This window comes from Pedobacter sp. UYP30 (genome assembly GCF_040547165.1).
Lineage (GTDB): Bacteria > Bacteroidota > Bacteroidia > Sphingobacteriales > Sphingobacteriaceae > Pedobacter.
Genome location: NZ_JBEPPD010000002.1, coordinates 115,344 through 173,014, shown reverse-complemented (window position 1 = coordinate 173,014; position 57,671 = coordinate 115,344). Strand labels below are relative to the sequence as shown.

Genomic DNA, 57,671 nt, shown 5'->3' with positions numbered 1-57,671 from the left:
ATACTTATGAGGAATTGATCCTCTCTAAAAACCCAATTAACAAGAATACCTCAATTTTTCGTTAGAAAACGAATGGATATTAACAATTTTATAGTACAGGTTGCTATCGCAGAGCATAAAATCTTTGCAGAGCAAATTGTAGAAGAGATGGCAGAATCTGCCAAGGCTCGCGGCACCGGTATTGCAAAGCGCTCTGCAGAATATGTGGCGGGCAAAATGCAAGACGGCAAAGCAGTTATCGCCTTTCATAAAGATGGCTCTTGGGCTGGTTTCTGTTATATAGAAACCTGGAGCCACGGCCAGTTTGTGGCAAATTCTGGTTTAGTTGTAGCACCCCCATATAGAAAGGTTGGCTTAGCACATGCAATTAAAGAAAAGATTTTCGAACTCTCTAGAGTCAAGTATCCAAAGGCAAAAATCTTTGGCCTTACAACTGGTTTGGCTGTAATGAAGATTAATTCTGATTTAGGTTATGAACCTGTGACCTACTCTGAGCTAACCCAAGATGAAGAATTTTGGAAAGGCTGCCAAAGCTGTGTAAATTTTGAGATCCTTAAAAGCAAAGACCGTAAAATCTGTATGTGCACCGCTATGCTGTATGATCCGGCAGAGAAGAAACACGAAGCAGCTAAAATGTTTGCCGAAGAGCTTCAAAAGAAACCGAAATTATACGAGCGGTTTATGCGGATAAAGCAGCATCTTGTGCTAAAAAACAAGCCAAAAGCTCGTTTAAAAGCAATTTTTGGGTTTTTCCTACTCATTATCAAACATAAAATAGTTGGTTAACAATAACTCTTTTTAAAAAATAAATACAATGAATAACAAAGTTGTTTTAGCATTTAGCGGAGGACTAGACACCTCGTTTTGTTGCATATACTTGACGCGAGATAGAGGGCTGGAAGTTCACTCTGTTATTGTAAACACAGGTGGTTTTTCTGACGAAGAACTTAAAGAAATTGAGAAACGTGCGTACGCATTAGGTGTAAAATCTCATGCTGTAGTTGATGAAACAGAAAGCTACTACACCGATTGCATAAAATATTTAATCTTTGGCAACGTATTAAAAAACGCAACCTATCCGCTTTCGGTAAGCGCCGAACGTGTTAGTCAGGCTACCGCAATAGCACAATACGCAAAAAAAATTGGTGTAGACTATGTTGCTCACGGCAGTACCGGAGCGGGAAATGACCAAGTTCGTTTTGATATGATTTTCAACATACTGATTCCAGAAGTAGAAATTATTACGCCTATAAGAGATTTAAAACTATCTCGCGAAGCGGAAATTAAATATCTAAATGAACATGGCGTAGAATACAGCGCAGCAAAAGCACAATATTCTATAAACAAAGGGCTTTGGGGAACTTCGGTTGGAGGGAAAGAAACGCTTACCTCTAATGAAACATTGCCAGAGAGCGCATGGCCAACGCAGGTTTCTGAAACTGAAAGTCGCAAACTAGAGTTAACTTTCGAAAAAGGAGAATTGGTTGGCATAAATGGCGAGCAATTAGAACCTGTTAAAGCGATTCAAAAACTACAAGCCATTGCACAACCTTATGGCATTGGGCGAGATATGCATGTGGGCGATACCATTATTGGCATTAAAGGCCGTGTAGGTTTTGAGGCTGCAGCACCGATTATCATTATTAAAGCACATCACACTTTAGAAAAACACACGTTAACCAAGTGGCAGCTAAGTTGGAAAGAACAATTGTCGTCATTTTATGGCAACTGGCTGCATGAAGGGCAATTCCATGACCCAATTATGCGAAATATAGAAGCTTTTCTAACAGATACCCAAAAAGTGGTAAGTGGAAAAGTGTTTGTAGAGCTAATACCCTACCGTTTTCAAATTATCGGGATTGAATCTGAACACGATTTAATGAGCAATAAGTTTGGTAGTTACGGAGAAATGAACAACGCCTGGAGCGGAGAAGATGTAAAAGGCTTTTCTAAAATATTTGGAAACCAAGTAATGATTTGGAATAAAGTTAACTCAAAAGCGTAGCTTTTGAAGGTTTAAGGCGAAAGGTAAAAGGTTTAAGGCTAAGTGCCCAGACCCTAAACTCTAAACTCTAAACCCTAAACCCATTAAAAATGAAAATTAGAGTTGGAATAATAGGCGGTGCGGGTTATACCGGTGGGGAAATGTTACGCATTTTGCTAAATCACCCGAACGTAGAAATTGCTTTTGTAAACAGCACAAGCAATGCAGGTAATTTGGTTTCTGATGTGCATACCGATTTAATCGGCGATATCGATTTGCGCTTTACAGACAGCACTGATTTTGACAAGCTTTATAAAGCCTCCCCTTCTGGGGGAGGTTTGGAGGGGGCTGTATTGTTCCTTTGCGTCGGTCATGGCGATGCCAAGAAATTTTTGGAAGCAAATCCAATAAATGAAAAGATAAAAATTATAGACCTTTCTCAAGATTTTAGGTTAGCAGCCAACTCCTCCCTTTTGGGGAGGTCGGGAGGGGCTTTCGTTTACGGTTTACCAGAATTAAATCGCGAAGCAATAAAAACGGCCAATAACATTGCCAATCCAGGCTGCTTTGCAACATCTGTTCAGTTGGGTTTACTGCCCTTGGCAGCAAAAGGCTTGATCAATGGAGAAGTACACATCAATGCAACCACAGGTTCAACTGGAGCAGGTCAAAAATTATCTAGCACTTCTCATTTTAGCTGGCGAAATAATAATCTGTCTATTTACAAAGCATTCGACCATCAACACCTAGACGAGATTGGCGAAAGCCTTCGTCAAGCGACTGGTAAAAAGTCTCCTTTAGGGGCGGAGTTAAACTTCATTCCACAACGAGGTGCTTTTCCGCGTGGAATCTTGGCATCGATGTACTTAGACAGCGATTTAAGCGAAGAGGAAGCTCACGAACTGTTTGAAACTTACTACAAATCGCACCCATTTACGCATGTAAGCAAGAAAAACATTGATTTAAAGCAAGTGGTGAACACTAACAAGGCATTAATTCATGTAGAAAAACACGGAAATAAGCTGTTAATAATAAGTATGGTAGATAACCTTTTAAAAGGCGCAAGCGGCCAAGCCGTACAAAATATGAATTTGATGTTTGGGCTTGAGGAAACTGCGGGATTGAAACTGAAAGCAAGTTATTTTTAGACTAAAGCTGAGAGACCAAAGCTGAAAGCCAACAAGTTTTAAGTTGTACGTTTTACGTGATAAGTTTTAATTTTCCGATTAAAAATAAGATATGCAGAATTTTAAAGAGCTAAAAGTATGGGAAAAGGCACATCGAATTACTTTAAATATATACAAAGAGAGCGCTAAGTTTCCCAAAGAAGAAATGTATAGCCTTACAAACCAACTCCGGCGTGCAGCAGCCTCTATTCCCGCAAATATTGCGGAAGGTTGCGGGAAAAATTCGCAAGCAGATTTAGCTAACTTTCTAAATATTTCACTTGGATCGGCAAATGAAACAGAATACTTTCTGATTTTATCGAATGATTTAAATTACCTGAGTGACGAAACATTTACAACATTATCAGACAATATTAACGAAGTTAAGGCAATGCTTATCAGTTTAATTGCGAAAGTTAGAAATAAGCAACCTGCCCCTTAACTTAAAACGTACTACTTACAACGTAAAACTAACATGAACTTATTCGACGTTTACCCACTTAATAATATAGAAATAACAAAAGCGGCCGGCAGCAATGTTTGGGATGAAAATGACCAAAAATATTTAGATTTATACGGCGGACACGCCGTAATTTCTATTGGTCATACACACCCACATTACGTAAAGCGACTAACAGATCAGCTTAATAAAGTTGGCTTTTATTCTAATTCGGTTATCATTCCGTTGCAGAAACAATTGGCTGAGAAGCTTGGCGAAGTTTCTGGAAAGAAAGATTTTCAACTTTTTTTATGCAACTCTGGCGCCGAGGCGAACGAAAACGCACTAAAACTTGCTTCGTTTTATAACGGAAGAAGAAAGATTATCGCTTTTAACGGTGCCTTTCATGGTCGTACTTCGCTGGCGGTATCTGTAACCGATAACCCAAAAATTGTTGCTCCGGTAAACCAAAACCCAAACGTAATTTTCTTGCCTTTAAACAACGAAGTTGTTTTAGAAGAAACCTTTGCCGCGCAAGGTGATGGAATCTGCGCGGTAATTATAGAGGGTATTCAAGGAGTTGGCGGAATTAAAGAAGCATCAAAAAGCTTCTTGCAGAAAATCCGTTCGCTTTGCGATAAATATAATGCGGTTTACATTGCAGATAGCGTCCAATGCGGCTACGGACGAACAGGTTTATTTTACTCGCACGATTATGCTGGTGTAGAAGCCGATATTTACACCATGGCCAAAGGTATGGGAAATGGTTTCCCTATTGCAGGTATTTCCATCGCCCCAAAATTTAAACCTTGGTACGGCGAGTTGGGTACCACTTTTGGCGGCAACCACTTGGCTTGTGCCGCCGGTTTAGCGGTTTTGGAAGTCATGGAAAAAGACAATCTGATGCAGAATGCAGAAGAAGTTGGCAGTTACTTAATCTCTGAACTGAAAAAATTCAATCAGGTAATAGAAGTTCGAGGACGAGGATTAATGATAGGAATAGAATTACCTGCAGAGTTGGCACACGTAAAGAAAAACCTATTGTTCAATCATCATATCTTTACCGGCGAGGCTAAACCAAATGTAATCCGTTTGCTGCCTGCTTTAAACATCACAAAAGAACATGCTGATCAGTTTTTGGACGCGTTTGAGAAAGAGCTCAAAGCAGAAAGCTAAAAGCGGACTAAATACAAAAAACTGACTGAAGTAAATCATGAGAGATTACAAAAAATACGAAGTTTGGAAAAGAGCCCATCAGTTAACGCTTTTTGTCTATACAAATCTATTAGATGCTATTCCCGACTCTGAGCGTTACGATTTGAAGAGTCAAATTAAACGGGCAACTTATTCCATTCCACTTAATATAGCAGAAGGTGCTGGAAGAAACTCTGACGCAGATTTTGCTAGATTTTTAGATATGGCTTTAGGCTCTTGCCAAGAAGTTGAGTATACCATCTTTTTATTGAAAGAACTTAACTACCTGAGTGAAGTACTATATGCTGAAACAAATAAACAAGTTAATGAAACAAAGGCGATGTTAATTGGCCTTATTAAAACGATACGAAAAAATTAACCGCTTTGCAGAAGGCTTTTCGCTTTCGGCTTTAAACTTTAAGCTTAAAAATGAAACTTTTCACCTCCGTACACGATGTTCCAAACATCAAACAGCTAATCGCAGATGCCCTCGCATTAAAAGCAAGCCCTTATGCCCAACAACATTTGGGCAAGAACAAAACTTTGGGTCTTCTTTTTATGAACCCGAGTTTGCGCACCAGATTAAGCACACAAAAGGCTGCCTTAAACTTGGGCATGAATGTTATGGTGATGAACCTTGACAAAGAAGGCTGGGCTTTAGAAACTGCCGATGGGGTAATTATGAACGGCGGAAAAGCAGAGCACATTAGGGAAGCTGCAGCAGTGATGGGGCAATATTGCGATATTTTGGGTTTGCGTTCCTTTCCAAAATTAGAGAACAGAGAAGAAGATTACAGTGAAGATTTTTTTAATAAATTTATAAAATACTGCGGTGTTCCCGTGGTAAGTTTAGAAAGTGCAACCCGCCATCCCTTGCAAAGTTTTGCAGATTTGGTAACGATACAAGAAACGTTTAAAAAAATCTCCCCTTCTGGGGGAGATTTAGAGGGGGCGAGGGCTAGGATTCCAAAAGTAGTTTTGGCCTGGGCGCCACATATTCGCTCCCTACCCCAAGCGGTGCCAAACTCTTTTGCAGAGTGGATGTGTCGTGCACAAGAAGAGAGCATGTTAGATTTTACAATTGCCCAACCAACAGGCTACGAACTTTCTGAAGATTTTACACCGGGTGCTAAAATCTCGTTTGATTTAGATGAGGCACTGGCTGGCGCAGATTACGTGTATGTTAAAAATTGGAGCAGCTATAAAGAATACGGCAAAATTTTATGCACCGACAGCAATTGGATGCTTACAAACGAAAAATTAAAGCTCAGCCATGATGCAAAAGTGATGCATTGTTTACCTGTTCGTAGAGATTTGGAATTGTCGTCGGAGGTTTTAGATGGCCCAAATTCATTGGTTATCCACGAAGCTGGAAACAGGTTATGGGCCGCACAAGCTGTGCTTAAAACGATGTTGGAAGAATTGAGATGAAAATGGCTTGTTACAGGTTATGGGTTACGAGTCTAAGCACCCGGAACTATATCTAATTAAAATACTTTTTTAAGCTACTTAGTATTGTTTGCTGAAATTAATCTATTTTGAGAAAATGATATGAATAACACACTAGGAAACCTTGATTTTGATAATATTTTAGCGCTGATTATAAGCGCCCGAACTCGTGTTTATGCAAAAGCGAATGCCGAATTGGTTTTACTTTATTTTAACGTTGGCAAAATTGTATCAGAAAAAGTTGATGCCGGAAGCTGGGGCGAAGCAACAGTAAAAGAATTGGCTTTGTATATTGCAGAAAAGCAACCATTATTAAAAGGGTTTAATCGGCGCGGACTTTATAGGATGAAGCAATTCTATGAGGCAAACAACAACCCCGAATTAGGTATTTTATTAGAAAATACGCATAAAAAACAAATTGTGTCAGCAGTGTTGACACAATTACAAAACACTGATAATGAGTTAAATAAATTTGTGTCAGCAGTGCTGACACAAATTAATTGGACTAATCATTTATTAATTTTATCTAAAACGAAATCTGCAGAGGAAAAACTATTTTACATCTATCAGAGCATCCAAGAAAAACTATCCACCAGAGAACTGGAGCGTCAACTAAATACTGCCACTTTCGAGCGAACAATGCTTGGAGAAAAAATGAGCTCCGCAGTAACAAAACAATTCCCAGAAGGAATTTTTAAAGACCTTTATATTTTCGAATTTTTGTCTTTACCAGAGGTTCATTCGGAAGACGATTTGCAACAAGCTCTTATAAAAAACCTTAAAAATTTCATCTTAGAAATGGTAAAGGGCTTTGCTTATATGGGTAGCGAATATCGACTGCAAATTGGAAATAAAGATTACTATACTGATTTGCTATTTTACCATTGCGATTTGCAATGTATGGTGCTATTTGAGCTTAAAATAGAAGAATTCAAACCAGAATTTTTAGGTAAACTGAATTTTTATCTCGAAGCATTGGACAGAGATGTTAAACGAATCCATGAAAATCCAAGCATAGGCATTCTATTATGTAAGAGCAAAGATGTAGAAGTTGTAGAATATGCTTTGGCAAGGAACGTATCCCAGGCGTTAATTGCCGATTATGAAACCAAATTGATAGATAAAAAACTATTGGTAACCAAACTACAAGAACTGACAGAGCAATTTTATAGAAATGAAGAGTAGAAAACTCACCATAATCAAGATAGGCGGAAACGTAATAGATAACTCCGAAAATCTCCATCAGTTTTTGCTAGACTTTATCGCCTTAGCGGGAGACAAAATTTTGGTACACGGAGGTGGGAAAGTTGCCACAGAGCTGGGCAAAACTTTGGGTATTGAACCAAAAATGGTCGAGGGCAGGCGCATTACCGATATAGAAACCCTGCGGATTGTTACCATGGTTTATGCGGGTTTGATTAACAAGAATATGGTTGCCCAATTACAGGCAAAAGGTTGTAACGCTATTGGGTTAAGTGGCGCTGATGGCAATATCATAAAAGCAAAAAAGCGCCCCGTTACAAAGGTCTCCCCTTCTGGGGGAAATTTAGAGGGGGCTAAGGCGGAGGAGATAGATTTTGGTTTTGTCGGCGATTTAGATGAAAATTCTGTGTCAACAACAACTCTAGACAATCTGCTAAAAGCTAAACTTATTCCCGTGCTTTGCGCGATAACTCATGATGGTAACTCGCAGTTGCTAAACACCAATGCAGATACCATTGCCTCGGCGGTTGCGGTGGCCATGTCTTCTGTTTATGAAACACGTTTGGTATATTGCTTCGAAAAGAAAGGTGTGCTAAAAGACATAAATGATGAAACATCTGTGGTTAGAGAAATAAAAAGCACAGATTTCGAGGGGTTAAAAGCCGATGGTACGGTTGCGGGCGGGATGATACCAAAACTGCACAATGCTTTCGAAGCGATAAAAAAAGGTGTTTCGGCGGTTTATATTGGCAAAGCCGATGAACTTGACGAGTTGGAAAAAGGCACGTTTGGCACGAAGATGAATCCCTGAAAAAAATGTTTGGTTAGAGGGTTAATGGTGAGAAGGTTAGTTGGCGAGATGCAATTCCCCTCTTTTAGAGGGGTTGCCCCACAGGACGGGGTTTTTGATTGTTATTTGCACAAGCAGAAGTACCTAAACCTGATAGCAGCGAACACGTAGGGTAACCCTTTCGGTTACCCAAAGTAAAGCGGATAGCAGGGCGAACTTTAAAAATTGCTAGTGCCTGTGCTTTTCTAACAGAAAATAGATGATTACAGTAGTATAATTTTATAAATAATGACAAAAAAAATAGCCATAATAGGCAGCGGAAATATAGGACTATCTTTAGCAAAAGGGTTGGTTAAAACTGACTTTGAAAAAGCAGATAACATTATTTTAACTCGAAGAAATCTTGCGCTGCTTTCAGCTTTAGCAGCCGATGGGTTTAGGACTACCTCTAACAATCATCAAGCTGTTGAAGAGGCCGATATTATCATTTTAGCAGTTTTACCGCAGCAACTCAACTCGGTGTTAGAAGAAATTCAAAGCGCTATTGTTGATGAAAAACATCTAATTATTTCCGTAATATCTGGCGTAACCTGCGCAGAGATTAAAAGTAAACTGGGCAAAAAAGCAGAAGTAATTAGGGCAATGCCAAATACTGCAATTGCCATTGGGCAAAGCATGACTTGTATTGCAACCGATGGCGCAAGTACTGAAAACCTAGAACGTGTTACTAAAATGTTTGAAACAGTTGGCTTGGTTTCTAAAATAAATGAAGATTTAATGACTTCTGCAACAGCGCTTTGTGCTTGTGGGGTCGCTTTTTTCTTGAGGGCAATTAGGGCTGCCTCGCAAGGTGGTGTAGAAATTGGATTTCATGCAGACGAGGCGTTGAAAATGGCTGTTCAAACGGCTAAAGGAACCGCAGATTTACTTTTGATAAACCAAACTCACCCAGAAACCGAAATAGATAAAGTAACTTCGCCAAAAGGCTGCACCATTGCGGGATTAAACGAAATGGAACATAATGGTTTCAGCTCATCACTAATTAAAGGCATTAAACTTTCTGCGCTAAAGGCCGGGAATTTATACAATAAAGAGAGCTAAAAGCTTAAAGACCAAAGCTTAAAGTGGGCATGCAGAGTTTCTTGATACTCGATACTGAATACTGAATACTTGATACTTAAATATGTTAAAACAAATACAAGAAGAAAGTTTTGATTTGTTGCGAGAGTTGATTCGCATCCAATCGTTTAGCAAAGAAGAAGATAAAACGGCGAATTTGATAGCTGATTTTTTAGAAAGTCGCAGTGTTAAAACGCACCGTAAAATGAACAATGTTTGGGCGTACAACAAACATTTCGATGCAGGCAAACCTACCTTGCTGTTAAACTCGCATCATGACACTGTTCACCCAAACTCTGGTTACACGCGTAATCCGTACGATGCAGCTGTTGAAGGTGACAAACTTTTTGGCTTGGGCAGTAACGATGCCGGCGGTTGTTTAGTCTCTTTAATCGGTACTTTTTTATATTATTATGAGCAAGAAAACCTAAAATACAACATTTGTTTGGCTGCAACTGCGGAAGAAGAAATATCTGGCAACAACGGCTTAGAATTGGTCTTACCAGATTTGGGCGAACTTGAGTTTGCCATTGTTGGCGAGCCGACAGAAATGCACCTTGCCATAGCCGAGCGCGGATTATTGGTGTTGGATTGCATTGCACACGGCAAGGCCGGCCATGCAGCGAGAGAAGAAGGCGAAAATGCCATTTATAAGGCCATGAAAGACATAGAATGGTTTAAAAGTTATCAGTTTCCAAAAACTTCGGAAGTTTTTGGTCCACTGAAAATGACTGTAACCATTATAAATGCAGGCTCGCAACACAACGTTGTGCCCGCCGATTGCACCTTTACGGTAGACGTTCGCGTTACAGATGCCTATACAAATGAAGAAGTTGTAGAAATGATAAAAGCACACGTAGAGTGTGAAGTAAAACCAAGATCTGTTAGGTTAAAGCCATCTTCTATCGATAAAAACCATCCCGTTGTTTTAGCTGGCGTTGCGTTGGGCAAAGAGACTTATGGATCGCCAACTACTTCAGACCAAGCCTTGCTAAGCATTCCATCGGTAAAATGTGGCCCGGGTTTTTCTGGTCGATCGCACATGGCCGATGAATTTTTATACGTTAAAGAAGTGGCAGAAGGAATTGAGGGATATGTTGGAATGTTGAAGGCGGTGGTAAAAAGCATGGATTACGAAGTACGAAGTACGAATAGCTAACCGGAAAATAAAAGTGAAAAGATATGGCGAACGAAGAATTAAAGATAAGAACTAAAAAATTTTCAATTTCGATTGCTAAGTTGATTCTAGATATGCCCTATAACTTAATTAACAAGAATTATTCGAACCAACTGATAAGATGTTCGAGCTCAGTTGGCGCAAATTACAGAGCTTCACAAAGAGCGAAATCGACAGCCGATTTTATTAATAAATTAAAAATTGTTGAAGAAGAATTAGATGAATCTATGTTTTTTCTGGAACTATTAACTGAATTCAATCCCGATAAAAAAGTAATGCTTGTGGAAAATTGGAAAGAAGCTAATGAACTACTTTCAATTATTGTTTCATCTATTGTAACTTCACGCCGCAATGCAACAATTAAATAATTTTAACTTTTATTCGCTAATTTCATTCACAAATTATACTTATAAAATATTTATTAATAACGCATTAACCCGTTCGTACTTCGTACCTCGTAATTCGTAAATCTCATGAAAATTTGGCAAAAAAATATAGACGTAAATAAATTGGTAGAAACTTTTACCGTCGGTAAAGACCGCGAATTAGATCTGCAAATGGCAAAATTTGATGTATTGGGCTCTCTCGCGCACACGCAAATGTTAGAAACCATTAATTTGCTTAGCGCTGATGAATTAAAGACTGTACAAAAAGAGTTAAAAAACATCTACGCCGAAATTGAAGCAGGTAATTTTGTAATTGAAGACAGCGTAGAAGATGTACACTCTCAGGTAGAATGGCTACTTACACAACGTGTTGGCGAAGCTGGCAAAAAAATTCATAGCGGGCGCTCGCGCAATGACCAGGTACTGGTAGATTTAAAGCTATTTTTTAGGGCATGTATTGAAGACATGGTTGGGCAAACCTCCATTTTGTTTGATCAATTAATTAAACTGAGCAACGAACATAAAGACAAATTGATACCAGGTTATACGCATTTGCAAATTGCCATGCCTTCCTCTTTCGGCTTGTGGTTTGGCGCTTACGCAGAAAGCTTGGCCGATGATATGGAAATGATGCTTGCCGCTTGGAGAATCTGCAATAAAAATCCATTAGGTTCGGCGGCTGGTTACGGTTCTTCATTTCCGCTAAACAGAACCTTAACTACAAAACTATTAGGCTTTGAAAGTTTAAACTACAATGTGGTTTATGCCCAAATGGGCCGTGGAAAAACGGAAAGAATTTTGGCGCAGGCCATGAGCGCAGTTGCGGCAACTTTAGCGAAAATGGCTATGGATGTATGTTTGTTCATTAATCAGAATTTCGGGTTTATCAGCTTTCCGCCAGAACTAACTACTGGTTCTAGCATTATGCCGCATAAAAAAAATCCAGATGTTTTTGAGTTGATCCGCTCGCGTTGTAATAAAATCCAAGCGCTACCAAACGAAATTGCCATGATGATTACCAACCTTCCATCTGGCTATCAGAGAGATTTGCAACTGCTAAAAGAAAATCTCTTCCCGGCCATCACTTCGTTAAATGAGTGTTTAGAAATTGCGACTTTTATGTTTCAAAACATCAACATAAAAGACAATATTTTAAAAGATAAGAAATACGATTACCTGTTTAGCGTGGAAATGGTAAACGACTTGGTACTAAAAGGCATTCCGTTTAGAGAAGCATACAAAATAGTAGGGGAACAAATAGAGAATGGCACTTTTGCTCCATCAATCGAAGTAAAACATACACACGAAGGAAGCATTGGCAATTTGTGTAACGAGGAAATTTCTGAAGCCATGAAGCAAGTCGTAGCTCAATTTGGTTTTAATAAAGTGAATAAAGCGATAGCGGATTTGCTAAGGTAAATTTTAGTAAATTTGTTAGTATGACAACGTTAATAATAGAAATAAAAAACAAGGATACCAGCTTGGTTGAAGATTTCTTAAGCAGCATTGGGGCCAAAATTACGGTCGCTCAAAGTAGCCAGATAACATCAGAAATCGTCCAGGCATTAAGTGAAATTAAAGAAATGCGTGAAGGTAAACGCGAGCCTTTAAGTTTAAACCATATTTAGCGGCCAATAAGATTATTTATTCTGTAATTTTTGTAAGAAAAGCCAGAACGTGTGAGAAAAAGTATTATTCCCTAGTTGATGACCTACATATTCTGTAAGAATCACTTCTTAACAATCCTATTCAGGGAATTGCTTTAGGTGTTGGTCTTTATAAAGTTAGGCTTGCGATAAAGACAAAAGCGTAGGATTTAGAATTATTACTTATTTAATCTTAAAAGACAACGAGAATACAACCATTAATATGCTTACCATCTACGATAAATCTGAGGAAAGCAGCATCGAAAAAAAAATACTTCAAAAAATGATTCAGCATTATAATCTACAGATTATGCCACCACAAAGCCTAAAGAATTAAATTAAAATTATGAAAGTTTCAAAAGTAGCCAGCACGTTAATTGGCTCAGAGATTATAAAAATTGGTAACGAAGTAAATGAAATGAAGCGCAAAGGCGCAACCATTGCAAACCTAACTATTGGCGATTTCGATTCGAACGTCTATCCAATACCAACCGCATTAAAAGACGGAATTGTAGCTGCTTACAATGCCAATCAAACAAATTATCCGCCTGCTGATGGTGTTTTGGCGCTCCGTAAAACAGTGTCAACTTTATTAAAAGATCGGTTTAATTTAGGTTATGCCTCAAACAGTATTTTGGTTTCTGGTGGCTCTAGGCCGCTGATTTACGCCACTTATTTGGCGGTCGTAGATCCAGGCGACACCGTTATTTTCCCTGCTCCATCTTGGAACAACAACCATTATTGCCACTTAACTTCGGCAAATGCGGTGGCGGTAAAAACTGATGTAGAACATAATTTTATGCCGACCGCTGCTCAGTTAAAACCTCATTTAAAAGGCGCAACTTTGTTAGCGCTATGCTCGCCGCTAAACCCAACTGGCACCATGTTCGATGCAGAGTCTCTCGCAGAAATCTGCGATGCTGTGTTGGAAGAAAATGCATCGCGCAAAGCAGACGAAAAACCACTTTATTTAATGTACGATCAGATTTATTCGCTGCTCACTTTCGGTAAGGAACATGTAAATCCGGTTTCGTTACGCCCCGCCATGCGAGAGTTTACTGTTTTTATAGATGGCAGTTCGAAGTGTTTGGCAGCAACTGGCGTACGTGTAGGTTGGGGTTTTGGCCCAGAAGATATTATAGGGCGGATGAAAGCCTTAGTCGGCCACATGGGGGCTTGGGCACCAAAAGCAGAACAAGTAGCCATGTCTAATTTCTTTAATGATAAGGCCGAGGTTGATGGTTTTTTAACGCAATTTAAAGGCGAAATTAGAGCAAGTTTAACCACACTTTACAATGGCTTCCATGAGTTAAAAACTGAAGGTTTTAACGTAGATGCCATTGAGCCAATGGGTGCCATTTACCTAACAATTAAAATAGATTATATCGGTAAGACCACGCCAGATGGCCAAGTTTTAAAAGACAGCAACGAGGTGAATTTTTATTTAATTAAAGAAGCCGGAGCAGCGTTAGTACCATTCTCTTGCTTCGGTAACGAGCACAGCATGCCTTGGTTTCGGGCATCTGTTGGCGCCTGCACCTTGCAAGACATTAAAGATATGTTGCCAAGAATTAAAAATGCGTTGGGTAAACTAAAATAGTTTTTTTTGAAAACGTAAGGGCAGCAGTTCTTCGGCAATTGCTGTCCTGCTTTGTGGTACAAGCCAAACAGAAAAAGTTTGGGCTTTCCCCGTCAATCAGGTTTATTAAAGTTAGGGAAGTGCCTGTCGGTTTGTTCTACAACCCTAGATTTACCTCAAAATGAATTTGACTCTTTTTAGCACACCAACTTTGTACCTAGCGACCGCTAACCATCATAGTGACATCCTTTCTTCGGCCGAAAAGCCCGAAGAAAGATATAATCCCGCACGTGCGGGATGCCGATTTCTATTCGGGATTAAAGCCCCCAAAACCTTCTTTAAAAAATAAACAGATTTTTAACCCTGGTTGTAATGATGTACATCGCGCTGTGGAAAAGGAATCCCAATCCCGGCATTGTCTAAAGCAGCTTTGCAATCTATAATCAATTGTTCATTCATCGTCCAGAAATCGGCATTATTTGTGGTTACCCTAACGGATAGGTTTACAGAACTATCGCCTAAAGCCGTTACCATAATCTGTGGCGCTGGATCATCTAACGCAAACTCGTTATTTCTTACCACCTCCATTAAAATATCTTTTGTCTTCCTTAAATCAGCATCGTAAGATACGCCAATATCAAACCAAGTTCTGCGTGTGCCAAGCTCAGTATAGTTGGTAATGTTGCTGTTAGAAAGGTTTCCATTCGGCACCACCACCAATTGGTTTTGAGATGTTTTGATTTTGGTGTTAAAAATGTCTATCAGCATTACCGTTCCAGAAATTCCGTTTGTGGTAGAGATAAAATCTCCAATCTTAAACGGCTTTAGGGTAAGTATAAGTACTCCACCAGCAAAGTTGGACAGCGAACCTTGCAGTGCCAAGCCAACGGCCAGGCCAGCCGCACCAATTAGCGCAACAAAGGCCGATGTTTGAATGCCGAGTTGTGTAATGGCAATGATAAAAACTAATATTTTTAAGCTCCACTCTATCAAATGGATTAGAAAACGCCTCAATGAAATATCAATATCTCGCTTTTCGAAAATTGTAGTAACTAATTTTTTAATCAGCTTGATTAACCATAACCCAATAAAAAGTATAAGAATGGCAGAGACAATTGCGGTAGCTATTTGCGGAGCATATTCTATCGTTTTTGAATAAAGCTTATCTACGTTGCTCTCTATATTTGTAGGGTTTAAATTGGAAGTATCTAGCATAATCTAAAAGTTTACGAACGTTTTTAACACACGGATTGAAAGCCCCAAAGGTAAGCGTTAGTTATGGGAATCAAAATTTTAGAAGGCCTTGTCTGCCTAAACGGCATTTGACGTACTATTTCTAAACCGATAACAAATTTATATTCTCTATTCTCTGAACTTTGATTAAGCGACAAAAATATAGATTGAAGATAATTTTAAGTATTTTTGATTAATGAAGATAAGCGACAAAAATATCAATCTTATAAAAAAACTTTGTAAAAAATTCAGAGTTCGTACATTCTCGGCATTTGGCTCTGTTACACGCGAAGATTATAGCGAAGATTCTGACATAGATTTTGTTGTTGATTTTGATGTGAACGACCCTTTTGAATATACTGACCTGTATTTTCAATTTAAAGAACATTTGGAGAATTTATTAAAACGACGAATTGACCTTATTGAAGAAAGAGGGATTAAAAACCATTATTTCAAAAAGGAACTTAATGAAACAAAAGTTCTAATTTATGGACAATAGAATAAATGCTTGGCTACAAGACATAATTAAGTCTATTGACGAAATTTTTGATTTTCTGCCCGAAAAAAGAGATTTTTTTGAATATCAAAACGACCTTAAAACGAAGAAAGCAATCGAAAGAAACATTGAGATTATCGGAGAGGCAATAAACCGTATTTCTAAGCACGGCGACTTTAAAATTGAGATAAAAAATGCGCAAAAGATAATTGGGACAAGAAATAGAATTGCGCACGAGTATGATAATATTTCTGATGAAGTTATTTGGACTATTGTTTTAAGAGAATTGCCCAAGCTTAAAAAAGAAGTGAGGAGCTTGATGAAGTAAATATTGATTGCAGCACCTTCTTTTGATTTCAGATAGGATAGAAATTCTTTTCTTTTGGGACAATAGCCAGTTGTTTATTCAGGTTGAAAAATATTCGAATAGATTAAATCACCCCTTGCTGTAAGCCTAGCATCTTATCTAACTGCTGCTGATAAAGATCTTTCAATATTGTTGGCTCTACAATTTTTACATTCCCCATCCATTGAAAAAGCCAACCTACCAATTCTAGATTTATACCGCATTCCATTTTCATCACAAAGTTACCGTTTTCTAATTGCCCAAACTGTTGCGAGTGGTAACAACGATTAACAACTTATCAAAGCAATAAATTCTTTTGCAACAGTTTTTTTAATTTTTAAATTTCTATTGAGAGGTCAATAATAAATCAAATTTAGAATTATATTTGATTTTAAAAATATAACGCTCAATGTCAAAAAAGAAAATATTCATAACAGTACAGCAGCCACAAGCACCGGAAAAACCCTTAGACAATAAGCAATTCAATCTTGACTTAGTTTCGCTCATAGTTAACGTTATACTTGCTGGTGTAGCTATTTATGTTCTTTTTTTGACTAGAAAACAAACTCAATCCTCAATAAAGTCTGTAGAAATTGCAAAGCAAGTATTTGAGGATACAAAAAGGTATAATGAGCAGACAAGAAGATATAACGAGGACATGTTTAATTTTCAGAAAGCAGCATCCGACAGTTCCGCATTAGATAGTAAGAAACAATTTGAACTTCAAACCCAAGTTATAAATACTCAACTTAAATCGCTTGCCGATGCAGAACGTAGATTTATATTAGAAAATGAACCCTATTTACAAATTGCAAAATTACTGGTTAATAGTGGAAGTTTCGGAAACTACAATTATAGAAGTATTGAAGTTGATTTAACAAATCTTGGAAAGCAGCCAGTTCAGATAACAAAACAACGTTATTTTTTTAAATTTTTACGTATTGATGGATATCTAAAACCATCTGACTATGACTTTATTCTACAAGATTTAAATAAAAAGAAATTTAGTCGGTATCCGCTGATGGTAAGTAGTTCAAATATTTCATCATATACTGACATTCAGTCTAAAAATAAAGAGCCACAAATCCCAACTGGTTTAATGTTTGTTGATGTGTTTCCATATTATGCTGGCGAAATACATTATTACAATGTAATAAGTCAAAAGAAAAAGGTTTATAAATTTCTTGCCGAAATAAAAGCAATTGACAAAGTTGGGTATAATCTGATTTATTCTATGAACGAAAATGAGTAACCTATTTCTTGCCCACAAATAAAGTATCACTAGCTTTTGCGTGAATATTCTGAATAACGTTACTGGTGTCGAAAGCAGGTATCAATTTTTTAGATTGTTATCACTTCTTGAATTTCCACAGAAAAGAATTTTTGATATCAACATAAGATAAGGTCTAATAAAAAAGCTTTCATCCGTTTTCTATGAAATTAAGACAGACAGGATAGAAGTTGTTTTCTTTTGGGATAACCATCGAGAGCCTATGTTTTTCTAAATAGGTCTCTATTGAGAAAAAACCAAATAGCTGAGAAAAAGTTCTCAACTTATTCCTAAATTTCAAACATTATTTTAAAGGAAAAAGCAATCCCTTTAATTTATCAAAATTATATGCTTCCTGCCTCGCAATACTGCCGATCGAATAAAGCCCTTGCTATTAAAAGCCCCTTCAGGGGTTTGGGGTTTAAGCTTTAAACTCGCTCGTTTTATGGAAATCGATATCTGGATAATCTTGTTTGGTTAAATTGATCATGTAATCGCTGTCAGACAAATAAACAGGGTTTCCTTCTTTATCCATCCCAATATGTTGTTGCTTACGCTTTACAAATTCCTCTAACTTTTTTCTATCGGTAGAAGTTACCCAGCTAGAACGCGAATAACTTAACGTACGGAACCTACATTTTGCGCCGTACTCATGCTCCAATCTAAAGTTAATTACCTCAAATTGTAATTCTCCGACAGCGCCGATTACTTTTCTGTTTCCAGGCTGCATTACAAATAATTGTGCTACGCCTTCATCTGTTAATTGTTCAATACCTTTTTCCAACTGTTTGGTCCGCATTGGATCCATGTTTTCCACTTCCTTAAAAATCGACGGAGAAAAACTAGGGATTCCTTTAAATTGTAACTTCTCCCCTTCGGTTAAAGTATCGCCAATTTTAAAGTTACCACTATCGTACAAACCAACTACATCTCCAGGCCAAGCTTCTTCTACAATGCTTTTTTCGTTGGCCATAAAATCCATCGGATTACTAAACTTTAGTTTTTTATCTTGCCTAGTATGATAGTAAAATTTGTTGCGTTCAAACTTTCCAGAACAAATCCTTAGAAACGCAATCCTATCGCGATGCTTTGGGTCTAAATTGGCATGAATTTTAAACACAAAACCGCTAAAGTTTTTTTCATCTACAGTTACGTCTCTTTCCTCTGCTTCGCGATGTTTGGGGCTTGGTGCAATTTCTATAAAAGTATCTAGCAACTCTTTTATTCCGAAATTATTAATTGCACTCCCAAAAAATACGGGCGCTACCAAACCTTCTGTATAAAGTTCATTATCGAGTTTGCCGTAGATTCCATCCACTAGCTCAACGTCGTCTTTCAACTCGTTAATTTCCTTTTCTTTCAAATAATTCAAAAGCGTTGGGTCGTTTAAATCGTTTGCCGCCACTACCGAATCTGTAACTTTTGTTTTATCAGAGTTAAATAAATTTAAGTGTTTATGATAAATACTATAAACACCTTTAAAGGTATGCCCCTGCCCTATTGGCCAAGAAAGTGGGCAAAGACTAATGTTCAGTTTTTGCTCAATTTCATCTAACAAGTCGTATGCATCTTTACCTTCTCTATCCATTTTGTTAATGAAGATAATTACGGGCGTATTCCGCATTCTGCAAACCGACATCAATTTTTCTGTCTGCTCTTCCACCCCTTTTACGCAATCTACCACCAAAATAACGCTATCTACAGCAGATAAAGTTCTGTACGTATCTTCGGCAAAATCTTTGTGGCCAGGCGTATCTAAAATATTAATCCGCTTGCCGCTGTATTCAAACCCCATTACAGAGGTAGCTACAGAAATGCCACGCTGCTTTTCTATCTCCATAAAATCTGAAGTATTGCTCTGGTTTGCCTTGTTGCGCTTAACGGCGCCTGCTGTATTTATCGCCCCACCAAACAATAGAAATTTTTCAGTTAATGTGGTCTTGCCGGCATCTGGGTGACTTATAATGGCAAATGTTTTACGTTTTTCTATCTCGGGGTTAAGCATACTGTCTTTTGGATTGTAAAAAATCTCGAAGCAATAGATCTTTAATCATGCTGCAAAGCTTGCAAAGATACGAAATTGATAATTGGTGCAAAACCCTAATTCCCAAATCAAATCTGCTAATCTTTAAGCAATAGCCCGCATATTCTGTTAGATAGCGAGGAAACAACCTTCTTGCGTTTTGTAAGCGTCTCCTAATTGATTTAACGACGTAATATCCGAAATTAAAAACAAGTTTAGATTTTAATCAAAGGCAATTATAGTTATATTTGTGCCCGTAAGCTAAAAATAATAATGAGAGAAATTCAGTTTAGAGAGGCACTTCGCGAAGCCATGAGCGAGGAAATGCGTAAAGATGATCGTATTTTTTTATTGGGAGAAGAAGTTGCCGAATATAATGGTGCGTACAAAGTAAGTCAGGGTATGTTAGACGAATTTGGCGAAAAACGCATCATCGATACGCCAATTTCAGAAATGGGTTTTGCGGGTATAGCCACTGGTGCAGCAACTGCAGGCTTAATGCCCATTGTAGAATTCATGACTTTTAATTTCTCTTTGGTGGCGATTGACCAGATCATAAATGGTGCTGCCAAAATATTATCAATGAGTGGCGGTCAGTTTTCTTGCCCGATGGTTTTTCGTGGGCCAACAGGTAATGCAGGACAATTAGGCGCTCAGCACTCTCAAAACTTTGAAAACTGGTATGCCAATACGCCAGGCTTAAAAGTTGTAATACCAGCTAACCCGTACGATGCAAAAGGTTTATTGAAACAAGCCATTATAGATCCAAACCCAATTATTTTTATGGAATCGGAGGTGATGTATGGTGATAAAGGCGGTGTGCCGGAGGAAGAATATTACTTAGAAATAGGTAAAGCAAATACTGTAAAAGAAGGAAGCGACGTAACCATTGTTACCTTTGGTAAAATGCTTAGCAGGGTAGTAAATCCAGCTGTAGAAGAATTAACCAAAGAAGGTGTTAACGCAGAAGTTATCGACCTTCGTACTGTTAGGCCAATAGATTATGCGGCAATTATCAACTCGGTTAAGAAAACCAACCGTTTAGTTATTGTAGAAGAAGCTTGGCCGTTGGCATCTATCTCTTCAGAAATAGCTTTTAACGTACAGCGTAACGCTTTTGATTATTTAGACGCACCAGTATTGCGCATTACTTGTGCAGACACGCCTTTGCCTTACGCACCAACGTTAATAGCTGCAAGTTTGCCAAATGTAGAACGCGTGGTTAAAGCGGTTAAAGAAGTAATGTACGTAGCAAAATAGTACTAGACAAAAATAGATACGAACCTCTCAAAGTTTTTCTTTGGGAGGTTTTTTTTTAGGGGGAACCACGAAATAAGTTTCAATGTGGTTTAGTTAAACTAAGTCTTTTTCCTGAGGTTTAAAATCGGATGTCCTTCGACAGGCTACCATTGACGTTTTACATAAGTTATTTACTATCAGTTAATTAAATCATATCTCGTTTTTATTACTCGTTCGTTCAGTCCTGTAAAAAATGGCCTCCAACTCTGCTTTACGATGTCCTATCCGGACGGGAGTTCTACTTTTTTCTTGAAAAAAAAGTAGCAAAACCGAGCATTTCTGCGAGCTCATGAATGCAAATAAAACAATAGGTGCTAATGAATAAATTCAAGGCTGGCACATCTTTGGGTAAAAATTCGCCGAACCATTTTTACAATAATTTGAGGCCGCTTTCCATCGCTTACCCCTCCGCACAGGCTGCAAATTCTTTTTGGACGGTGGGGTTTGGATATTTCTACAAGTCGGTTCTCGCCATTTTTTCCTTCAAACTACTGCTAGGCCGACCCCACCAAGCTGGTTATAGCGAGTTTAGACCAAAACGTCATTTATATTGATTCATGTGGAATATACTAGACCTCTAGATGACACCATTTTGTTTGTTTTTTCTGAACTAAACGAAATTAAAAAAAAAGCTAAAATTTTGTGCTTAATGCCAGCTGCAAAACATGGGTGTCCTTATCGCTATTTGTTCCGATTGAAAAATCATTTAAATAGCCCAAGTCCACATCTAGATTTTTAGAAACCCGATAGCCCAAAGCCAACAGCAACCTATTTTGATCAAGAAAATGATTGTTCAATTTTTCCTTATTCTGAATATTTAAAAGCACCTCGTCCTGCACCAAAGCATAAAATCCACTACTAAATTTTACCTGTTGATTGCTTAGTGGCTGCTGCGCTTTAAACCGATAACGCAAACGCTGAGCAAAAAAATTATGGTCGGTTATTGTTTCGATAAAGCGCTGTTCTAGCCTAAATCTATGTGTAACAGCTGCAGTCCAGAGACTATGTTTTAGGGTATATTGCTCAAAAAGCCTTCTATCGTTTTCTTTTAAATGCACTATCTGGCTTTTTCTAGTGTTTGTTAAAACGCCACCAAAGCCAATTTCTTGGTTAGGTAAAAACCTGTAGTTCAATCCTGTAGTTACCTCCACCTGCTTAAGGAAAGTCCAATTATTTTCTGTTCTTAGCTGCGCATCAGCAAATGCCGTAATCTTATCATTTAATTTGATACTGTTGCTCAAGCTAAACCACCCTGAATTTTCAGATTTGGTTTGTGCAAATAAACCAAAGGGCATCATCACACAACAAACGGCAAGTAAGGTTTTCAATAGGAATTAATTAACACCAAATTTACATCTTTTTAACCTTTAAACAAATCTGTTTGCTCGCTACTTGTTAAATGCATCTAGTATTGCAGCTCATAATCCGTTTTTATCAAACAAAAATTTTCTTAAATTGCAGCCCATATACAAAAACAACAACTATGATTATTGAGCCAAGAATGAGAGGGTTTATCTGTTTAACGGCGCACCCAGAAGGTTGTGCCCAAAACGTGAAAAACCAAATAGACTACGTAGAATCGAAAGGTAAAATAGATGGACCAAAAAAAGTGTTGGTAATAGGTGCGTCGACAGGTTTCGGCTTGTCTTCTAGGGTAACAGCTGCTTTTGGCTCAGGGGCATCAACCATTGGTGTATTTTTTGAAAAACCGCCGCAGCCCGGCAAAACTGCTTCGCCAGGCTGGTACAACAGCGCCGCTTTCGAAAATGAAGCGAATAAAGTAGGCTTATATGCAAAAAGTATAAATGGCGATGCTTTCTCTAAAGAAATTAAAGCAGAAACTCTCGCACTGATAAAAAAAGACTTGGGGCGAGTAGATCAAGTAATTTATAGTTTGGCCTCTCCGGTAAGAAAACACCCAGACACCGAGGTATTGCACCGTTCTACCCTAAAGCCTATTGGTAGAAGTTACAGCAATAAAACGGTAGATTTTCATACCGGAATTGTCTCCACTGTATCGATCGAACCTGCCACCGACGAAGACATTGAAAACACAATAGCTGTAATGGGCGGCGAAGATTGGTCGATGTGGATAGAGGCTCTAAGAGCTGAAGATTTACTTGCAGAAGGCTTTACAACCATTGCTTATTCATACATCGGCCCTGCCGTAACAGAACCTGTTTACAGAAAGGGAACTATTGGCCGCGCGAAAGACAATTTGGAAGCAACTGCATTTAAAATTAGCGAAAACTTAACCGATTTACATGGTAAAGCATACGTTTCTGTAAACAAAGCATTGGTTACACAGGCAAGTTCTGCCATTCCAGTTATTCCGCTTTACATCTCTCTATTATACAAAGTAATGAAGGAAAACGGCACTCATGAAGGCACCATAGAGCAGATTCAACGTTTATATGCTGATCGACTTTATAAGAATGGAACTGTTCTGGTAGATAAAAAAGGCCGCATTAGGATAGACGATTTGGAAATGCAAGACGATGTACAAGAGGAAGTTTCTACCTTATGGGAGAAAGCCAGCACAGAAAACCTAGCTGCAATCGGCGACTTACCGCAGTATAAATCTGACTTTTTAAACCTTTTTGGTTTTGCCGTTGATGGAGTTGATTATGGGAAGGAGAGTGATGAAATGGTAAGAATTCCAAGTATTGAATCCTAGATAAGTAGTTATTTCGATTTATTGCTGAAGAATAATTAATTTACTTGCCTCTATCAAAAACTGATAGAGGCGTTTCTTTCTAACAATCTCCTCATAATACGCAACAATTATCGCCTAACCCAACGTTTTTAACCTTAAAAACCTCTTCCTTAAAATAGGAATGTTTATTTTTGTCAAATGCATACAGAAACCAAAGAGGAAACCTTTACACTCGACGAGATTTTATCGTCTATAAAGACCGTGCGTAGGCTTATTCTTTGGAATGATGATGTAAACTCCTTTGAACATGTGATTTTTTGCATGATGAAATACTTAAAGTACAGCGAAGGCCAAGCAGAAAAAATAGCTTTTAAAGTACATAACGAAGGTAAGTGCACCGTGTTAGAAGGAAGTTTTACGGAAGTAGAGGTGTACAGAAAAATTCTTAAACAAGAGGGACTTACCGTTTCAGTTGACTAGGTAAAAGGAGATTGAGAAAACGTATAAAGTATAAATTATAATCCACAAAAAAAGAGTTTCCAAATCCGAAACTCTTTTTTTATTTAGTATTCCCAAAGTCCTTGCTCGTAATCGAGTAGAGAATTCTGAATTCGATTGGACTCGTATAACCTTTCTCGTGGATCGGCGATGATGTCTTTTAACTTGTTATCACCAGGATTCGATTCCTTTACAATATAGCTGCTAAACAACCTTCGGATGAAAAAATCGTCGAAGCTTAAAGTAGAAGCATCATTTCTGGTATTTACCAAACGTTTTTTAGAAAGCACCTCTCGCGCTTCTGGATAATAAATCCAGAAAACAGGTTGCCACTGGTTGGTAGTTGCGTTGAGTTTAAGCGGTGCGATACCTACTATTCTAGGCTCGAAAACCGATCGTTTGCTGTCAAAAATCCAATCTTCTTTAATTCTATATTTTAAAAAAGATTCTGGGTTAAAATCATTTACAACAGTTGTAACAGTTCCTGATTTATTATCAGAAACTTCTACAGTACCTAGGGCTACGCTTTTTGCAGAATCAGCCTGCATTGGGTTGTTAAAAGCGTCGTCTTCATTTAGCGAACTATCTATTGGCGCATAGGCTGTTAACTCCCCGCTCTTAACTGCATTTAAAATTACATCTATCAACCTAGATTTTGGTGCTTTCAATATAGAATTAACAGTGTCGCGCAAATCTATCTCGCGCCAAATTCTTTTTGCGTAAAATACGTCTTCGTCTCTTACGTCTGCCAACGGTACCATTTCGGTACTATCTATATCTTTACGGGCATAGAAACCATCTCTCGGCGGAACTTTCAGTTTCTTTTTAGCAATTTTATTCGCAGCGATGGTGTCTACAGATTTTACTTGCGCCTTAGCCTGTTTCTTCAACGGAGCCTTTTTAACTTGGGCGTGCAACGAGGCGGCAAACAACACAAAAATAAAAACACTTAAAATCTTTTTCATAACTCTATTATTTAGCCGAGAACGCCACCGAAGGCAAAATTCTCTGACGGCCATCAGGGCCTTGAGAAACTATATCTTCAAAAAACACCCTAGTTCCAGGTGTAATAGCGTTCATTGCCGAGCGAACTGCGCCATTAAAACTACCACCACTGCCAGCAATGGTCACGGCATCTGATCGCGGTTTGATGATGGTCATTTTATACCGTAATATAGTAAACTTCACATCAAACGGAAAATCGTCTAAATCTGCTTCTATCTCTGATTCTCTCTTTAACTGCACAGAAGCGACATCGCCACCTGCCCTACCGCCAACTTTGGCAACCGGAGCCGGAATTGCTTTTATCCTGAATTTCTGAGTGCCTAAACTTATTGTTTTTCCATTATTATCTGCAGAAACACCTATAGATACCTCCGAGCCTACCAAACTACCCGCCACATTTACCATATAGTTTCCGTTGCCGCCAGTCATCGAACCTTTAGATATAGAAGCTTTTACGCTTTGTAGCGGAAAACCAGCTGCAGAAACGGCAAAAGGGTTGGGTATGCCCGCATAAATAACATTTAACTTGGTAGATGATACCGTTGCAGATGGTTTTGCCACCTGATAACTTTGTTCTGCTGTTTTATATTCTTTGATTTGCCCGTCTGTTTGCTTTACCCTAATGGTTCCAACCCATTTAAAAACGCCCACGCTCCCAGTAGAACCTGTGTAGGTTGCTTTCCCTTCTTTTACCGCCAATGGACTTCCATTTACCAAAATATTAGGATTTGATTTGGAATCGCTAGCTGTTAAAAAAACTTGTGCGCTATACGGTTGTCCTTGTATAACGTAAGATGTAGGCGCTACTGCAACTGCAGCAAATTGATCGATGTTTACCAAAGCTTTATCCATGTTTCCAAACAATTTTTTTACAACCTCAGCTTCTGCATTTTTCGTGTCTGTTTGCAATTTGGTTAAAATAGTCATGGCAGCTGTAAGCGGTGTTCCTTCACCAAAATACACATCCTCCCATTTTCCTTTTCTTTTTATCGCCGGATCTTTGGCTTCTAAAGAAAAAGAAACGTTTTTGCCATCGGTAGGCCCTAACAAAGCGATAAGCTTCTCTCTTGTTTCGTTAATCTTTTGCTTAAGCTTCTCCCCTTCTTTTTGGTTGATCATGATGGTTTGGGCAATATCCATATTCTCGCGGCGCTTTAAATCGCCTGTTTCTGGATCGATTCCATTACCAGCAACCGTAAACTTTTGCTTAATACTTTCTATGTAGTTATTCAAACCGTCGGCAACTGCTTTAGCCTGCTTTGCTCTGTCGTAAATTGGTTGAGCGCGAGCAGGTTCATCTTTAAGCTTAGAATTTTCGAAAGCAGAAAAAAGCTGATCTATGCTTACGTTAACGTTGTTTTTTGAAGTTTCTAAACTATCGTTTATATTTTTAAAGGCATTTAATATTGTGTCTGATACGTTTAATGCGAGCATAGCCAACAATACCAAATACATGATATTGATCATCCGCTGCCGCGTTGTTTCTTTTCCTCCAGCCATTTGTTAAGTAGTTCTTTTTAGATTAAAATTAAACCGTTAAACCCTTGGCCCATTCATTGCCGATAACATATTGCCGTAAATGGCATTTAAGGAAGATAAATTTTTTGCAAGCCTACCTACTTCTTCCTTAAACTGTTTAGAATCTTCCATAGATTCATTAAAATTCTGCATGGTTTGCGATAAGTTTGAGTAGAACTTATTCATAGATTTTAAGTGTGCGCTAGAATCTTGCAGTTCTAATTCGTAAACAGCATTTAAGGCCGATAAATTCTTAGCAAGGTTATTAACCTGATCGTGATAAGCCTGAGAATCGACCTTGCTCTCACCCATCGCCTTTAAATTAGAGGTAGCGCTTTCGAATGCTAAACTTAGACCATCAAATCCCGCAGAGGCAGTTTTTACTTTGCCGGTAAATTCGTTGGTTGCGATCGAAGCATCCGCAACGTTAGATATATTGGCAACTTTATCGCCAAAGGTTCTAAGTCCAGTTCCCAAACTTTCTATTAACTCTGGCCCAATTTTAGCATCAGAAAGCATTCTGTCTAAAGCAGCAGTACTACTTGCTGAGGCTGCCGCAACAGGACGTGCCGAAACGGTTGGCAACTCTCCTTTATAATTTTCATTCAACTCTGGGTAAACTCTATCCCAAGCTGGTTCTGGTTCTGGCGGGAAAAACCCTGTTAAGAAAAACAAGCATGCTTCTACACCCAATCCTATACCAATGGCATAGTTTCCCAATATTCCACCTATGTGTAGAATTTTAAATAATGCACCGATGATTACAATACTTGCTCCCCACGATATTGCTAAGTGTAACCAACTTGGTTGTTTTTTTGCAGCCATAAAATTTTATTGTTTTTTTTTTAAATCTTTAACTAGTTAATTTTTCATTGTAGTTCCAGGATATGCAGAAACGCATCTGAAACCAATATAAGATCTCTGTTGATCTTGATACTCGTATGTAGAAACCGAGTTCTGCAGAAAATATCCTGTATCTTTCCAAGAACCACCCTTTACCACTTTACGTTTTAGATATTTGCTATCGTTTTTACCCGCATCGTACGTAAATGTTGGATTTAAATCGTGTAACATAGGACCTGCAGATTTATTATATGCCGTTTTGGTCCATTCTGCCACGTTTCCAGCCATATTGTATAAACCATAATCATTTGGAAAATAAGAATAGACACCAACCGTGTAAATACCGCCATCACTAGAATAATCTCCTCTACCGGGCTTAAAATTTGCCATTAAGCAACCTTTTGCATTTCTGATGTAAGGCCCTCCCCAAGGATATTTCGTCTTAATGTTTCCGCCTCTAGCAGCGTATTCGAAATTAGTTGCAGAAGGCAATTCATAATCTAACCTAGCGTTAATGGGTATCTTCTTAGCAGCTGCTGCGCCCTGATATAGCTGACTTCTCCACTGCGCAAATGCACTCGCTTGTTCCCAACTAACGCCAACCACCGGATAATCATCATACGAAGGATGATTGTAATAACCGCGCACCATTGGGTCATTCTGCGAATACGTAAAATCTGTTTTCCAAACCAACGTATCGGGATAAACTGAAACCGTAAATCTATCTATATAATCCTGACGTCTGCTATTTGGGTCTTTATGTCCTTTCGCCGCCTTATCTAGATTTAAATAACCGTAAGAATAAATTAGTTTCCTCACATCTATTTCCTTTTTGCCAGGCAGGGCATCCAATCCAGAATAATACATCCCATCTAACTGATTGTTTGCCGCTGTATTCTTACCCTTTCCACCTCGCCAAATATTTTCCCCGTTCTTTCCTACCTTCTTCCAATCTATAAATTTCTCTCCCCCTAAGCTTTGACCATTTTTTGCTTGTTTGGTAAACTGAGCTGGCATACCCATCATAACCAAAGCAATGGAATCTCTAACCCAGTTGGTAAACTGCCTATACTCAGCATTGCTAATCTCAGTTTGGTCCATAAAGAATGCGCTTATGGTGGTCATTTTACTAGGTCCGCTTTGGGAAAAAGTAATGTCCTCATCATCACCTCCAAGCGGTGTATGACCCGGCGGAATAAAAACCATACCATAAGGTACCTTATTGTTTTTAAACTTTCTATTGTAAGCCCCCCTTAGTTCCCCATCGTTACTAGAGCCGCAGCTCGCAAACAACACAGTTACACTTACAAACACCAAAAGGTAAATTTTCTTCATTTTTTATTAAATGTGTACAGCACAGCGTTCTTTTTAATTTTCAAACATCATGGAAATTATCAACAATTGCAAATTTTTTACTCGAAAATACAATAAATTATGGCTAATATAGCCTTTAGGGATACTTTTAAAAGGCAATTTACGCGTAACGTACTGACTGCTATGATTATAACAGTTTTATTGAACTTTTATAATTTTGATTGCTTATTGTAGAAAATCTATTTATTAGAAACTTTTACATAATTCTCTATCGCCATAGTCATAGATGGAACACCCGGGGCTGGAGCGACAATGTCTACAATCAATCCCATATCTTCCACTGCTTTTGCGGTGCTGGTACCAAAGGCGGCTATTCTGGTTTTATTCTGTTCGAAGGTTGGAAAATTTTGATAGAGAGATTGTATACTAGAAGGACTAAAAAAAGCAATAACGTCATAAAAAACATCAGCCAAATCAGAGAGATCGGTAACTACCGTTTTAAACAACACTGCTGCGGTAATGTCAAAACCCTTATCATCCATAATATTCACAAGATCTTCTGTAGCCATATCAGAGCAGGGATAAAGAAATTTTTCGTCTGCGTGTTTTTTCAACACCTCGGTAAGATCTGTTATTCCTTTCTTTCCGAAAAAGATTTTACGTTTACGATACTGAATATATTTTTGAAGGTAAAGCGCTATAGTTTCCGACAAGCAGAAGTATTTCAAATCTGTGGGCACCTCATAACGCATTTCTTCGCATATTCTAAAAAAATGATCGGCTGCCGTTCTACTTGTTAATACTAAAGCTGTAAAATCAGAAAGATTAATTTTATCTTTTCTAAAATCTCTTGCAGGAATACTCTCCACATGGATAAAAGATCTAAAATCAACCTTTAAATTAAGTTTTTTTGCCAGATCGTAATAAGGAGATTTGTCTGTTTCTGGCTTGGGCAAAGTAACTAAGATGCTCTTTACTTTGTTAAGTCTTTCGTTAGTCTGTTCTTCCATTTTTTTCGTTTTCTACTATAATCCTATCGCCTTTATTAAAATCAAAATGGGACATATTTCGAGGGCGCAAAAATACAAAAATAAATGCACTTTAGAAAACCTATTAACAGAAAGTATGGTTGTAGCTACTCTAAGTACCTGAAATACAAATACAATAACCAAAAGTAAACACCCTACAGCTATAAATAAGTTTGCGTACGCAAGTGGCGATAAAGCGTAAGCCACTACCAAGGGCGCAAATAAGATTGAAACATTAAAATAACTTAAATATAGAATAGAAATATATTCGCTTACAGGTTTTTGAAGATTAAATAAGAAGCCCAAAAACCGCAAAAACAACAACTTTAAGGCTAGCAGTAATACAATAAAACCCGATACTCCAAACAAAAACTTAAAACCATTGCGCGCTTGCGGGAGCTGATAATGTTGTGCCACGAGAAATAGATACATTCCAAAAATTAGGCCGAACAGCAAAAAAAGCAGTAAAAACGGCCAAGAATTGAGTAAACTTTCTTCCTTATTGATGTTTACAAGTGCCCTTTTGCTAAAAAACGAATTTACAATAGCAGCAAATTGATTTGGAAAGGAGAACTTAAGGACACCAAAAATAATCAACATCACAAAAATGAGCCCTAAAAATAACGGATTTCCTTTAGGCACCGGCTTTCCTAGTTTATAGGGGTTGTTGGGCTTTTTATACGCTTTATACTTCTGTTGCCAAGCCCATAAATTTAATGTTGGGAAAACATAGTCTTTCTCTACGCTATCAAGCAGCGCACTTCTATTTATCAAGCTGTCTGGCAATACCCAAGTATGGCTAATAATGGAGTCTGTTATGATTTTTTGTTTAGCAATAAACCCAGGATCTATTTTCTTTTTGTAGGTGATGTTAGGTGAAGACTGTATGGAGTCTTGTTGCTGAGGAGCCAGAATAAACGCAAAGCAAACATTAAAAAATGCGCCAAACATCAACACGAGAAAATAACGCTTAGCCATTAACCACCAATTATTTTTTTTGCAAAACTACTTTATATCTTAGGTTTTACCTAAAAAAATTAAGCTTGAAAATTTAACATCGCGTCAAGGCAAATTGCGTATAATGGATTTTCTAGTTTTTTTGATGATGTAAAAGGAAAAGACAAACAATAAATTGTTGAGGTTGTTAACACCAATAAAAAGGAAGGTTTTATGAAAAAATTAGTGGTATTTGATTTAGATGGAACATTGGCTAAAAGTAAATCTATCATTACCAAAGCTATGGTGGCCATGCTAAGTTCCTTATTAGACAATGCAAGAGTGGCCATTATTTCTGGCGCAGATTGGCCACAATTTAAAAAACAGGTGTTGGCAAAAATGGGCGAACCCAAACAGCTAAAAAACCTTTCTATTTTACCTACTTGTGGCACAAAATTCTACAGCTACAAAAAATCTTGGACAAAAATTTACGCTGAGAACTTTACCAAAAAGCAGAGCGAAAAAATAAAAACAGAATTAAAAAAAGCCATAGACCAATCTAACATCGAGTTTGGTAAAACTTGGGGTGAGCAGATAGAAGATAGGGGCAGTCAAATCACTTTTTCTGCGCTAGGACAAAAGGCACCTTTAAGCGCAAAAAAAGATTGGGATCCCGATTTTAAAAAAAGGAAAAAAATAAAAGCCAAGCTAGATAAAAAACTAAAAGATTTCGACGTAAACCTAGGTGGCTCCACTTCTATAGACATTACCAAAAAGGGAGCAGATAAAGCTTATGGCATTGAGAAACTGAAGGAGACATTTAAGTTAAAAACATCAGAGATAATGTTTATCGGAGATGCGCTTTTTCCAGGGGGAAATGACCATCCTGCGAAGAAAACCGGGGTGGATTGCATCCAAGTGCGGAATCCAGACGAAACGAAAACCATTATCGAAGCAATTGTTGCCTGTTTATCTTCTAAATAAAAATTCATGAATAAATTTAAGCTGGAACGCATTTGTACCATTATGGAACCCGAAGCGGGAAATGCTAACGAAGCAGAAGGCGTTTTAAATCCGGCAGCAATTAGAGGCCAAGATGGCGAACTTTACCTTTTTCCGAGGTTGGTTGCAAAAAACAACTATTCCAGAATTGGTATTGCAAAAGTGCTATTCGATAAGGATGGCGAGCCAACAGGCGTGGAGCGTTTAGGCATTGCCCTAGCACCCGAGGCACCCTACGAGAAAAGAAGCAACGGCGGTGGCGGATGCGAAGACGCCAGAGTTAGCTTTGTAGAAATTCTTGGCCGTTATGTAATGACTTATACCGCCTTTGGCCCAGATGGCCCAAGAATAGCAGCTGCTTACTCTCACGACTTGCTGAAGTGGACAAGAATTGGCTTGGTTGAATATTTGCCTTTTAAAAATATAGATTTTAACGATGTAGATGACAAGGATGCCTGCACATTTCCAATACTGATCCCGAGCCCACATAACCATGGGTCTTTGGCCATGTTACACCGTCCACTTTTTCCTGGTACTAGTCCCGATGAAATGGTAAAGCATCCAAAACGAAAACCGAGCGATGAAACACAATCTATTTGGATTTCTTATTGCAACTTAAAACCTGGGGAAACTGTAAAAACCGCCGAATTTACTTCGCACCATTTACTTGCTATGCCCGAAGCAGATTGGGAAAAAGTAAAAATCGGAGCTGGCGCCCCTCCTATTTTAACAAAACACGGTTGGCTGCTCGTTTATCACGGCGTGCGCGAATTTGGAGATTCTTGCCAAGAAACACCTAAGTTTTGTTATTCTGCTGGTGCAATGGTACTCTCGGTAAAGAATCCGCAGAAGATATTATATAGATCAAAGGAACCTATATTAGAACCAGAGCTCGAAGACGAAAAAATAGGGACAATTGGAAACGTGGTCTTTCCAACCGGTACCGATAGAAGAGATGATTTAGGACAACCAGAGCGAATAGATGTGTATTATGGCATGGCCGATAACCGCATTGGCGTGGCAAAGATGATTGTACCAGATGAGTTGTAATTCAGCTATTTGAAATAACTACAAATCTCCAAGCTGAGTAATAATGTGGGTTTCTTACCGATGCGCTATAAATAAATCTGAAAAATTCGATTTGCTTTCGAGAAAAATTTGGGGTTAGCAATATGAGATTATAAATTTATTGGGAGTTTAAATCACGTCATCATGCGAAAGCAAGCATTTTTATTTTTGTCTATTTTCTTTTTGGGATGTAATTTAGCATTCTCCCAAACCTACCAAATAACATCTTTTGAAGGCCAAGATGTAAAAGTTAATTTGAGCCAAAAGTTGTTTAGTAAAACATTAACTGTGGCGTGTTTGGGCGATACAGTACGCTTTTCTGATTGTACAGGACTTATAAAGGTTACGCCCTTAAATGAAAAATTTTTACAGGTTATATACGGTTTGAGGGGCGGCGCAAGCTTCGATTTAGACCGAAGAAATACCTTGATTTTGTCTATCAGCAATAATAAAATTAAGGTTTCAATGCTCGTGCAATCTTATATAGGAATGTTGATTGGAAGCGAAGACCACTATGTTAACTGTATTTACCAATACCAATTAAAATTGATGGGGAATAATGTAAACAATTACAAAATGAGTGTCAACATTCATGGCGATCGAAAACTTGCTTCTGGAGATATAGAAAAAAATATAAACAAACAATATTCTTTAAAATTTGATCAAAACCGTAAATTTTTCTACAGCAGTTATGAACACATAGCAAAAGACCAATCGGTCTATGACTTTAGAAGTCAACAATCACGTAAAATACATATTGGGACTAATTTGCCAACAATTATTTTATACAAAGACAACTATTATTTTGCAAATGATAAATGGTATCGATATAACGAAGATGGCAGCTGGCTACAATACTCCTATTGAGGGCAGAAAAACAGGGAGCTAAAGAACTTCATTCCTTCTGAAAAAAGTCATCACTACGAGATCGTAAGCAATCTATCCCATTGGCAGGATGAGATTACTTCAGTAAAAAACCTCGTAACGATGCAAATTTTTTTTGGGGCTAAATGTTTTCTTCCATCTATTTTCTGCCAACTACCGGAAATTCTGAAATTCTTAATTTGGTAGTGCCATAAGGCACTAAAGTTACCTCTTCTTCTTCGCCCGGAGCAATATCGTTGATGTTGCTAAATGGAACAGGGCCCGTCATTCCATTATACAACTGCCATGTTGGGATCCGTTTTGCTTTGGTTGTAATCTGCAACGGCGCGTTGGCAAGGTTCCATGGAAAATTTGAAACCTTTCCTAACTTCTCTACCTTAAAGTCCTCGTTCAGTTTCTTCTCAGACATATCAAACAAGCCATAATTCCAAGGACTGCCTGGTTTAACCTCATAATAATAGCCTCCATAGTGTTTGGGGTCTAAGGTGTTTTTCACTTTTTGTGTATCCTCCTTAATTTTCAAGGCATAGGTAATCGGTCCTCTTTCAATCGACATCGTATTTTCATACCAAGTATTTTTAAAGATATGCATTGGCAATGCCAGTTCAACCACATCGCCCGATTTCCATACCCGTTCTATCTTTGTGATCTGGTTCCCATCCACCTCTCGAAAATCTAGCCCATTTATTTTAATTGTAGCTTTTTTACACCAGCCCGGAATGCGTAAATGAAATGGGAATTGCGCAGATTTCCCCTTCCCCATTTCCATCGAAAATTTAATGGTTTCGCTAAATGGGTAATTTGTCTCCTCATTAATGTTTACTTCCGTTCCGTTAGCAACTTTGGCTCGAACTCGGCTAGGCGAATAAACCAATGCCGCTATTCCTCTATCGGCAGTTGCATACCATAAATTCTGCGTAAATTTAGGCCAGCCCTGGTGCATGTTAGAGGTGCAGCAAGGATAGCCTGTAAGTAAGCCGTAGGTTACATCAGTGCCGCCGTGGTTCTGATCAAAATTTCTGAGTTGCCGGGTTGCCATTACCTGGTTTGCCTGCTGAAAATATTGGTGATTAAGATAATCATCACTTGTTTGAGCGGGCAGCGCATTAAAGGCTATCTTCTCCAACCTGTCTGCGTATGGTACTTCGCCCGTAATTTCTAACGTATTTTCTAAGCTGAACATCATTTCTACAGCACTGCATAACTCGGAACCTTGGGTTGGGTTGTTGCCATGTAGCGCTTCATCGCCACCAAAAAGACCATGAGCCATACCATCGTATTTCCGCAAATCATCATAACCTTTATCTAGCGAGTTTAGGTATTTTTTTTCTGCGTGGCGTTGATAGTAAATTGCTGGGGTCTTAATTCCCTGGGCAAGATTTACGCAATGAATGCTGCCAACTGTAGACAAAAGGTCTGTGTACAAAAAGGCATCTGTATAATCAAACGTTTGCTTATAAAGCAAATCACCAAGATCCAACAAAAATTTATCTCCCGTAATGTTGTAAAGCCAATAGACAACCATCAAATTATCACCGCCACGGTATTTAGCCCAAAAAGTCCAGTGATCTAATGGTTTACTTGGAAGTTCTTTGAGTTGATACTTAAAATAATTGGTCATTAACTTAATCACCCTCTTATCTCCGGTTGCCGAATAATATTGTTTCAATACTTTTAGCATAACCATTTTGGGCCACCAATCTCGGCTATTATCTCTTTGTACGCCGGCCTCATTCGGGTAATCCTTTGATGGACCAAAATAACCATCTGCGGTTTGGCTCTTTATGCTCCATTCTACCCAAGGTTTAACTTTTGCGATAAGTGCTTTATCGTTTAGAATATACGCAAGCGGCAAAAGACCATCAATCCAATATGGCCCACGCTCCCATTGGTCGCCGTCGCCTCCCAACCAACCATTTCTATTGTTCATCACCGCTGAATACAGCGTATCTAAGTTACCTGTTGCCCCGTTCTTTTGGCGAATAAGCATTTCTTTCAACCAACCTTCGGGCTTAATTGCACCCAGAGGCAACTCTATGTATGGATTTGTTCTTAAAGGCGCGCGATTTGCAACGTAGAGATTTTCTCCACCTGTTTTGCTTTGCGCAAAAATAGAAGGCGCTAAAATAAGTTGTAAAAAGATAAAAGTTAGCTTAATTTTCATGTTGATTGCTGTTGATGATCTATTTGGCGCAAAGACATCCGATGATAGTTGTAAGATTCGAAGTTAACAAAATATGTGCTGCCTTCTTTAATCTGGCTTCTTTTTTCGTTCAAGCGGGATGAAAATAAAGCATGCAAAATCATACCTGATAAAAGAAATTAAAAGAGATATTTGAGAATAAAATTTGCATTTTTGTTAATACAGTATTCGGCTATGGTGGTTACGTTAAACTTATATGCCGCACAAACCCCTCTGTAAATCAACCTACTGAGGTTATTTAACAAATAATGTCTTAAAATATTAAACCCACAGATGCAAACAAATTACCGGGATTTTTTGGGAGCATGAAAATCACCTTTAAACGCTCCTTCTATGACCAGACCAATGAACATCAATACCGCTTTGAAAAGTACGATTGTGGTTTTCCTCATGTTGACAGGCCTCGTTTCCAAGGGGCGGGCACAAGAGGAGAACAAGATATCCTTTATCAACACCTTTATGGACACCTTGGCCAAAAAGTTGCCTGCGGAGAAACTGTTCCTCCAGACCGACAGGGGATTTTACAGCCAAGGCGATACACTTTGGTTCAAGGGCTATCTGTTCGGTGCGAAATATCTCACCGCATCCAAAAAAAGCGGGGTAGTTTACGTCGAGCTTATCGGCAAGGACAACAAAGTGGCAAAACGAATGGTACTGGAGACCAGCAACGGGCTTTTTAACGGGTCGATGGCCTTAGATGGCGATGGGCTAAAAACGGGATACTTTATCCTAAGGTGCTATACCAACTGGATGCGCAACTGGGGAACCTCCTCTTTTTTTAGCAAAAGCCTTTTCTTCGACCGTTTGGTCGGAACATCGAAAATTGGTAATTCCGTGGGTTCAACCAGGAACCAGACAATTGCCTCCGAAAAGGCGAAAAGAGACCAACAAAATACAAATAACGACATAGACCTGCAATTTATGCCAGAAGGTGGGCACTTGGTCGATGGGCTGGCGGCCAACATCGGCTTCAAGGCAATGGCCGCAGATGGCAACGCTATGCCTATATCGGGCATTGTCTACAACAGCAAAAAACAAGAGGTGGCAAAGTTTAACTCCGCCCATGCCGGCATGGGGTTTTTTGACCTGAACCCCGTGGCGGGCGAAGATTATTATGCTGTCATCACTTCGCTAGCCACCTCCAAAAAATATAATCTTCCCCATGCGCTTCCATCGGGCGTAACGCTACGCGTGATCAACGACCTCGAAAGTGGCGAGATAAAGGTAAAGATCAACGCATCTCCTCACGTCAACAACAAATCGCCGTATTACCTGGTCGCACAATCGAGGGGGGCGCTCTGTTATGGCGCAATCTTGACCTTCAAAGATCGGGAGGTCATCGCAGATATGCCCAAAAGCAAGTTCCCCAGCGGGCTGGTGCGGATAACCCTGTTCGACGAAAACCTGAAACCGATAAATGAGCGCGTTACGTTCGTGGACCATCACGATGGCCTAAAAATAGACCTGACCACTTCTACAGGTGACCTCCACACCCGCGACAGCGTATCCCTGCGCTTGAAGGTGACCGATAAGGCGGGAAATCCCGTGGAGGGCAGTTTTTCTGTCGCCGTAACCGATAACGGACTTGCGCCCGCAGATACCAGCAACAACATCCTGACCTCCTTATTGCTCAGCGGCGACCTTCGGGGACAGATCGAAGACCCCGCCTATTACCTTGTTCCCAAACCAGAGAACCATGCAGCGCTGAATTGCCTGCTGTTGACACAGGGATGGGCGGATTACAAGTGGAACGATTTCAAATTGCCGCCGATCCAGTACCCGGCCCAGCGGGAGTTTACCCTGGGCGGCAAAATCACCAATTTTTTGAACAAGGGATTGCCCGGCACAAGGGTCAGGCTGTTCTCCAAGCAGCCATTTTTTGTTCTGGACACCGTGACCGACCAGCAGGGCGACTTCGTTTTCAGGGACCTGCCCCGCCTGGATACCGCCAACTTTATCCTTCAGGCGCTAAAAAAGAATGGCGATACCAAGACCGTAAACTTTATAATGCCAGACGATGAACCAGTGCCGGTGTCGGTTCTAAGGGCAGCCACTCTACCAATGAAAAATAAAACACTCGACAGCTCGTTGGTTCGGGCACTAAAAAACAATGTGGAGATAAAAAACAAAGAAGAGGAAGTGATGGGCGGCAAGAATACCCTGAAAGATGTGCTCATCACAGCTAAAAGAAGCATAAAGGGATCCAAGAACCTCAACGGGCCTGGCAACGCCGACCAGGTCATCGATGAAAAAGAACTCCTCAAGGCTAAAAAAACTCCGCTTATGGAACTGTTGAGAGAAAGGATAATAGGATTTCATGAGGGTATGTTTCCGTTAAGGGCAGGCCTATTTGAAAGGCAAAGCAGCTACATGATTAAAAGCCATCGTGTAAGATTCGTTTTCGATGGCATCGATGCGGAAGACTATTTCAGGCCTAGCCTTTCTGGGGGGTCTTTTCAACGGCTCATATTTCTGAAGGGAATTATTGAACAGTTCAGCGCGGAGGACATCAAAGGCATGGAGGTGATGTACAGCAGCAGGTACAACAATATCTATAATGCGAAAATACTCTCCTCTCACGAACAACTGACATTTCTAAGTCCTGTAGACGATCGGGATTTTGCCTATATTGAGATTACCACAATATCTGGTAAAGGGCCATTGGTCAATCTTAAAGATGGCTTCTATACCTATCGGCCTATAGTGCCACCCTCGAGCAAAGAATTTTATAAACCAAAGTACAAAAGCAAAGACACGGGCATAAAAAACGATTTCCGTTCTACGCTTTACTGGACGCCAAATGTGGTGACCAATGCCAGTGGCGAAGCTACCGTCTTTTTTTTCACATCAGACAGGAATGGCACTTTTACCATCGCCGCACAGGGCAGCAACATGAATGGTCTGATTGGCGCGGGGTATGGAGCATTTGAAGTAAGGTAAGATGATGAGTAATACGGATAAAATTATTTAAATAAACCACATACAGACAATTGCTCAAAATATATCAGATCTTACATCTAAAATATTTTCTTTCTGATTGAGATAAAACCTGCGATAAATTTAAACGCTCCTTCTATGACCAGACCAATTAACATCAATACCGCTTTGAAAAGTACGATTGTGGTTTTCCTCATGTTGACAGGCCTCGTTTCCAAGGGGCGTGCACAAGAGGAGAACAAGATATCGTTTATCAATACCTTTATGGACACCTTGGCCAAAAAGTTGCCTGCGGAGAAACTCTTCCTCCAGACCGACAGGGAATTTTACAGCCAAGGCGATACTCTTTGGTTCAAGGGCTATCTGTTCGGTGCGAAATATCTCAGCGCATCCAAAAAAAGCGGGGTAGTTTACGTCGAGCTTATCGGCAAGGACAACAAGGTGGCAAAACGAATGGTGCTGGAGACCAGCGACGGGCTTTTTAACGGGTCGATGGCCTTAGATGGCGATGGGCTAAAAACGGGATACCTTACCCTGAGGTCCTACACCAACTGGATGCGCAACTGGGGAACCTCCTCTTTTTTTAGCAAAAGCCTTTTCTTCGACCGTTTGGCCGGGACATCGAAAGTTGGTAATTCCGTGGGTTCAACCAGGAACCAGACAATTGCCTCCGAAAAGGCGAAAAGAGACCAACAAAATACAGATAACGACATAGACCTGCAATTTATGCCAGAAGGCGGGCACTTGGTCGATGGGCTGGCGGCCACCATCGGCTTCAAGGCAATGGCCGCAGATGGCAACGCTATGCCTATATCGGGCATTGTCTACAACAGCAAAAAACAAGAGGTGGCAAAGTTTGACTCCTTCCACGCCGGCATGGGGGTTTTTGACCTGACCCCCGTGCCGGGCGAAGATTATTATGCTGTCATCACTTCGCTGCCCACCTCCAAAAAATATAACCTTCCCCATGCGCTTCCATCGGGCGTAACGCTACGCGTGATCAACGACCTCGAAAGTGGCGAGATAAAGGTAAAGATCAACGCAGCTCCTCACGTTAACAACAAATCGCCGTATTACCTGGTCGCACAATCGAGGGGGGCGCTCTGTTATGGCGCAATCTTGACCTTCAAAGATCGGGAGGTCATCGCAGATATGCCCAAAAGCAAGTTCCCCAGCGGGCTGGTGCGTATAACACTTTTCGACGAAAACCTGAAACCGATAAATGAGCGCGTTACGTTCGTGGACCACCACGATGGACTAAAAATAGACCTGACCACTTCTACAGGTGACCTCCACACCCGCGACAGCGTATCCCTACGCTTGAAGGTGACCGACAAGGCGGGAAATCCCGTGGAGGGCAGTTTTTCTGTCGCCGTAACCGATAACGGACTTGCGCCCGCAGATTCCAGCAACAATATCCTGACCTCCTTATTGCTCAGCGGCGACCTTCGGGGACAGATAGAGGACCCCGCCTATTACCTTGTTCCCAAACCAGAGAACCATGCTGCGCTGAATTGCCTGCTGTTGACACAGGGATGGGCGGATTACAAGTGGAACGATTTCAAATTGCCGCCGATCCAGTACCCGGCCCAGCGGGAGTTTACCCTGGGCGGCAAGATCACCAATTTTTTGAACAAGGGATTGCCCGACACAAGGGTCAGGCTGTTCTCCAAGCAGCCATTTTTTGTTCTGGACACCGTGACCGGCCAGCAGGGCGACTTCGTTTTCAGGGACCTGCCCCGCCTGGATACCGCCAACTTTATCCTTCAGGCGCTAAAAAAGAATGGCGATACCAAGACCGTAAACTTTATAATGCCAGACGATGAACCAGTGCCGGTGTCGGTTCTAAGGGCAGCCACTCTACCAATGAAAAATAAAACACTCGACAGCTCGTTGGTTCGGGCACTAAAAAACAATGTGGAGATAAAAAACAAAGAAGAGGAAGTGATGGGCGGCAAGAATACCCTGAAAGATGTGCTCATCGTGGCAAAGAGAAGTATAAAAGGTTCGAAAAACCTCAACGGGCCTGGCAATGCCGATCAGGTTATCGATGAAAAAGAACTCCTCAAGGCTAAAAAAACATCACTTATGGAACTTTTGAGAGAAAGAATCACCGGTTTTCATGAGGGTATGTTTCCTTTGAGAGCAAGTCGATCCGGCATCACAAATGGAATGCCTCCCACCCTGACTGATAAAAACCTCAACGTGCAGAAAAGCAGCTACATGATAAAAGTCCACCGGGTAAAACTTGTTTTCGATGGCATAGATGCCGAAGACTATTTTCAGCCAAGCGACCTCGTAGAGAGGCCGTTCGAACGACTCATGTTTTTGAAGGGAATTATTGAACAGTTCAGTGCGGAGGACATCAAAGGCATGGAAGTGATGTACAGCAATAGGTACAACAATATTTATAATGCGAAAATATCCTCGTCTTTTGAACAGTTGACATTTATCAGCCCGGTAGACGATATTGACTATGCGTACATAGAAATTACAACAATTTCTGGTAGAGGCCCATTGATTAACCTTAAAGATGGCTTCTATACCTACAGACCCACAATACCTTCGTGGAGCAGAGAATTTTATAAGCCGCGATACAAGAGTGCAGCCACCGGCACAAAAAACGATTTCCGTTCTACGCTCTACTGGGCACCAAATGTGGTGACCAATGCCATCGGCGAGGCTACCCTCTTTTTTTTCACATCAGACAGGACGGGAGTTTTTACCATCACCGCACAAGGCAGTAACATGAATGGCTTAATTGGCGCAGGGTATGGAGCATTTGAAGTAAGGTAAGGTCACCAATAATAAAACATCCGATATGGAAAATCGAATCATCCCCACTTTTATCGTTAACCTATGGAAAAGGGAAGACGGGCTCCAGTCAATTTCAATCAAATTTGAAGGCTCTAAAAGGCAAGCTAAAAAAGACATGGTTAAATAAAATTAAATTTTTTGTATTTTTGCGTAAATAGCGTTTAGTTATGGCACATACCCTAAATCAGCATACCGAATTAAATCCTCTGCAAATTAGTTTATTGAGGTTATTTGATAGACCTATGCCCGAAACTGAAGTTTTAGCACTCAAAAGGCTATTGATTAATCATTTTTCAGGATCTTTAGAGAAGGAAATTACAAAGGTTATCGAGGATAAAGGTTACACTAAAGAACATCTGGATAATTTACTGAATGCCAGTAGCTAGTGCGAGTTGTAATTGATACAAATTGCTTGCTAGCTTCTATTGCGCCAAAAAGCAGCTATTATTGGCTATACCTCGCTTTTAAAGACGAACGATTTGAATGGTTGATTAGTAACGAAATTCTAACTAAGTATATTGAAAAACTTACAGACATTTATTCTGAAAACACAGCAATATTAGTGTATTCTATATTAAGTGTTGCGCCAAATGTAAATTTTACAGAGCCGTTTTTTAAGTGGCAATTGGTTGAACAAGATCCCGACGATAATAATTTTGTAGATTTGACTATTGCTGGAAGTGCGGACTACCTGGTTACCAACGACAACCATTTCAATCCTTTAAAATCAATAGATTTTCCGAAGCTAAATATTGTCTCCTTGGACGAGTTTGAGAAGATAATTTTTGAACAACCTTAATAAATTTTTATCGAGTGTCAGGCATCTACATCCACATTCCCTTCTGTAAAAAAGCTTGCCATTATTGCGATTTTTATTTTACAACGTCTTTGCAGCAAGAAAGTATAATGGTTGAGGCCATTTGCACTGAGCTTGTTTTAAAAAAAGAAAGAATTAAGGGAAATGTGGCGAGCATTTATTTTGGTGGTGGAACACCATCTATCTTAAGCGAAGAAAGCCTCGGCAAAATTTTTGATACGATTTTTAAAAATTATACCGTTGACCGACAAGCCGAGGTTACTTTTGAAGCAAACCCAGACGACTTAACTCAGGAGAAAATTAAGCTATTTAAGCGTTTCCCAATAAATAGGTTCAGCATTGGCATTCAGTCTTTTTTTAATGAGGATTTGGTTTGGATGAACCGAGCACACAACGCCAATGAGGCAGAAACCTGCGTACAACTGGCACAGGATAATGGATTTGAAAATTTAACAATAGATCTTATTTATGGTTTCCCGCTCTTAACAGACTTAAAATTGGAGAGTAATTTAGATAAAGCGCTTGATTTACAAATTCCGCACATTTCTGCTTATGCGCTAACCGTAGAGCCGAGAACGGCTTTGGCTTATGCCATTAAAACAAAAAAGCAACCCCCCATCAGCGATAAACAAAGTGCCGATCAGTTTATTACCCTCATGGAGAAACTCTCGGCAAACGGTTTCGAGCAGTACGAGATTTCTAATTTTGCAAAACCAGGCAATTACGCTGTGCACAATACAAATTATTGGCGTGGTGTTCCGTTTATTGGCATCGGACCATCTGCACATGGCTTTGATGGAGCGAACCGCACCATGAACCCTGCAAACAACGCCGTTTATTTACAAAAGTTAGAAAAGGACATTTTACCAGAGCAAGTTGAAATACTGAGTATAAAAAATCGCTTTAATGAATACGTTATGACATCGCTCCGTACTATGTGGGGGTTAAGTCTTGATAAGGTAAAACAAGATTTTGGAGAAACCTTTTTATTAGCAACCAAAAAGCAATTGCCAAAATTTTTGGCAAACGGTTGGCTACTGCAAAAAGGAGAAACCATCTATTTAACGCAAAGCGGAAAATTGTTTGCAGATCACATTGCATCAGAAATGTTTGTGGTTGAAGAAGATTAATTGATAAATCAAATGTAATCTTAAGTTAGATTGTTAAATGTAACTTAAGTACTAAACACAAGGAGATTGCTTTCCCGAGAAGTCGGGGGCAGGCTTTCGTTCTTCCTTACAACGACAAACTTATCTTAAATAATTGATAATTAATTGTATATCAGCCATTTTCCTCACATTCTCCGAGTCGGAGGGCAATATCATAAAATTAAGCTAAATTACTGTAAGTCTGAGCTTGTCGAAGACCTCTCAATAATCAAGAACCTACAAAATAGTTATCCTTCGACTACTTTTCCCGACCATTCGGGAAGCTACTACTGACGTTTTTATTTAAGTCGTTAATTAATAGATGATTGAGTTCTTAAAATTTTAACACTTCCATCTTAGCAAAATCGAACCCCCGCTCTGTCTAACGCTGTCCTCGCCAGACGGGCTTTGTTCTTTTTCTTGAAAAAAAGAACCAAAATTCAAGGCTGGCAACTCTTTGGGTAAAAACTCGCCAAACCGATTTTGACAATAATTTGAGGCCTTCCCAATCGCTCATTCCCCTACCACAGGCTGCAAATTCTTTTTGGACAGTGCGGTTTGAAAATTTCTGCACGCCGGTTTCTGGCGTTTTTTCCTCCAAACTGTTGCTAGGCCGACCCCACCGGGTTGGCTATAGCGAGTGCCGAAAAATATAGCTTAGCGAATACCTTTAATCTAATGTCTAATACCTGTCTGGGAGTTCGTTGTGAGCAACGAAGCAATCTCTAGGCTACGCGCAACTAAGTGCCATAATCTGGCCTAGTCCAAAAAAGTCAATCAACAAAAAAAGCCTCCCCGATTGCTCGGAAAGGCCATATATGTTTATCCGCGGAAGCGAAAAGAGCTAAGGATTAAGCAAACTGCTTGCCTTTAACTTTACGCTCTTGCTCGGTTAAATAGATTTTACGCAAACGCATACTTGCAGGCGTAACCTCTATATACTCATCACCTTGAATGTATTCCATTGCTTCCTCTAAAGAAAATTTAATGGCTGGTGCAATACGGGTGTTATCGTCAGTTCCAGAAGCACGCATATTGGTCAATGGTTTTCCTTTTATTACATTAACCACCAAATCGTTATCGCGAATGTGCTCGCCCATGATCTGGCCTTCGTACACATCTGCACCTGGATCTACAAAGAAACGACCTCTATCTTGCAGCTTATCTAATGAATAAGCGGTGGTCATTCCTTTTTCCATAGAAACCAATACACCATTTAAACGACCAGGAATAGTTCCCTTCCACGGTTCGTAACTCTTAAAACGGTGTGCCATAATTGCCTCACCAGCGGTAGCGGTTAACACGTTGTTACGTAAACCGATAATTCCGCGAGCGGGAATCTCAAATTCCAAATGTTGCAAATCGCCTTTTGGTTCCATAATTAGCAGCTCGCCTTTACGCTGCGTTACCAATTCTATCACCTTGCCAGAAACTTCTCCGGGTACATCTACAATCAAAGTCTCAACTGGCTCGTGTTTTTTACCGTCAATTGTTTTAATAATAACCTGTGGCTGTCCAACCTGCATTTCATATCCCTCGCGACGCATGGTCTCGATCAACACAGATAAATGCAGAATACCACGACCGTAAACCAACCAAGCATCTGGAGATTCTGTTTCAACCACTTTTAAGGCCAAGTTTTTCTCCATTTCCTTCATTAAACGATCTCTAATACGCTGAGAAGTTACCAACTTACCCTCTTTACCAAAAAATGGCGAGTTGTTAATGGTAAACAACATATTCATGGTAGGCTCATCTATGCTAATAACCGGCAATTGTTCTGGTGCATCAAAATCAGAAATGGTATCGCCGATGTCAAATCCATCAATTCCAACTACCGCACAAATATCGCCAGATTTCACTTCTTTGGCGCGGATTTTTCCAAGCCCTTCAAACGTGTAAAGTTCCTTAACACGAGATTTTACCATTTTACCATCACGCTTAATTAACGTTATAGCCTGGTTTTCTTTAATGCTACCGCGATGAACACGGCCAATAGCAATACGACCCACAAAAGAAGAATAATCTAAAGAGGTAATTTGCATTTGTAAAGTACCCTCGTTTATCGGCGCAGGCGGAATAAATTCTACTATGGCATCTAATAAAGGGAAAATATTATCGGTTGGTTTGTTGTAATCTGTGCTCATCCAACCATTTTTAGAAGAACCATAAATTACAGGAAAATCCAATTGGTCTTCTGTAGCTTCTAAATTGAAGAAAAGCTCGAAAATCTGCTCGTAAACCTCTTCTGGGCGACAGTTTTCCTTATCAACCTTGTTTACCACTACAATTGGCTTTAAGCCTAAGGCCAAAGCTTTCTGAGTAACGAAACGAGTTTGTGGCATTGCACCTTCAAACGCATCACAAAGCAATAATACGCCATCGGCCATTTTCAACACACGCTCTACCTCGCCGCCAAAATCTGCGTGACCAGGAGTATCTATAATGTTGATTTTAATATCTTTATACATTACCGACACGTTCTTAGAAACAATTGTAATGCCTCGCTCACGTTCTAAATCGTTACTGTCTAATATTAAATCGCCACTCACTTCGTTATCACGAAAAATAGAGCATGCGTGTAGAATTTTATCAACGGTGGTTGTTTTACCATGATCTACGTGTGCTATGATAGCAATATTTCTAATTTTTTGCATAAATGCCTTCTAAATTTTTCGCAAAGCTACGTTTTTTTGTTCGATTTATTTTAGACAACCAAAATATTTTTACAAGAAAATATTTGTTAGATTTTGATTGTCAATAGATTGTACCTCACACATGTATATAAAAAGCTTTTCTCTCTTCTTTTTGAAAACCAATGGCAGTAGCATTTCTGCTGGTTTCAGCCCCGCTTTTTATTCAAAGTCCGCGCTTCCCGAATCAAAATCGGGACAGGCCGTTCCTCACTGTGGGCTTTCCATTTCAATCGGGTTTAGGCACTAGGAGCAAAAGTTCCAAAACAAAATAAGCACTCGACCACAAAAACCTTGTTCCACATTTTTTTGTTCTCAACGCAATAAGCTCAGAAATCGAATGAAATTGTCAAAACACTTCAAAACTCCAATATTCTTTTGGCTGATATTGTGTCCGCTGTTTGGCTTTGCACAAAAAGCCTTCGAAATGATCCATTACAAAGGGGTAGTTAATGGAATAAGCGTTAAATGCGACTTAGCGAATGGATACATCGGAGCTACCGAAATAACCATGCTGCCGCGACATAAAAAGCCTTTAATATTTATCGCGGCATCCTTATCGCCAGATAACCACAGAGCAATCAAATTTCTTCATTATCAAAATCCGTTAAAGGCAGACGAAAGCTATTTTATTTTACAAGGTATGAAAGAGCTTTACCAAGAAGACCCGTCTAAGCTATTTGGCGTTTATAAAGAAAAAAACAAAAAATATAAAGTTGAGCTAACATTGGTAAAAGCTGCACAATAGCCACAAGGTGCGTCAGCAATTTTAAACCGGCTAAAATCATTTAAAATTTGCGGGAGTTCCGAGATACACTTTTCAAACAAAATCGGCCTATCGCTGTTTTTCTTTCTCATAGTTTTAAACACAAAAAACAATAAAATGAGCAATAAAAGAATTTCTGATAAAATGGAGGCGCTCCTAAACACCCAAATGACTCGCGAAGCTTACCAAGCACAAGTGTACCTATCTTACGGCAGCTGGGCAGAAGTACATAATTTTGATGGCATAGCTACTTTTTTATATGGCCACATGCAAGAGGAGCGCGAGCACATGTTTAAAATTTTAAAATACATAAATGATCGTGGTGGAAGCGCAAAAATAGAGGCAATAGAAGCTGCTCCAGTACACCCAAAAAGCGTGGGTGAATGTCTGCAGAATATTCTGCAACATGAGATTGAAAACTCGGCAGAGATAGATAAAATTGTAAACTTGGCTTTAGAAGAAAAAGATTGGGCAACATTTAGTTTTGGCCAGTGGTTTGTGAAGGAACAAATAGAAGAAGAAACTTTAATTGGCGATGTAATTGCAAAATATAGCCTTGCCGCTAGTCAAAATGCGGAGCATAAAAACCTTTACGAAGTTGATAAAGATTTAAAAACTAACCCGCAAAGCGCTACCATTCCTAGAGAAGAAAAAGTTTAGAAGTTAACAAAAAAAATTCAGAAAGATGAACATTACCCTGGCGCAAGCCGAAAAAATGATTGAAAAATCGAAGAGAAAAGCAGAAGAAATGAGCTTGAAGATGAACATTGCTGTTGTAGATGCAGGCGCAAACCTAGTGGCGTTCGGCAGAATGGACGGCGCTTGGTTGGGTTCCTTAGACATTTCCATAAAAAAGGCAAAAACCGCACGTTTCTTTGATATGAATACTGGCGAAGTAGGAAAACTTTCGCAGCCTGGACAACCTTTATACAACATAGAGCATTCTAACCATGGTTTGATAACGTTTCCGGGTGGCATACCTATTAAAAATAGCGAAGGCGAAATTATTGGAGCGATTGGCGTAAGTGGTAGCTCGGTAGAAAATGATCACGCTGTTGCATCTGCAGGTATCGAATCTTAAATCCTACACTTTGTAAAATTATTAAAGGATGTTCTAAAAAAACATCCTTTTTTGTTTTCAGAAAACGAGAGTTTAATTTAAAATCCGTTAATTAGAAGAATTCGATCAAAACTAACTCATGGGCAGAACTGCAATTATATTTGGCGCAACAGGTTTAATCGGCGACATTTTGCTGCAAAAACTTATTAAAGACGATGCTTACGAAAAAATCACTGTGGTTGCCCGAAGACCAATAGCCCCCCAACACCAAAAAATTGAATTTATTGAAACAGATTTCGACAACTTGGAAAAGGTTGCCACGAAAATTGTGGGAGACGACATCTTTTGTTGCATCGGCACCATCCAGAAAAAAACACCCGATTTGGAAATCTACAAAAAAATAGATTATCAATATCCCTTAACTTTTGCCAAAATTGGTTTAAAAAATGGATCTAGCTCCTTTAACCTAATTTCTTCTATGGGCGCCAATCCCGACTCACGGTTTTTTTATCCAAGATTAAAAGGCGAGCTGGAAAGAGATTTATCGGCAATGCCATTTAAAACCATAAACATTTACAGGCCTTCGCTTTTAGACGGAGAAAGAACAGGCACTAGAACAGCAGAAAATTTTTTCATAAAAACCATGCGCGTCCTCAATCCACTGCTTATTGGCTCATTAAAAAAATACCGCAGCATTAAGGCAACTTGCGTAGCAGAAGCCATGTTAGAGCAAGCAAAAAACACAATTTTAGGCACACATATCTTTCAATCTGATGAGATAGTGGAGTTGGTCGGAAAAAAGCAGTAAGAGCTATATAATTTGTTTCTTAAAAACGTTCGGTTACATAAATCTGAAACATAGTTTAATGAGACGTATTTTTGAGACACGAAAGAGAGCAATTTTTTAACTTATTTGACTAGAGTTCAGAATCTCGATAAACCGGGGTTTTTTGATATACATCAGACGCCATAAGAATTTTGATTTTTACATTGAGGCTAAAATTCTACCGATTGTTTTAATTTTGACAATTTGTCGAAAATTTGATATTTTTCAAAAATGCCAAAACTTTGTGTTAAAAGCGGATCTTACTATGCTTCGTATCAATTTTTGTAACCAGTTATATAAATTTTATTTCAAAAAAACAAATATTCGCATTGTGATAATGTGCTGTTAATTCATGTTTATCTCTATTTTTAATAATTACATACTACATTATTTATAGAAAGAATAGTTACCTGTTCGTTAATTTAACAACATCATTGACCGCTAGACTATTAAAAATTTTAGTGGATAATTTTGGCTATAGCGTACGCATTCCAAATCAAGCGTGAAGCGATACAATTTAGAGCAGTGAGTTATAAAATCACCAATTAAACATCAACATTATCTAGTGCTCTGAGTTCATCTTTCCAATCCATCGTCCATCTTAACAATGCCATGACCGGATCTGCAGTGCTCTTACCAAAATCGGTCAGCCAATATTCTACCCGTGGAGGAACTTCGGGATAAACCTTTCGCTTTACCATTTTATACAAAATTAATTTTTTGAGGGTTTGCGATAGCATTTTGGGTGATATGCCATCGATTTCCCTTTGTAGCTCGCTATTCCGTTTTTTCCCATGAATAAGGGATCCCAAAATCATTAAAGTCCACCTATTGCCCATAATGGTATAGGTTTGATGAAGGGCGCAAAAGTATTCTGAATTGTTGCTATCCAATAATGCTTTTTGTAAATCTTCTATGTTTTTTAAGTTTTTATTAGTCTTGATCATATTTGAATCCATTTATTACTTTAGGGTACCTATACTACTTTCGGGTGCCTTCTTGCAAATATATAGTAAAAGCTATAATTTTGATGACATATCTTAGAACTGAAAAAGTTTGATGCTAATGCATCAATACAATTTATAAAAATATGAAAATTCTAATGTTTGGACGCGGTGTTATAGCCGTACAATACGGTTGGGCTCTGCAGAAAGCGGGTCACCAAGTCGAATTTTATGTACGCCCGGGAAAGGCCGCCCAATATGGGTCAGAACTAGCTTATAAATTGCTGGATGCCAGAAAAAAAACTAAGGGAGTATTGATTGAAGAAGTTCGGAAATTAACCTTGCAGGAGGATATATCGAAAGAAAATAATTATGACCTAATCATCTTAAGTGTGCAGCACTACCAGTTTGCCGAAGCTGCTACTTTTCTTGCGCCAAAAATTGGGAAGGCCACGGTACTGATATTTAATAACTTTTGGGAAGACCCGATAAGACTGTCCGATAAGTTTCCAACACAGCAATTGGCGTGGGGTTTTCCACAATCTGGAGGTGGGTTTGATAGTAATGGAATAATGAAGGGAGCACTATTTGCAGATGTCCACTTTGGCACTTTTGATGCAGCACCTAACGAGCGGGAAATAGCTGTTCGTAATTTATTTAGAAATGCAGGTTTTAAACCAATTGAACACATTGATTTGAAGGGTTGGCTGTGGATCCATTTTGCTATTGAGGCAGGTTTATTTAGCGAAGTTTTAAAGGTAGGCTCCGTAAGTGAAGTCATAAAATCGCGTCGACATATTAAAAATGCAATTTTAAATGTTCGTGAATTGTTGCCCGTCGTCACAGCGCGCCGCATATATCTAAAAAATCACAAAGAAGATTTGTCGTTCTATATGCAGCCCGCGTGGCTGGCATGTTTTCTGTTTCAGATGCTTACAAAAATAAGCCCGCCGTTTAAATTTTTCATTCTAAGCCATAACAACCCCGAAGAGATAAAATCATATTGTCGGGATGTCTTAAAGGAAGCTCGGGCTTTAAATATAAAAGTTCCAAGACTAGAGTCCATCGCCTATAAAGTTGTGGATTGACTAGCACCAAAATTACTGGAATACTTAGATTGACCAGTGTTTTTATATTGATAAATAAATAGAAATGGGCATTTTTTTAGATAGAATTGCTTCTCAATTACTGCGAAAGTTTTCTTAATGAAAAGGTATTCATGCGCTTCCGTATGAAATTTGATTGCCTATTTGATTATCTTTATTTTTATGGGAGAATTTTCACCAATTGTTGATCATGTTTCAAAATTTATAAAGCTAACCGAAGAAGAAGAACATTTTTTTGTATCTCTTTTACGAATCAGAAAACTAAGGAAAAAACAATTTATAGGGCAACCTGACTTTATCACAAGATATCGTAGTTTTATAGTTTCAGGCGCTGTAAGGGCATATGTTATCGACATTAAGGGGCACGAGCATACTATTGGCATCGCAATTGAAGATTGGTGGATTGGAGATTTTGCAAGCTATATTTTTCAAACACCGGCTACCTATTTTATAGAAGCCTTAGAAGATTCTATAGTAATAGAACTTGAATATCAGGCAGAGCAAAAGCTGCTTGAAGCGAATCCGAAATTCGAAAAATTCTTCAAAAAAGCGCTGGAACAGATCGTCGCAACGCTTCAGCAAAGGTTGCTTTCTAGTTATAGTACAGCGCTATGATGAATTTGCCGAAAAATACCCTGAATTTTTAAATCGCGTTCCTCAATACGTTTTGGCATCCTACCTCGGTTTTACCACCGAATTTCTCAGCAAAATCAGAAACAAGAAAGTAAAAAAGTTAAACTAGTTCAACCTTATTTCTTAATCTATTTCATTTTTAATTTTATCTGCTTTCAAGAACTTTGTGGTCTCGATGTCGAGAAATAAAGGAGATTATTATGGCAGTTAAAATATGGGCAATAGACCCTATGCACTCGGAAGTGCAATTTAAAATCAAACATTTGGTTGTTTCAACCATAACTGGTTCCTTCAAAAAATTTCAGGGGACTGTAACCACCAATAAAGAAGATTTTACAGATGCCGAAATAAACTTAAACCTGGATGTAAAGAGTATTGATACAAATCAATCAGACCGTGATGAACACTTGCAAAAAGCTGATTTTTTCGATTCGGAAACTTATCCCGAAATAAAGTTTCAGTCCACATCATTTACCAAAAAACTAGTAACGATTATGGCATGACTGGTAACTTAACCATAAAAGGGGTTACTAAAGTTGTTACCTTGGATGTAGAATATGGTGGCTCTGAAAAAGATACGTATGGAAATTTAAAACATGGATTTGAGGTAACGGCAAAAATTAACCGCAAAGACTTTGGAATGACCTTTAATGCAACTACAGAAAAAGGTGGATTGGTATTGGGAGAGGAAATCAAGTTGATGGCAAACATCCAAATCATGCAAATGGCTGAAAAACCAATGGATGTTTAAGCATAAATAAACTGATTGTTATCGATTTTTTTAAAAAAAATATAGAAATGGAAGAAAAAAACAGTGTTGAGCAAAACAAAGAAGTAGTAATAAAATTCAATTTTGAATTTTTTGAAAAAGGAAATATTGAAATTACAAAAGAATTATTGGCAGACACCTTTACCAACCATACCGCGCCACCAAATGCGCCTAAAGATGCGAGTATAATGATACAATTCATTTCGGGCTTTCGTAAAGGCTTCTCAGATATTTCCATTCAAATTCATGAGGTTTTAGCCGAAAATGATAAGGTTTCGCTGAGGAAGACCATAACCGCAACCCATGTTGGTGAATTTATGGGAAAACAACCTCAAGGCAAAAAAGTAACATTGAGCGTAATTGAGATAGATATTTTAAAGAACGGAAAAATAACCGACCACTGGAGTAGAAATGATTTTATGCAGGTATTTCAAGATTTATAGTGTTACCAAAATAAGACCAAATTAAAAGAGGCATTTACGCTGTCTATAACTTGTTAAAATATATTGTTCATGAAAGTAAAATTTGCTTGAATCGAGAAATATCAAAACAGAGTTAATTTGTAATCGTTAAACCGATTGTGTTTAATAGGAATACGAAGAATAAATTACTATCAATTCTAAAATTAAGAAACCATGTCAACAATAGAAGAAGTACAATCGTACAAACAACAAAAAGATGAATTAAATAAGCAGGTGGCTACCTCACTTCCGCCCGAAATTAAAGCGGTGTTTGATCATGATGCAGAAAATCTAGGAAGAACATATCCTAATCCTTTAAAGGTCGATGCGGGAGATAAAGCTCCATTGTTCACGTTGCCAAACGCTTTAGGCAATGAAATAAGTCTTGAAAATCTTTTAAAGACGGGAAAGGTTGTAATGGTTTTCTACCATGGCGAATGGTGTCCGTTTTGTAACCTTGTTTTAAAAACTTATCAGAACATACTGCCTCAGATAAAAGCAAAACGCGCCAACCTAATTGCTATTTCCGGTCAATTGCCAAATAACTCTTTAAATACTAAAGAAAAAAACAACCTGGAATTTGAAGTCTTATCTGATGCTCACCAGATGGTAGCAAAGCAGTACACTACCGTATTTAAAAATGGCGAAAAAGAACTGGCAACTATGAAAGAATTAGGAATGGATTTTAATTCTTTTTATAGCGATCAATCAGGCGAGATACCAGTACCTGCTGTGTTTATAATTGATGAAAATGGTATGATTAGTTATGCCGGTTCGGGGGGAGGAGACTATCGCGAAAGGATTGAACCCGAAGAAATATTAAAAGCATTGGATTAAAAACAGTTGATAATTGAAGTAAATGATTTTATGTAGGTATTTCAGAGCTGGTAGTTTCATTAATGTTTGATAAAAAATTACAAAACCATGTGGATCGATAAAAATTAAACAGAATCGCACACAAAAGTGTTTTAGTTTATAAACTTTGTACAATGAGTTAGTTAATATGGAACAAGAAATAAAAGCGTTTGCAATAATCATACGACCCAACCAAATTGACATCTAAACACAATAAAACTAGATTTGGATAATTATAAGTTTATGACTTATCCTAACTTATGGACCAAAAATTTGAAATGAAAGAAAAAGTGAAAGTAGTCTTAATAATAGGTGCATCAGGAGGAATTGGCGAAGCCCTTGCAAATAAATTGGCAGAAAGAAAATACAATCTTTTGCTTGAAACATCACTAGAAAAGAAGCAGCACCAAGAATCTATAGTACGATCGTTCTATTCTTTTCTGTCATTTCTTCGCTGAACAGGCGGACATTTACCCTCATATAGTAAATAGGTTAAAAATTTAATGATTAATTTTATAAAATAGGCGAGTAGCATTCAATGTGAACTCATCACATAACATTACAAAGGCCTATTTTAGTGAAGCTGGCATAAGTGGATATAAGTTCACAAAATACCGAATCACACAGTCTCTTCATGATAATGGCGGCGAACATTTAAGAGAGAGGCAATTATTCTATTATTTATTTCAATAAATGTATTTCCAGCATTTCTCAATACTTAACTTAGAAGTGCTGTAATCATTTGATCAAGTGCTATTAAGCGGGCGGATTCTTCACTGAGTGAAAATCGTTGCTGTATAAAATTAGCCTCATTATAGGTTACCCAAGTTTTATGCACGGAATCTTCCCAAGCCAATACTTTTAAGGGTAAATCAATTGCTGCTTCCGGCTTTTCGGCCATTACTTGTCCGCCTTTTTGTGGATTGCCAAATAGCAAGAATTCTATCGCGTCTAACTTTATCCCAGCTTTTACAGCTTCCGCCTGCTGATTTATGCGCAAATAGATTGTAATATTTTTTTGCTTAAGAATCGCTTCAAGCTTGTCAATGGTTTCCTTAACTGTAAGCTTGCTCAAGCGGGTAATGATGCCATTATTTTCCATTATTTTATTATTTTAGAACATAATGGATGGCTTTAATCCGATTATGTATTTTGCTCTTATACTTTGCCCTGATGTATCAGAATCTATCTTTAAGTCTGCACCAGTAAAACGGGTATATAAAGCTGTTCCATTCTCTTGATCCTTTGCAGTTTTTAGCATTTCAACAGATAATAGATTCCCTGGTATGTTTGCACCAATCCAACGCTCATCTGGTTGTTGTTTCCAGTTTACCAATGCGAATACTGAACCCGCCAAGCATTTACCATCAGCATGTTGAGCCGTTATCTTGGCAGCATCATTACCATAGAGTGTTGACATGGTAAATAGCTTTTTGTTAATGGTAGAGGCAATTACTTTCAATCCCATTTGGCTGAAATTAAAATTCGCCGGCAAAGAAGCTTCCTTATTTAGCTGCCCAACATTGGGAGTAGCATTGTGCTCATTGCAAGAGACTGTTATTAAACTAAGAAAAAGTATAATATATAGTATAAGTTTCATAAGATTAATGTTGAAGTGGTTGCGTAAATACATAATCGTTATCGCTTACCGGAGTATGGCAATTAACACATTCGGTGGTAAACATTAACGTTTTCCCGTAAGGCACTAGTTTAGGTGTTTTGAATCGGGCAAAACCCCATCCATGGGTAGAAGCAAATTTCACATTATCCTTAATCATATACTCAATTTGTTTAAACGCACCTGTTGTAATATTTCCTTGGTTATCAGCTAGCTCATCCCAAGCCTCTTTTGCGAAAATGGTGCCATTGGGCCAAGGATTAATCTGATGATTTTTTATAGCTGCAATGGCGATATTGTTACCGAAAATTACCCGCATGGTTCCATTATCAAAACGATCCGTAGTGCTAATAGGCTGCCAATTTTTATAATCGGGAATAAACTCAATACCATTCAGCGTTTTTGGTAAGGGCGCTTGTTTCGTCGTGGCGCTTTCATTTAGTAAATTGTATTGTTTGTTGCGATCTGCCACTTTTGCGCTATCCAATGGTTTATTATTTACCTTACCAATTAAATATGCTTTCAAAACAGCCAGATCACTTTCAGATACTTTTGCTGAGGGATGCACTATCTCATACTTTTTGATAGGCATTGCACCAGCTTTGATTTGATTAAGGCATTCCCATAATTTGCCGCTTCGGTCGGCCGGAGATAGCTTATCCCATTCTGAAAAGTTCAACAGTTTGCGTCCATCTTTTACGTCTGTGGCAACCGTCCATGAAATTGGAGCAATTTTATCATACCAGCGCAAGTTAGTTTCGTTGGAGTGGCAATCATAACAAGCACGACGGACAATGGCTTTTACATTTGCAGGTGCTTGCAAATCGCCTGTTGTCGGAGGATTAACAATATGCGTTTGCTTAATTTGCAATAACGCAAAAATGATAGTGAAAACGCCGATGGTAATTAGTACGAGTCGAGATTTGTTTTTTTTAGTTCTCATAATTTTTTTATAGTGATAAAGTGTTTCGATAAGATTTCCTATTCGATATTTATTTAGCTAAACTAGGCAAAAACTGTAGAATATCTTGTCCGATATCATCACAGTTTGTTTCGAGGGCAAAGTGTCCAGTATCGTAAAGTTTTACAATTGTATTTGAATCATCTAACTTGAATGCTTCGGCGCCAGCAGGTGAAAAATACGGGTCTTTACTTCCCCATACTGCCAATATTTTCGGTTTATATTTTCGGAAATATGCTTGGAATGCAGGATACAATTCTACGTTTGTGCGGTAATCTAATAGTAAATCTAATTGTATCTCCACATTTCCCGGTCTTTCCATTTGGTGATGGTCGATATAGATACCTTCGGGTGAAATCAACGATTGATCGCTTACCCCATGCCTATATTGATAATTTATACCCTCAAGCGTGAAATACTTGCGTAAGGCATCGCGGTTTTGTTGCTTATCATGATCCCAATAAGCTTTTACAAGACCATTACTCCAGTCCAGCAAACCTTGTGTATAAGCATTTCCGTTTTGTGATATAATCCCTGTTATCTTTTCTGGATTTGCTAATGACAACCTTAATCCAACCGGTGCGCCATAATCAAATATGTAGATGGCAAAACGCTTTAAGTCCATGTTATCAATAAAGGATTGCATGGTTTTAGTCAGGTTCGCAAATGTGTAATGGTATTTGCTTCGGTCAGGTGCATCTGAAAAACCAAAGCCTGGAAGATCAGGCGCAATGACATGATATTTTTTACTAAGAATAGGAATTAGATTCCTAAACATAACGGATGAAGTAGGATAGCCGTGCATCAACAAAATGATGGGTGCATTCTTTGGCCCAGCTTCGCGATAAAAAATATTTAAACCACCCGCGTCAATTCTGTTATAATGAACAGGATAATTTTTGATAGTGTCTGTTTTTATTTGATTACAATTATTCGCCTTTGCTGTAAAGGGGTATCCTGCCATTGATATTGAGCACATAAATATACTCGCAAAAAAAGTTTTCATATCTTTAAATATTTGGTAATAGAAACACAAAAAATGAAAAATGGCAATTGGGCGTAAAGGAATCTGATTCTTCTAATCCTTTTCTATGTATGAATATGCCCGTTTATTTTTCACTAACACTCGCCTCGCCGCCTCACTCGCAACTATTAATCCGGCTGCCATCATAATAATATCTTTGATTATCAACCGACCACCTCCAGAGAGATAAGGAAAACTATGTTGTAATCCTCCTAAATCGGGAACATAAGCCTCCGGTGTTGTTATCAAAAAAGAAAGTGTGACTAGCGACATGCCGAAGGTGAGTAAGCCGCCCCAAACTCCAATTGTTGGAAACCAAATTCCCAAAAGAGTTAAGATACCAATGGCAACAATTACAACTCCTAATGCGTCTGCAAATACATAAGTTCCATTGCTTTTATTCCATTTTATATTAACAGGAACTACTTGACCTTCTTTGTTCTCGTGCGCTTTATATTGTTCCGGATGATGATAAAAAAAG

The 57,671-nt window shown here is 38.8% G+C and carries 58 protein-coding genes and 1 pseudogene (1 of these 59 only partly in view); 41 read left to right on the top strand and 18 right to left on the bottom strand.

The features are described from left to right. The first annotated feature begins 72 nt into the window (after positions 1-72). From ABIB40_RS03115 to ABIB40_RS03045, 15 genes are all read left to right on the top strand, one after another. A complete protein-coding gene (locus ABIB40_RS03115; protein WP_354355869.1) occupies positions 73-786 on the top strand; it encodes a GNAT family N-acetyltransferase in 714 nt (237 codons plus the stop codon). Positions 787-814: 28 nt separating this feature from the next. After that, complete coding sequence (gene argG / locus ABIB40_RS03110) at positions 815-2,005, top strand: argininosuccinate synthase (RefSeq protein WP_354355867.1); 1,191 nt, start codon at positions 815-817, stop codon at positions 2,003-2,005. Between the two features lie 89 nt (positions 2,006-2,094). Then, entirely contained in the window at positions 2,095-3,132 is a 1,038-nt protein-coding gene (gene argC, locus ABIB40_RS03105; RefSeq protein WP_354355865.1) for an N-acetyl-gamma-glutamyl-phosphate reductase, read from the top strand. 91 nt (positions 3,133-3,223) lie between these two features. Continuing rightward, on the top strand, positions 3,224-3,592 hold the full coding sequence (locus ABIB40_RS03100; protein WP_354355863.1) for a four helix bundle protein: 369 nt from the start codon (positions 3,224-3,226) through the stop codon (positions 3,590-3,592). A 33-nt stretch (positions 3,593-3,625) separates the two neighbouring features. Then, complete coding sequence (locus tag ABIB40_RS03095) at positions 3,626-4,765, top strand: aspartate aminotransferase family protein (protein WP_354355861.1); 1,140 nt, start codon at positions 3,626-3,628, stop codon at positions 4,763-4,765. A gap of 37 nt (positions 4,766-4,802) precedes the next feature. Continuing rightward, on the top strand, positions 4,803-5,162 hold the full coding sequence (locus ABIB40_RS03090) for a four helix bundle protein (RefSeq protein WP_354355859.1): 360 nt from the start codon (positions 4,803-4,805) through the stop codon (positions 5,160-5,162). Between the two features lie 50 nt (positions 5,163-5,212). Continuing rightward, the gene (locus tag ABIB40_RS03085; protein ID WP_354355857.1) at positions 5,213-6,214 is read left to right on the top strand and encodes a Rossmann-fold NAD(P)-binding domain-containing protein; all 1,002 of its coding nucleotides are present in this window, start codon (positions 5,213-5,215) and stop codon (positions 6,212-6,214) included. 120 nt (positions 6,215-6,334) lie between these two features. Continuing rightward, a complete protein-coding gene (locus ABIB40_RS03080; protein WP_354355855.1) occupies positions 6,335-7,417 on the top strand; it encodes a PDDEXK nuclease domain-containing protein in 1,083 nt (360 codons plus the stop codon). After that, positions 7,407-8,246, top strand: coding sequence for an acetylglutamate kinase (gene argB / locus ABIB40_RS03075; RefSeq protein WP_354355853.1), 840 nt, complete (start codon positions 7,407-7,409; stop codon positions 8,244-8,246). The genes ABIB40_RS03080 and argB overlap by 11 nt, the downstream gene beginning before the upstream one ends. 267 nt (positions 8,247-8,513) lie before the next feature. Further along, positions 8,514-9,326, top strand: a complete 813-nt coding sequence (gene proC, locus ABIB40_RS03070; protein WP_354355851.1) for a pyrroline-5-carboxylate reductase — start codon at positions 8,514-8,516, stop codon at positions 9,324-9,326. A gap of 82 nt (positions 9,327-9,408) precedes the next feature. Next, positions 9,409-10,503 carry a M20 family metallo-hydrolase gene (locus ABIB40_RS03065; protein ID WP_354355849.1) on the top strand — a complete coding sequence of 365 codons (1,095 nt, stop codon included), beginning with the start codon at positions 9,409-9,411 and terminating at the stop codon, positions 10,501-10,503. Positions 10,504-10,526: 23 nt separating this feature from the next. Continuing rightward, the gene (locus ABIB40_RS03060) at positions 10,527-10,889 is read left to right on the top strand and encodes a four helix bundle protein (protein WP_354355847.1); all 363 of its coding nucleotides are present in this window, start codon (positions 10,527-10,529) and stop codon (positions 10,887-10,889) included. Positions 10,890-10,994: 105 nt separating this feature from the next. Next, complete coding sequence (gene argH, locus ABIB40_RS03055) at positions 10,995-12,326, top strand: argininosuccinate lyase (RefSeq protein WP_354355845.1); 1,332 nt, start codon at positions 10,995-10,997, stop codon at positions 12,324-12,326. Positions 12,327-12,346: 20 nt separating this feature from the next. Beyond that, positions 12,347-12,535, top strand: coding sequence for a hypothetical protein (locus tag ABIB40_RS03050; protein ID WP_354355843.1), 189 nt, complete (start codon positions 12,347-12,349; stop codon positions 12,533-12,535). Between the two features lie 364 nt (positions 12,536-12,899). Beyond that, entirely contained in the window at positions 12,900-14,153 is a 1,254-nt protein-coding gene (locus ABIB40_RS03045) for a pyridoxal phosphate-dependent aminotransferase (protein ID WP_354355841.1), read from the top strand. Positions 14,154-14,489: 336 nt separating this feature from the next. On the opposite strand, the gene ABIB40_RS03040 is transcribed toward ABIB40_RS03045, so the two are convergent. Beyond that, entirely contained in the window at positions 14,490-15,347 is an 858-nt protein-coding gene (locus tag ABIB40_RS03040; RefSeq protein ID WP_354355839.1) for a mechanosensitive ion channel family protein, read from the bottom strand. 214 nt (positions 15,348-15,561) lie between these two features. Here ABIB40_RS03040 and ABIB40_RS03035 point away from each other — a divergent pair, with 214 nt between their 5' ends. Together ABIB40_RS03035 and ABIB40_RS03030 are read left to right on the top strand one after the other, a co-directional pair. Next, the gene (locus tag ABIB40_RS03035; protein WP_354355837.1) at positions 15,562-15,864 is read left to right on the top strand and encodes a nucleotidyltransferase family protein; all 303 of its coding nucleotides are present in this window, start codon (positions 15,562-15,564) and stop codon (positions 15,862-15,864) included. After that, positions 15,854-16,189 (top strand): HepT-like ribonuclease domain-containing protein, encoded by a 336-nt coding sequence (locus ABIB40_RS03030; RefSeq protein WP_354355835.1) that lies wholly within the window; start codon positions 15,854-15,856, stop codon positions 16,187-16,189. Before ABIB40_RS03035 ends, ABIB40_RS03030 begins: the two co-directional genes overlap by 11 nt. Before the next feature lie 103 nt (positions 16,190-16,292). On the opposite strand, the pseudogene ABIB40_RS03025 reads toward ABIB40_RS03030, so the two are convergent. Then, positions 16,293-16,466, bottom strand: a pseudogene (locus ABIB40_RS03025) (WCX domain-containing protein); the annotation flags it as partial. A 150-nt stretch (positions 16,467-16,616) separates the two neighbouring features. Here ABIB40_RS03025 and ABIB40_RS03020 point away from each other — a divergent pair. Then, a complete protein-coding gene (locus ABIB40_RS03020; RefSeq protein WP_354355833.1) occupies positions 16,617-17,459 on the top strand; it encodes a hypothetical protein in 843 nt (280 codons plus the stop codon). Positions 17,460-17,898: 439 nt separating this feature from the next. Here ABIB40_RS03020 and ABIB40_RS03015 read toward each other — a convergent pair whose 3' ends face one another. Then, positions 17,899-19,482, bottom strand: coding sequence for a peptide chain release factor 3 (locus ABIB40_RS03015; RefSeq protein ID WP_354355831.1), 1,584 nt, complete (start codon positions 19,480-19,482; stop codon positions 17,899-17,901). Between the two features lie 291 nt (positions 19,483-19,773). On the opposite strand from ABIB40_RS03015, the gene ABIB40_RS03010 reads away from it, so the two are divergent. Both ABIB40_RS03010 and ABIB40_RS03005 read left to right on the top strand, forming a co-directional pair. After that, positions 19,774-20,760 (top strand): pyruvate dehydrogenase complex E1 component subunit beta, encoded by a 987-nt coding sequence (locus tag ABIB40_RS03010; protein ID WP_354355829.1) that lies wholly within the window; start codon positions 19,774-19,776, stop codon positions 20,758-20,760. Positions 20,761-21,116: 356 nt separating this feature from the next. After that, complete coding sequence (locus tag ABIB40_RS03005) at positions 21,117-21,353, top strand: hypothetical protein (protein WP_354355827.1); 237 nt, start codon at positions 21,117-21,119, stop codon at positions 21,351-21,353. 78 nt (positions 21,354-21,431) lie between these two features. Here the strand turns inward: ABIB40_RS03005 and ABIB40_RS03000 are convergent, their stop codons facing one another. Further along, positions 21,432-22,127: a DUF2490 domain-containing protein gene (locus tag ABIB40_RS03000; protein ID WP_354355825.1), complete on the bottom strand. Its 696-nt coding sequence runs from the start codon at positions 22,125-22,127 to the stop codon at positions 21,432-21,434. A 155-nt stretch (positions 22,128-22,282) separates the two neighbouring features. Here ABIB40_RS03000 and fabV point away from each other — a divergent pair, with 155 nt between their 5' ends. Further along, positions 22,283-23,476: an enoyl-ACP reductase FabV gene (gene fabV, locus ABIB40_RS02995; RefSeq protein ID WP_354355823.1), complete on the top strand. Its 1,194-nt coding sequence runs from the start codon at positions 22,283-22,285 to the stop codon at positions 23,474-23,476. A gap of 177 nt (positions 23,477-23,653) precedes the next feature. After that, positions 23,654-23,935, top strand: coding sequence for an ATP-dependent Clp protease adaptor ClpS (locus tag ABIB40_RS02990; protein ID WP_354355821.1), 282 nt, complete (start codon positions 23,654-23,656; stop codon positions 23,933-23,935). A gap of 83 nt (positions 23,936-24,018) precedes the next feature. Here ABIB40_RS02990 and porN read toward each other — a convergent pair whose 3' ends face one another. The 6 genes from porN to ABIB40_RS02960 all read right to left on the bottom strand — a co-directional run bounded on the left by porN (position 24,019) and on the right by ABIB40_RS02960 (position 30,639). Further along, positions 24,019-24,918 (bottom strand): type IX secretion system ring subunit PorN/GldN, encoded by a 900-nt coding sequence (gene porN, locus ABIB40_RS02985; RefSeq protein WP_354355819.1) that lies wholly within the window; start codon positions 24,916-24,918, stop codon positions 24,019-24,021. A 7-nt stretch (positions 24,919-24,925) separates the two neighbouring features. Further along, complete coding sequence (porM, locus tag ABIB40_RS02980) at positions 24,926-26,458, bottom strand: type IX secretion system motor protein PorM/GldM (protein ID WP_354355817.1); 1,533 nt, start codon at positions 26,456-26,458, stop codon at positions 24,926-24,928. 36 nt (positions 26,459-26,494) lie between these two features. Further along, positions 26,495-27,301: a type IX secretion system motor protein PorL/GldL gene (porL, locus tag ABIB40_RS02975; RefSeq protein ID WP_354355815.1), complete on the bottom strand. Its 807-nt coding sequence runs from the start codon at positions 27,299-27,301 to the stop codon at positions 26,495-26,497. 36 nt (positions 27,302-27,337) lie between these two features. Beyond that, positions 27,338-28,654 carry a T9SS ring complex lipoprotein PorK/GldK gene (porK, locus tag ABIB40_RS02970; protein ID WP_354355813.1) on the bottom strand — a complete coding sequence of 439 codons (1,317 nt, stop codon included), beginning with the start codon at positions 28,652-28,654 and terminating at the stop codon, positions 27,338-27,340. Positions 28,655-28,872: 218 nt separating this feature from the next. Next, on the bottom strand, positions 28,873-29,643 hold the full coding sequence (locus ABIB40_RS02965) for a uroporphyrinogen-III synthase (protein WP_354355811.1): 771 nt from the start codon (positions 29,641-29,643) through the stop codon (positions 28,873-28,875). Positions 29,644-29,658: 15 nt separating this feature from the next. Further along, positions 29,659-30,639, bottom strand: coding sequence for a DUF4271 domain-containing protein (locus ABIB40_RS02960; RefSeq protein WP_354355809.1), 981 nt, complete (start codon positions 30,637-30,639; stop codon positions 29,659-29,661). Positions 30,640-30,831: 192 nt separating this feature from the next. Here ABIB40_RS02960 and ABIB40_RS02955 point away from each other — a divergent pair, with 192 nt between their 5' ends. The 3 genes from ABIB40_RS02955 to ABIB40_RS02945 all read left to right on the top strand — a co-directional run bounded on the left by ABIB40_RS02955 (position 30,832) and on the right by ABIB40_RS02945 (position 33,534). Then, the gene (locus ABIB40_RS02955) at positions 30,832-31,581 is read left to right on the top strand and encodes an HAD-IIB family hydrolase (protein ID WP_354355807.1); all 750 of its coding nucleotides are present in this window, start codon (positions 30,832-30,834) and stop codon (positions 31,579-31,581) included. 6 nt (positions 31,582-31,587) lie between these two features. Further along, positions 31,588-32,649 carry a glycoside hydrolase family 130 protein gene (locus tag ABIB40_RS02950; protein WP_354355806.1) on the top strand — a complete coding sequence of 354 codons (1,062 nt, stop codon included), beginning with the start codon at positions 31,588-31,590 and terminating at the stop codon, positions 32,647-32,649. Between the two features lie 162 nt (positions 32,650-32,811). Continuing rightward, positions 32,812-33,534: a hypothetical protein gene (locus tag ABIB40_RS02945; protein WP_354355805.1), complete on the top strand. Its 723-nt coding sequence runs from the start codon at positions 32,812-32,814 to the stop codon at positions 33,532-33,534. Positions 33,535-33,691: 157 nt separating this feature from the next. Here the strand turns inward: ABIB40_RS02945 and ABIB40_RS02940 are convergent, their stop codons facing one another. Beyond that, positions 33,692-35,716, bottom strand: a complete 2,025-nt coding sequence (locus ABIB40_RS02940; protein WP_354355804.1) for a beta-L-arabinofuranosidase domain-containing protein — start codon at positions 35,714-35,716, stop codon at positions 33,692-33,694. Positions 35,717-36,100: 384 nt separating this feature from the next. Between ABIB40_RS02940 and ABIB40_RS02935 the strand changes: the two genes are divergently transcribed. The 5 genes from ABIB40_RS02935 to hemW all read left to right on the top strand — a co-directional run bounded on the left by ABIB40_RS02935 (position 36,101) and on the right by hemW (position 43,456). Continuing rightward, positions 36,101-38,695: a hypothetical protein gene (locus ABIB40_RS02935; protein ID WP_354355802.1), complete on the top strand. Its 2,595-nt coding sequence runs from the start codon at positions 36,101-36,103 to the stop codon at positions 38,693-38,695. 135 nt (positions 38,696-38,830) lie between these two features. Further along, positions 38,831-41,488, top strand: a complete 2,658-nt coding sequence (locus tag ABIB40_RS02930; protein WP_354355800.1) for a hypothetical protein — start codon at positions 38,831-38,833, stop codon at positions 41,486-41,488. A 188-nt stretch (positions 41,489-41,676) separates the two neighbouring features. Next, the gene (locus ABIB40_RS02925; RefSeq protein WP_354355798.1) at positions 41,677-41,895 is read left to right on the top strand and encodes a DUF8507 family protein; all 219 of its coding nucleotides are present in this window, start codon (positions 41,677-41,679) and stop codon (positions 41,893-41,895) included. Beyond that, a complete protein-coding gene (locus ABIB40_RS02920) occupies positions 41,895-42,308 on the top strand; it encodes a putative toxin-antitoxin system toxin component, PIN family (protein WP_354355796.1) in 414 nt (137 codons plus the stop codon). The genes ABIB40_RS02925 and ABIB40_RS02920 overlap by 1 nt, the downstream gene beginning before the upstream one ends. Before the next feature lie 14 nt (positions 42,309-42,322). Beyond that, positions 42,323-43,456 carry a radical SAM family heme chaperone HemW gene (gene hemW, locus ABIB40_RS02915; RefSeq protein ID WP_354355794.1) on the top strand — a complete coding sequence of 378 codons (1,134 nt, stop codon included), beginning with the start codon at positions 42,323-42,325 and terminating at the stop codon, positions 43,454-43,456. Between the two features lie 869 nt (positions 43,457-44,325). On the opposite strand, the gene typA is transcribed toward hemW, so the two are convergent. Further along, a complete protein-coding gene (gene typA / locus ABIB40_RS02910; protein ID WP_354355792.1) occupies positions 44,326-46,131 on the bottom strand; it encodes a translational GTPase TypA in 1,806 nt (601 codons plus the stop codon). Positions 46,132-46,507: 376 nt separating this feature from the next. Between typA and ABIB40_RS02905 the strand changes: the two genes are divergently transcribed. From ABIB40_RS02905 to ABIB40_RS02890, 4 genes are all read left to right on the top strand, one after another. Continuing rightward, positions 46,508-46,915, top strand: coding sequence for a hypothetical protein (locus ABIB40_RS02905; RefSeq protein WP_354355790.1), 408 nt, complete (start codon positions 46,508-46,510; stop codon positions 46,913-46,915). 135 nt (positions 46,916-47,050) lie between these two features. Beyond that, positions 47,051-47,593, top strand: a complete 543-nt coding sequence (locus ABIB40_RS02900; RefSeq protein WP_354355788.1) for a ferritin — start codon at positions 47,051-47,053, stop codon at positions 47,591-47,593. 25 nt (positions 47,594-47,618) lie between these two features. Then, positions 47,619-48,014 (top strand): GlcG/HbpS family heme-binding protein, encoded by a 396-nt coding sequence (locus ABIB40_RS02895; RefSeq protein ID WP_354355787.1) that lies wholly within the window; start codon positions 47,619-47,621, stop codon positions 48,012-48,014. 118 nt (positions 48,015-48,132) lie between these two features. Beyond that, positions 48,133-48,801, top strand: coding sequence for an NAD-dependent epimerase/dehydratase family protein (locus ABIB40_RS02890; protein ID WP_354355785.1), 669 nt, complete (start codon positions 48,133-48,135; stop codon positions 48,799-48,801). Positions 48,802-49,364: 563 nt separating this feature from the next. Here ABIB40_RS02890 and ABIB40_RS02885 read toward each other — a convergent pair. Further along, entirely contained in the window at positions 49,365-49,766 is a 402-nt protein-coding gene (locus tag ABIB40_RS02885; protein ID WP_354355783.1) for a winged helix-turn-helix transcriptional regulator, read from the bottom strand. A gap of 143 nt (positions 49,767-49,909) precedes the next feature. Between ABIB40_RS02885 and ABIB40_RS02880 the strand changes: the two genes are divergently transcribed. The 7 genes from ABIB40_RS02880 (at position 49,910) to ABIB40_RS02850 (ending at position 54,045) form a co-directional block, all read left to right on the top strand. Beyond that, positions 49,910-50,851: a ketopantoate reductase family protein gene (locus tag ABIB40_RS02880; protein WP_354355781.1), complete on the top strand. Its 942-nt coding sequence runs from the start codon at positions 49,910-49,912 to the stop codon at positions 50,849-50,851. 180 nt (positions 50,852-51,031) lie between these two features. Next, positions 51,032-51,484 (top strand): Crp/Fnr family transcriptional regulator, encoded by a 453-nt coding sequence (locus tag ABIB40_RS02875; protein ID WP_354355779.1) that lies wholly within the window; start codon positions 51,032-51,034, stop codon positions 51,482-51,484. Positions 51,485-51,702: 218 nt separating this feature from the next. Beyond that, positions 51,703-52,005: a YceI family protein gene (locus tag ABIB40_RS02870; protein WP_354355777.1), complete on the top strand. Its 303-nt coding sequence runs from the start codon at positions 51,703-51,705 to the stop codon at positions 52,003-52,005. Beyond that, positions 52,002-52,253 (top strand): YceI family protein, encoded by a 252-nt coding sequence (locus ABIB40_RS02865; RefSeq protein ID WP_354355775.1) that lies wholly within the window; start codon positions 52,002-52,004, stop codon positions 52,251-52,253. The genes ABIB40_RS02870 and ABIB40_RS02865 overlap by 4 nt, the downstream gene beginning before the upstream one ends. 47 nt (positions 52,254-52,300) lie before the next feature. Beyond that, positions 52,301-52,714 carry an ester cyclase gene (locus ABIB40_RS02860; protein WP_354355773.1) on the top strand — a complete coding sequence of 138 codons (414 nt, stop codon included), beginning with the start codon at positions 52,301-52,303 and terminating at the stop codon, positions 52,712-52,714. Positions 52,715-52,906: 192 nt separating this feature from the next. Beyond that, positions 52,907-53,569: a peroxiredoxin family protein gene (locus ABIB40_RS02855; protein ID WP_354355771.1), complete on the top strand. Its 663-nt coding sequence runs from the start codon at positions 52,907-52,909 to the stop codon at positions 53,567-53,569. A gap of 278 nt (positions 53,570-53,847) precedes the next feature. Further along, positions 53,848-54,045 (top strand): hypothetical protein, encoded by a 198-nt coding sequence (locus tag ABIB40_RS02850; protein ID WP_354355769.1) that lies wholly within the window; start codon positions 53,848-53,850, stop codon positions 54,043-54,045. 260 nt (positions 54,046-54,305) lie between these two features. Here ABIB40_RS02850 and ABIB40_RS02845 read toward each other — a convergent pair whose 3' ends face one another. The 5 genes from ABIB40_RS02845 to rclC form a co-directional block, all read right to left on the bottom strand. Then, positions 54,306-54,689, bottom strand: a complete 384-nt coding sequence (locus tag ABIB40_RS02845) for a DUF302 domain-containing protein (protein ID WP_354355767.1) — start codon at positions 54,687-54,689, stop codon at positions 54,306-54,308. A gap of 12 nt (positions 54,690-54,701) precedes the next feature. Beyond that, on the bottom strand, positions 54,702-55,187 hold the full coding sequence (locus ABIB40_RS02840; protein ID WP_354355765.1) for a hypothetical protein: 486 nt from the start codon (positions 55,185-55,187) through the stop codon (positions 54,702-54,704). Between the two features lie 4 nt (positions 55,188-55,191). Next, positions 55,192-56,148, bottom strand: a complete 957-nt coding sequence (locus ABIB40_RS02835; protein ID WP_354355763.1) for a heme-binding domain-containing protein — start codon at positions 56,146-56,148, stop codon at positions 55,192-55,194. Between the two features lie 49 nt (positions 56,149-56,197). After that, positions 56,198-57,172: an alpha/beta fold hydrolase gene (locus tag ABIB40_RS02830; RefSeq protein WP_354355761.1), complete on the bottom strand. Its 975-nt coding sequence runs from the start codon at positions 57,170-57,172 to the stop codon at positions 56,198-56,200. 72 nt (positions 57,173-57,244) lie between these two features. Next, positions 57,245-57,671 carry the 3' portion of a reactive chlorine resistance membrane protein RclC gene (rclC, locus tag ABIB40_RS02825; protein ID WP_354355759.1) on the bottom strand. 161 nt of this gene lie beyond the right edge of the window, so 427 of the gene's 588 nt are visible here — the last part of the coding sequence; its start codon lies beyond the right edge, outside the window; it ends in the stop codon at positions 57,245-57,247.

What these genes read in the sequence shown, in the direction of transcription:
- ABIB40_RS03115 (WP_354355869.1), top strand. Translation starts at nt 73, where the DNA reads ATGGATATTAACAATTTTATAGTACAGGTTGCTATCGCAGAGCATAAA.
- argG (WP_354355867.1), top strand. Translation starts at nt 815, where the DNA reads ATGAATAACAAAGTTGTTTTAGCATTTAGCGGAGGACTAGACACCTCG.
- argC (WP_354355865.1), top strand. Translation starts at nt 2,095, where the DNA reads ATGAAAATTAGAGTTGGAATAATAGGCGGTGCGGGTTATACCGGTGGG.
- ABIB40_RS03100 (WP_354355863.1), top strand. Translation starts at nt 3,224, where the DNA reads ATGCAGAATTTTAAAGAGCTAAAAGTATGGGAAAAGGCACATCGAATT.
- ABIB40_RS03095 (WP_354355861.1), top strand. Translation starts at nt 3,626, where the DNA reads ATGAACTTATTCGACGTTTACCCACTTAATAATATAGAAATAACAAAA.
- ABIB40_RS03090 (WP_354355859.1), top strand. Translation starts at nt 4,803, where the DNA reads ATGAGAGATTACAAAAAATACGAAGTTTGGAAAAGAGCCCATCAGTTA.
- ABIB40_RS03085 (WP_354355857.1), top strand. Translation starts at nt 5,213, where the DNA reads ATGAAACTTTTCACCTCCGTACACGATGTTCCAAACATCAAACAGCTA.
- ABIB40_RS03080 (WP_354355855.1), top strand. Translation starts at nt 6,335, where the DNA reads ATGAATAACACACTAGGAAACCTTGATTTTGATAATATTTTAGCGCTG.
- argB (WP_354355853.1), top strand. Translation starts at nt 7,407, where the DNA reads ATGAAGAGTAGAAAACTCACCATAATCAAGATAGGCGGAAACGTAATA.
- proC (WP_354355851.1), top strand. Translation starts at nt 8,514, where the DNA reads ATGACAAAAAAAATAGCCATAATAGGCAGCGGAAATATAGGACTATCT.
- ABIB40_RS03065 (WP_354355849.1), top strand. Translation starts at nt 9,409, where the DNA reads ATGTTAAAACAAATACAAGAAGAAAGTTTTGATTTGTTGCGAGAGTTG.
- ABIB40_RS03060 (WP_354355847.1), top strand. Translation starts at nt 10,527, where the DNA reads ATGGCGAACGAAGAATTAAAGATAAGAACTAAAAAATTTTCAATTTCG.
- argH (WP_354355845.1), top strand. Translation starts at nt 10,995, where the DNA reads ATGAAAATTTGGCAAAAAAATATAGACGTAAATAAATTGGTAGAAACT.
- ABIB40_RS03050 (WP_354355843.1), top strand. Translation starts at nt 12,347, where the DNA reads ATGACAACGTTAATAATAGAAATAAAAAACAAGGATACCAGCTTGGTT.
- ABIB40_RS03045 (WP_354355841.1), top strand. Translation starts at nt 12,900, where the DNA reads ATGAAAGTTTCAAAAGTAGCCAGCACGTTAATTGGCTCAGAGATTATA.
- ABIB40_RS03040 (WP_354355839.1), bottom strand. Translation starts at nt 15,347, where the DNA reads ATGCTAGATACTTCCAATTTAAACCCTACAAATATAGAGAGCAACGTA.
- ABIB40_RS03035 (WP_354355837.1), top strand. Translation starts at nt 15,562, where the DNA reads ATGAAGATAAGCGACAAAAATATCAATCTTATAAAAAAACTTTGTAAA.
- ABIB40_RS03030 (WP_354355835.1), top strand. Translation starts at nt 15,854, where the DNA reads ATGGACAATAGAATAAATGCTTGGCTACAAGACATAATTAAGTCTATT.
- ABIB40_RS03020 (WP_354355833.1), top strand. Translation starts at nt 16,617, where the DNA reads ATGTCAAAAAAGAAAATATTCATAACAGTACAGCAGCCACAAGCACCG.
- ABIB40_RS03015 (WP_354355831.1), bottom strand. Translation starts at nt 19,482, where the DNA reads ATGCTTAACCCCGAGATAGAAAAACGTAAAACATTTGCCATTATAAGT.
- ABIB40_RS03010 (WP_354355829.1), top strand. Translation starts at nt 19,774, where the DNA reads ATGAGAGAAATTCAGTTTAGAGAGGCACTTCGCGAAGCCATGAGCGAG.
- ABIB40_RS03005 (WP_354355827.1), top strand. Translation starts at nt 21,117, where the DNA reads ATGAATAAATTCAAGGCTGGCACATCTTTGGGTAAAAATTCGCCGAAC.
- fabV (WP_354355823.1), top strand. Translation starts at nt 22,283, where the DNA reads ATGATTATTGAGCCAAGAATGAGAGGGTTTATCTGTTTAACGGCGCAC.
- ABIB40_RS02990 (WP_354355821.1), top strand. Translation starts at nt 23,654, where the DNA reads ATGCATACAGAAACCAAAGAGGAAACCTTTACACTCGACGAGATTTTA.
- porN (WP_354355819.1), bottom strand. Translation starts at nt 24,918, where the DNA reads ATGAAAAAGATTTTAAGTGTTTTTATTTTTGTGTTGTTTGCCGCCTCG.
- porM (WP_354355817.1), bottom strand. Translation starts at nt 26,458, where the DNA reads ATGGCTGGAGGAAAAGAAACAACGCGGCAGCGGATGATCAATATCATG.
- porL (WP_354355815.1), bottom strand. Translation starts at nt 27,301, where the DNA reads ATGGCTGCAAAAAAACAACCAAGTTGGTTACACTTAGCAATATCGTGG.
- porK (WP_354355813.1), bottom strand. Translation starts at nt 28,654, where the DNA reads ATGAAGAAAATTTACCTTTTGGTGTTTGTAAGTGTAACTGTGTTGTTT.
- ABIB40_RS02965 (WP_354355811.1), bottom strand. Translation starts at nt 29,643, where the DNA reads ATGGAAGAACAGACTAACGAAAGACTTAACAAAGTAAAGAGCATCTTA.
- ABIB40_RS02960 (WP_354355809.1), bottom strand. Translation starts at nt 30,639, where the DNA reads ATGGCTAAGCGTTATTTTCTCGTGTTGATGTTTGGCGCATTTTTTAAT.
- ABIB40_RS02955 (WP_354355807.1), top strand. Translation starts at nt 30,832, where the DNA reads ATGAAAAAATTAGTGGTATTTGATTTAGATGGAACATTGGCTAAAAGT.
- ABIB40_RS02950 (WP_354355806.1), top strand. Translation starts at nt 31,588, where the DNA reads ATGAATAAATTTAAGCTGGAACGCATTTGTACCATTATGGAACCCGAA.
- ABIB40_RS02945 (WP_354355805.1), top strand. Translation starts at nt 32,812, where the DNA reads ATGCGAAAGCAAGCATTTTTATTTTTGTCTATTTTCTTTTTGGGATGT.
- ABIB40_RS02940 (WP_354355804.1), bottom strand. Translation starts at nt 35,716, where the DNA reads ATGAAAATTAAGCTAACTTTTATCTTTTTACAACTTATTTTAGCGCCT.
- ABIB40_RS02935 (WP_354355802.1), top strand. Translation starts at nt 36,101, where the DNA reads ATGAACATCAATACCGCTTTGAAAAGTACGATTGTGGTTTTCCTCATG.
- ABIB40_RS02930 (WP_354355800.1), top strand. Translation starts at nt 38,831, where the DNA reads ATGACCAGACCAATTAACATCAATACCGCTTTGAAAAGTACGATTGTG.
- ABIB40_RS02925 (WP_354355798.1), top strand. Translation starts at nt 41,677, where the DNA reads ATGGCACATACCCTAAATCAGCATACCGAATTAAATCCTCTGCAAATT.
- typA (WP_354355792.1), bottom strand. Translation starts at nt 46,131, where the DNA reads ATGCAAAAAATTAGAAATATTGCTATCATAGCACACGTAGATCATGGT.
- ABIB40_RS02905 (WP_354355790.1), top strand. Translation starts at nt 46,508, where the DNA reads ATGAAATTGTCAAAACACTTCAAAACTCCAATATTCTTTTGGCTGATA.
- ABIB40_RS02900 (WP_354355788.1), top strand. Translation starts at nt 47,051, where the DNA reads ATGAGCAATAAAAGAATTTCTGATAAAATGGAGGCGCTCCTAAACACC.
- ABIB40_RS02895 (WP_354355787.1), top strand. Translation starts at nt 47,619, where the DNA reads ATGAACATTACCCTGGCGCAAGCCGAAAAAATGATTGAAAAATCGAAG.
- ABIB40_RS02890 (WP_354355785.1), top strand. Translation starts at nt 48,133, where the DNA reads ATGGGCAGAACTGCAATTATATTTGGCGCAACAGGTTTAATCGGCGAC.
- ABIB40_RS02885 (WP_354355783.1), bottom strand. Translation starts at nt 49,766, where the DNA reads ATGATCAAGACTAATAAAAACTTAAAAAACATAGAAGATTTACAAAAA.
- ABIB40_RS02880 (WP_354355781.1), top strand. Translation starts at nt 49,910, where the DNA reads ATGAAAATTCTAATGTTTGGACGCGGTGTTATAGCCGTACAATACGGT.
- ABIB40_RS02875 (WP_354355779.1), top strand. Translation starts at nt 51,032, where the DNA reads ATGGGAGAATTTTCACCAATTGTTGATCATGTTTCAAAATTTATAAAG.
- ABIB40_RS02870 (WP_354355777.1), top strand. Translation starts at nt 51,703, where the DNA reads ATGGCAGTTAAAATATGGGCAATAGACCCTATGCACTCGGAAGTGCAA.
- ABIB40_RS02865 (WP_354355775.1), top strand. Translation starts at nt 52,002, where the DNA reads ATGACTGGTAACTTAACCATAAAAGGGGTTACTAAAGTTGTTACCTTG.
- ABIB40_RS02860 (WP_354355773.1), top strand. Translation starts at nt 52,301, where the DNA reads ATGGAAGAAAAAAACAGTGTTGAGCAAAACAAAGAAGTAGTAATAAAA.
- ABIB40_RS02855 (WP_354355771.1), top strand. Translation starts at nt 52,907, where the DNA reads ATGTCAACAATAGAAGAAGTACAATCGTACAAACAACAAAAAGATGAA.
- ABIB40_RS02850 (WP_354355769.1), top strand. Translation starts at nt 53,848, where the DNA reads ATGGACCAAAAATTTGAAATGAAAGAAAAAGTGAAAGTAGTCTTAATA.
- ABIB40_RS02845 (WP_354355767.1), bottom strand. Translation starts at nt 54,689, where the DNA reads ATGGAAAATAATGGCATCATTACCCGCTTGAGCAAGCTTACAGTTAAG.
- ABIB40_RS02840 (WP_354355765.1), bottom strand. Translation starts at nt 55,187, where the DNA reads ATGAAACTTATACTATATATTATACTTTTTCTTAGTTTAATAACAGTC.
- ABIB40_RS02835 (WP_354355763.1), bottom strand. Translation starts at nt 56,148, where the DNA reads ATGAGAACTAAAAAAAACAAATCTCGACTCGTACTAATTACCATCGGC.
- ABIB40_RS02830 (WP_354355761.1), bottom strand. Translation starts at nt 57,172, where the DNA reads ATGAAAACTTTTTTTGCGAGTATATTTATGTGCTCAATATCAATGGCA.